The sequence below is a fragment of the Methylobacterium sp. NPDC080182 genome (assembly GCF_050281105.1).
In the GTDB taxonomy this organism is placed as follows: Bacteria; Pseudomonadota; Alphaproteobacteria; order Rhizobiales; family Beijerinckiaceae; genus Methylobacterium.
Window position 1 is genome coordinate 1 of record NZ_JBNNWO010000019.1, and the last position, 56,294, is coordinate 56,294.

Annotated in this window: 48 protein-coding genes (1 of these 48 running past the window's edge); 22 read left to right on the forward strand and 26 right to left on the reverse strand. The window is 71.3% G+C overall.

The features are described from left to right. A partial coding sequence (locus tag ACQKQD_RS27500) for an ABC transporter ATP-binding protein (RefSeq protein ID WP_427510125.1) occupies positions 1-615 on the reverse strand: 615 nt, incomplete at its 3' end. 4 nt (positions 616-619) lie between these two features. Continuing rightward, positions 620-1,306, reverse strand: a complete 687-nt coding sequence (locus ACQKQD_RS27505) for a Crp/Fnr family transcriptional regulator (protein ID WP_026604752.1) — start codon at positions 1,304-1,306, stop codon at positions 620-622. A gap of 244 nt (positions 1,307-1,550) precedes the next feature. On the opposite strand from ACQKQD_RS27505, the gene ACQKQD_RS27510 reads away from it, so the two are divergent. Further along, positions 1,551-2,453 (forward strand): UDP-3-O-acyl N-acetylglycosamine deacetylase, encoded by a 903-nt coding sequence (locus ACQKQD_RS27510; protein ID WP_100251183.1) that lies wholly within the window; start codon positions 1,551-1,553, stop codon positions 2,451-2,453. A gap of 9 nt (positions 2,454-2,462) precedes the next feature. Here ACQKQD_RS27510 and ACQKQD_RS27515 read toward each other — a convergent pair whose 3' ends face one another. After that, positions 2,463-3,527, reverse strand: a complete 1,065-nt coding sequence (locus ACQKQD_RS27515) for an HD-GYP domain-containing protein (RefSeq protein WP_091677041.1) — start codon at positions 3,525-3,527, stop codon at positions 2,463-2,465. Between the two features lie 265 nt (positions 3,528-3,792). Between ACQKQD_RS27515 and ACQKQD_RS27520 the strand changes: the two genes are divergently transcribed. Next, positions 3,793-5,658 carry an ABC-F family ATP-binding cassette domain-containing protein gene (locus ACQKQD_RS27520; protein ID WP_100251182.1) on the forward strand — a complete coding sequence of 622 codons (1,866 nt, stop codon included), beginning with the start codon at positions 3,793-3,795 and terminating at the stop codon, positions 5,656-5,658. Between the two features lie 10 nt (positions 5,659-5,668). Here ACQKQD_RS27520 and ACQKQD_RS27525 read toward each other — a convergent pair whose 3' ends face one another. Beyond that, positions 5,669-6,973, reverse strand: a complete 1,305-nt coding sequence (locus ACQKQD_RS27525; RefSeq protein ID WP_427510126.1) for an aspartate aminotransferase family protein — start codon at positions 6,971-6,973, stop codon at positions 5,669-5,671. 92 nt (positions 6,974-7,065) lie between these two features. On the opposite strand from ACQKQD_RS27525, the gene ACQKQD_RS27530 reads away from it, so the two are divergent. Next, positions 7,066-7,920: a LysR substrate-binding domain-containing protein gene (locus tag ACQKQD_RS27530; RefSeq protein ID WP_427510127.1), complete on the forward strand. Its 855-nt coding sequence runs from the start codon at positions 7,066-7,068 to the stop codon at positions 7,918-7,920. Positions 7,921-8,011: 91 nt separating this feature from the next. Here the strand turns inward: ACQKQD_RS27530 and ACQKQD_RS27535 are convergent, their stop codons facing one another. Beyond that, positions 8,012-8,677 carry a hypothetical protein gene (locus ACQKQD_RS27535; RefSeq protein WP_427510128.1) on the reverse strand — a complete coding sequence of 222 codons (666 nt, stop codon included), beginning with the start codon at positions 8,675-8,677 and terminating at the stop codon, positions 8,012-8,014. A gap of 723 nt (positions 8,678-9,400) precedes the next feature. Between ACQKQD_RS27535 and ACQKQD_RS27540 the strand changes: the two genes are divergently transcribed. Both ACQKQD_RS27540 and ACQKQD_RS27545 read left to right on the forward strand, forming a co-directional pair. Next, entirely contained in the window at positions 9,401-10,465 is a 1,065-nt protein-coding gene (locus tag ACQKQD_RS27540) for a WcbI family polysaccharide biosynthesis putative acetyltransferase (RefSeq protein ID WP_020091925.1), read from the forward strand. An 80-nt stretch (positions 10,466-10,545) separates the two neighbouring features. Further along, positions 10,546-11,574, forward strand: coding sequence for an alpha/beta fold hydrolase (locus ACQKQD_RS27545; protein ID WP_427510129.1), 1,029 nt, complete (start codon positions 10,546-10,548; stop codon positions 11,572-11,574). Here the strand turns inward: ACQKQD_RS27545 and ACQKQD_RS27550 are convergent. Then, the gene (locus ACQKQD_RS27550) at positions 11,543-12,277 is read right to left on the reverse strand and encodes a dihydrofolate reductase family protein (protein WP_091677056.1); all 735 of its coding nucleotides are present in this window, start codon (positions 12,275-12,277) and stop codon (positions 11,543-11,545) included. The two genes, ACQKQD_RS27545 and ACQKQD_RS27550, sit on opposite strands and share 32 nt — an antisense overlap. A gap of 176 nt (positions 12,278-12,453) precedes the next feature. Here ACQKQD_RS27550 and ACQKQD_RS27555 point away from each other — a divergent pair, with 176 nt between their 5' ends. From ACQKQD_RS27555 to ACQKQD_RS27570, 4 genes are read left to right on the forward strand one after another with little or no spacing between them, the layout of a single operon-like run. Next, positions 12,454-12,891, forward strand: coding sequence for a GlcG/HbpS family heme-binding protein (locus ACQKQD_RS27555; RefSeq protein ID WP_427510130.1), 438 nt, complete (start codon positions 12,454-12,456; stop codon positions 12,889-12,891). A gap of 2 nt (positions 12,892-12,893) precedes the next feature. Continuing rightward, the gene (locus tag ACQKQD_RS27560) at positions 12,894-14,480 is read left to right on the forward strand and encodes a peptide ABC transporter substrate-binding protein (protein WP_427510131.1); all 1,587 of its coding nucleotides are present in this window, start codon (positions 12,894-12,896) and stop codon (positions 14,478-14,480) included. Next, positions 14,477-15,400, forward strand: coding sequence for an ABC transporter permease (locus ACQKQD_RS27565; protein ID WP_091677061.1), 924 nt, complete (start codon positions 14,477-14,479; stop codon positions 15,398-15,400). The genes ACQKQD_RS27560 and ACQKQD_RS27565 overlap by 4 nt, the downstream gene beginning before the upstream one ends. Beyond that, positions 15,397-16,494: an ABC transporter permease gene (locus tag ACQKQD_RS27570; protein WP_427510132.1), complete on the forward strand. Its 1,098-nt coding sequence runs from the start codon at positions 15,397-15,399 to the stop codon at positions 16,492-16,494. The genes ACQKQD_RS27565 and ACQKQD_RS27570 overlap by 4 nt, the downstream gene beginning before the upstream one ends. Positions 16,495-16,520: 26 nt before the next feature. Here the strand turns inward: ACQKQD_RS27570 and ACQKQD_RS27575 are convergent, their stop codons facing one another. The 6 genes from ACQKQD_RS27575 to ACQKQD_RS27600 form a co-directional block, all read right to left on the reverse strand. Further along, positions 16,521-17,477, reverse strand: a complete 957-nt coding sequence (locus tag ACQKQD_RS27575; protein ID WP_427510133.1) for a D-2-hydroxyacid dehydrogenase family protein — start codon at positions 17,475-17,477, stop codon at positions 16,521-16,523. 69 nt (positions 17,478-17,546) lie between these two features. After that, entirely contained in the window at positions 17,547-19,175 is a 1,629-nt protein-coding gene (locus ACQKQD_RS27580) for a dihydroxyacetone kinase subunit DhaK (protein ID WP_427510134.1), read from the reverse strand. Between the two features lie 199 nt (positions 19,176-19,374). After that, complete coding sequence (locus ACQKQD_RS27585) at positions 19,375-20,220, reverse strand: carbohydrate ABC transporter permease (RefSeq protein WP_234082978.1); 846 nt, start codon at positions 20,218-20,220, stop codon at positions 19,375-19,377. Positions 20,221-20,309: 89 nt separating this feature from the next. Next, positions 20,310-21,266 carry a carbohydrate ABC transporter permease gene (locus ACQKQD_RS27590; protein ID WP_020091916.1) on the reverse strand — a complete coding sequence of 319 codons (957 nt, stop codon included), beginning with the start codon at positions 21,264-21,266 and terminating at the stop codon, positions 20,310-20,312. Positions 21,267-21,289: 23 nt separating this feature from the next. Next, a complete protein-coding gene (locus ACQKQD_RS27595) occupies positions 21,290-22,600 on the reverse strand; it encodes an ABC transporter substrate-binding protein (protein WP_091926600.1) in 1,311 nt (436 codons plus the stop codon). A gap of 73 nt (positions 22,601-22,673) precedes the next feature. After that, on the reverse strand, positions 22,674-23,735 hold the full coding sequence (locus ACQKQD_RS27600) for an ABC transporter ATP-binding protein (RefSeq protein ID WP_020091914.1): 1,062 nt from the start codon (positions 23,733-23,735) through the stop codon (positions 22,674-22,676). 278 nt (positions 23,736-24,013) lie between these two features. Here ACQKQD_RS27600 and ACQKQD_RS27605 point away from each other — a divergent pair, with 278 nt between their 5' ends. From ACQKQD_RS27605 to ACQKQD_RS27615, 3 genes are read left to right on the forward strand one after another with little or no spacing between them, the layout of a single operon-like run. Beyond that, positions 24,014-25,207 (forward strand): fumarylacetoacetate hydrolase family protein, encoded by a 1,194-nt coding sequence (locus tag ACQKQD_RS27605; protein ID WP_427510135.1) that lies wholly within the window; start codon positions 24,014-24,016, stop codon positions 25,205-25,207. A gap of 37 nt (positions 25,208-25,244) precedes the next feature. Continuing rightward, complete coding sequence (locus ACQKQD_RS27610) at positions 25,245-26,612, forward strand: FAD-binding oxidoreductase (RefSeq protein WP_427510136.1); 1,368 nt, start codon at positions 25,245-25,247, stop codon at positions 26,610-26,612. Positions 26,613-26,622: 10 nt separating this feature from the next. After that, positions 26,623-26,904 (forward strand): DUF167 domain-containing protein, encoded by a 282-nt coding sequence (locus ACQKQD_RS27615; protein WP_427510137.1) that lies wholly within the window; start codon positions 26,623-26,625, stop codon positions 26,902-26,904. 176 nt (positions 26,905-27,080) lie between these two features. On the opposite strand, the gene ACQKQD_RS27620 is transcribed toward ACQKQD_RS27615, so the two are convergent. From ACQKQD_RS27620 to ACQKQD_RS27640, 5 genes are read right to left on the reverse strand one after another with little or no spacing between them, the layout of a single operon-like run. After that, the gene (locus tag ACQKQD_RS27620; RefSeq protein ID WP_091677076.1) at positions 27,081-28,010 is read right to left on the reverse strand and encodes a 3-keto-5-aminohexanoate cleavage protein; all 930 of its coding nucleotides are present in this window, start codon (positions 28,008-28,010) and stop codon (positions 27,081-27,083) included. A 2-nt stretch (positions 28,011-28,012) separates the two neighbouring features. Then, positions 28,013-28,936: a 3-hydroxyacyl-CoA dehydrogenase gene (locus ACQKQD_RS27625; protein ID WP_091976620.1), complete on the reverse strand. Its 924-nt coding sequence runs from the start codon at positions 28,934-28,936 to the stop codon at positions 28,013-28,015. After that, positions 28,933-31,491 carry an ATP-binding cassette domain-containing protein gene (locus tag ACQKQD_RS27630; protein WP_427510138.1) on the reverse strand — a complete coding sequence of 853 codons (2,559 nt, stop codon included), beginning with the start codon at positions 31,489-31,491 and terminating at the stop codon, positions 28,933-28,935. The genes ACQKQD_RS27625 and ACQKQD_RS27630 overlap by 4 nt, the downstream gene beginning before the upstream one ends. 14 nt (positions 31,492-31,505) lie before the next feature. Further along, entirely contained in the window at positions 31,506-32,381 is an 876-nt protein-coding gene (locus ACQKQD_RS27635) for a branched-chain amino acid ABC transporter permease (protein WP_331299990.1), read from the reverse strand. Positions 32,382-32,388: 7 nt separating this feature from the next. Beyond that, the gene (locus ACQKQD_RS27640) at positions 32,389-33,648 is read right to left on the reverse strand and encodes an ABC transporter substrate-binding protein (RefSeq protein ID WP_091926592.1); all 1,260 of its coding nucleotides are present in this window, start codon (positions 33,646-33,648) and stop codon (positions 32,389-32,391) included. Between the two features lie 119 nt (positions 33,649-33,767). On the opposite strand from ACQKQD_RS27640, the gene ACQKQD_RS27645 reads away from it, so the two are divergent. From ACQKQD_RS27645 to ACQKQD_RS27665, 5 genes are all read left to right on the forward strand, one after another. Next, positions 33,768-34,481: a GntR family transcriptional regulator gene (locus tag ACQKQD_RS27645; protein ID WP_427510139.1), complete on the forward strand. Its 714-nt coding sequence runs from the start codon at positions 33,768-33,770 to the stop codon at positions 34,479-34,481. Between the two features lie 2 nt (positions 34,482-34,483). After that, positions 34,484-35,251 carry an SDR family oxidoreductase gene (locus ACQKQD_RS27650; protein ID WP_427510140.1) on the forward strand — a complete coding sequence of 256 codons (768 nt, stop codon included), beginning with the start codon at positions 34,484-34,486 and terminating at the stop codon, positions 35,249-35,251. 156 nt (positions 35,252-35,407) lie between these two features. Then, the gene (locus ACQKQD_RS27655) at positions 35,408-37,213 is read left to right on the forward strand and encodes an IlvD/Edd family dehydratase (RefSeq protein ID WP_427510141.1); all 1,806 of its coding nucleotides are present in this window, start codon (positions 35,408-35,410) and stop codon (positions 37,211-37,213) included. 208 nt (positions 37,214-37,421) lie between these two features. After that, entirely contained in the window at positions 37,422-40,409 is a 2,988-nt protein-coding gene (locus ACQKQD_RS27660; protein WP_427510142.1) for an FAD-binding and (Fe-S)-binding domain-containing protein, read from the forward strand. A gap of 21 nt (positions 40,410-40,430) precedes the next feature. Further along, positions 40,431-41,111: a GntR family transcriptional regulator gene (locus ACQKQD_RS27665; protein ID WP_020091901.1), complete on the forward strand. Its 681-nt coding sequence runs from the start codon at positions 40,431-40,433 to the stop codon at positions 41,109-41,111. A gap of 29 nt (positions 41,112-41,140) precedes the next feature. Here the strand turns inward: ACQKQD_RS27665 and ACQKQD_RS27670 are convergent, their stop codons facing one another. Continuing rightward, positions 41,141-42,070 carry a class I SAM-dependent methyltransferase gene (locus tag ACQKQD_RS27670; protein ID WP_427510143.1) on the reverse strand — a complete coding sequence of 310 codons (930 nt, stop codon included), beginning with the start codon at positions 42,068-42,070 and terminating at the stop codon, positions 41,141-41,143. 183 nt (positions 42,071-42,253) lie between these two features. Continuing rightward, a complete protein-coding gene (locus ACQKQD_RS27675) occupies positions 42,254-42,907 on the reverse strand; it encodes a GntR family transcriptional regulator (protein ID WP_020091899.1) in 654 nt (217 codons plus the stop codon). Positions 42,908-43,100: 193 nt separating this feature from the next. On the opposite strand from ACQKQD_RS27675, the gene dctP reads away from it, so the two are divergent. From dctP to ACQKQD_RS27695, 4 genes are all read left to right on the forward strand, one after another. Beyond that, a complete protein-coding gene (dctP, locus tag ACQKQD_RS27680) occupies positions 43,101-44,123 on the forward strand; it encodes a TRAP transporter substrate-binding protein DctP (protein WP_020091898.1) in 1,023 nt (340 codons plus the stop codon). After that, on the forward strand, positions 44,120-44,812 hold the full coding sequence (locus ACQKQD_RS27685; protein ID WP_103984798.1) for a TRAP transporter small permease: 693 nt from the start codon (positions 44,120-44,122) through the stop codon (positions 44,810-44,812). The genes dctP and ACQKQD_RS27685 overlap by 4 nt, the downstream gene beginning before the upstream one ends. Then, positions 44,809-46,161 carry a TRAP transporter large permease gene (locus ACQKQD_RS27690; protein ID WP_020091896.1) on the forward strand — a complete coding sequence of 451 codons (1,353 nt, stop codon included), beginning with the start codon at positions 44,809-44,811 and terminating at the stop codon, positions 46,159-46,161. Before ACQKQD_RS27685 ends, ACQKQD_RS27690 begins: the two co-directional genes overlap by 4 nt. Positions 46,162-46,355: 194 nt before the next feature. Beyond that, the gene (locus tag ACQKQD_RS27695) at positions 46,356-46,823 is read left to right on the forward strand and encodes a YbaK/EbsC family protein (RefSeq protein WP_427510144.1); all 468 of its coding nucleotides are present in this window, start codon (positions 46,356-46,358) and stop codon (positions 46,821-46,823) included. A gap of 252 nt (positions 46,824-47,075) precedes the next feature. On the opposite strand, the gene ACQKQD_RS27700 is transcribed toward ACQKQD_RS27695, so the two are convergent. From ACQKQD_RS27700 to ACQKQD_RS27715, 4 genes are all read right to left on the reverse strand, one after another. Next, on the reverse strand, positions 47,076-47,888 hold the full coding sequence (locus tag ACQKQD_RS27700) for an enoyl-CoA hydratase/isomerase family protein (protein ID WP_331299982.1): 813 nt from the start codon (positions 47,886-47,888) through the stop codon (positions 47,076-47,078). 23 nt (positions 47,889-47,911) lie between these two features. Then, positions 47,912-49,132, reverse strand: coding sequence for a CaiB/BaiF CoA transferase family protein (locus tag ACQKQD_RS27705; protein WP_427510145.1), 1,221 nt, complete (start codon positions 49,130-49,132; stop codon positions 47,912-47,914). Positions 49,133-49,138: 6 nt separating this feature from the next. Next, positions 49,139-50,431 (reverse strand): MFS transporter, encoded by a 1,293-nt coding sequence (locus ACQKQD_RS27710; RefSeq protein ID WP_020091892.1) that lies wholly within the window; start codon positions 50,429-50,431, stop codon positions 49,139-49,141. Positions 50,432-50,656: 225 nt separating this feature from the next. Next, complete coding sequence (locus ACQKQD_RS27715; protein ID WP_100251160.1) at positions 50,657-51,919, reverse strand: nitrate/nitrite transporter; 1,263 nt, start codon at positions 51,917-51,919, stop codon at positions 50,657-50,659. Between the two features lie 512 nt (positions 51,920-52,431). Between ACQKQD_RS27715 and ACQKQD_RS27720 the strand changes: the two genes are divergently transcribed. Continuing rightward, a complete protein-coding gene (locus ACQKQD_RS27720; protein ID WP_331299979.1) occupies positions 52,432-53,379 on the forward strand; it encodes a L,D-transpeptidase in 948 nt (315 codons plus the stop codon). Positions 53,380-53,436: 57 nt separating this feature from the next. Here ACQKQD_RS27720 and glpX read toward each other — a convergent pair whose 3' ends face one another. From glpX to ACQKQD_RS27735, 3 genes are all read right to left on the reverse strand, one after another. Next, positions 53,437-54,420, reverse strand: a complete 984-nt coding sequence (gene glpX, locus ACQKQD_RS27725; RefSeq protein ID WP_020091889.1) for a class II fructose-bisphosphatase — start codon at positions 54,418-54,420, stop codon at positions 53,437-53,439. 145 nt (positions 54,421-54,565) lie between these two features. Then, positions 54,566-55,882: a homoserine dehydrogenase gene (locus tag ACQKQD_RS27730; RefSeq protein ID WP_056528413.1), complete on the reverse strand. Its 1,317-nt coding sequence runs from the start codon at positions 55,880-55,882 to the stop codon at positions 54,566-54,568. A 109-nt stretch (positions 55,883-55,991) separates the two neighbouring features. Beyond that, on the reverse strand, positions 55,992-56,294 hold the 3' end of the coding sequence (locus ACQKQD_RS27735; protein ID WP_427510146.1) for a ceramidase domain-containing protein. Its footprint extends 384 nt past the window's final position; the window shows 303 of its 687 coding nt (coding positions 385-687); its start codon lies off the right edge, out of view; it ends in the stop codon at positions 55,992-55,994.

The following is a 56,294-nucleotide window of genomic DNA, read 5'->3' on the forward strand; positions in this document are numbered from 1 at the left end:
GTCGGCGAGCATCATCGCCTCCTCGGGATCGTGCGTGACGACGACGAAGGCGGTGCCGAGGCGGCGCTGGACCGCGCGCAGCTCGCCCTGGGTCTCCTCGCGCAGGCCGCGGTCGAGCGCGCCGAGCGGCTCGTCGAGTAGCAGCAGCTTCGGCTCCCGGGCGAGCGCCCGGGCCAGGGCGACCCGCTGGCGCTGGCCGCCCGAGAGCGTCTCCGGTCGACGGTCGCCGAACCCGTCCAGGCGCACGAGCTTGAGCAGTTCCGACACGCGCTCCGCCGAGGCGGAGCGGCCGAGGCCCTTCAGCCCGTAGCCGATATTGCCGGCCACGCTCATGTGCGGGAACAGGGCGTAGGACTGGAACATCATATTGACAGGCCGCCGATGGGGCGGCAGCGCGGTCAGGTCCTGCGCGCCCAGCAGGATCCGTCCCGAGGTCGGGCTCTCGAAGCCCGCGATCATGCGCAGGAGTGTACTCTTGCCGCATCCGGACGGGCCGAGCAGGCAGAAGAACTCCCCCGCCTCGAGGTCGAGGGACACGGCGTCGACGGCCCGATGTGTGCCGAAGCGCTTGGTCAGCTCCTCCAGCCGCAGGCGCGGCGCCGGCCCCTCGGACAACGGATCAGGAATCCTCGCGCAGCGCCTCGGCCACGCGCGCTTCCAGGAGGTCCGGCCGGCGCAGGACCAGGGCGCCGCGGGTGCGGTCGACCAGTCCCTCCGCCGCCATCGCCGTGAACTCCCGGGTCACCTGCTCGCGGCGGCAGCCGATCCGCGCGGCGAGGACGTGGTGGTAGGGCGGCGGCGAGACCACCCGCTCGCCCGCCGTGCCGGCCCGGGGCACGGAGAGGCGGAGCAGCTCGGCGTAGAGCCGGTGCTTCAGGTCGAGCAGGGCGTGTTCCATGAGCCGCGTGTTCAGCTCGCGCACGCGCTTGGCCAGGAGCCGGAACAGCCGGTCGGCGATCGCCTCGGAGGCGAACACGATCTGCCGGAAGACCGGCGCCGGCACCACGCAGACCTCGCCGCGGGTCAGCGCCGTGACGTTGGCCGAGCGGCCGATCCCGTCGATGGCCGCGAGCTCGCCGAAGAAGGCCCCGCCCCGCATCTCGCCCAGGATGACTTCCTTGCCGGACTGGGTCCGGTTCAGGATGCGGACCTCGCCGGAGGCGATGAAGTACACGTCGGTGGAGATATCGTCGAAGTCGACGAGGACCTCGTTCTCGTCGAAGCGGCGCCAGTGGCAGCGGGGCTCGTAGGGGCTGAGCTCGATGCCGGGATCCTTGAAGAAAGGTATCGTCCCCAACCGCGCCATCGATCGTGTTCCCTCAACTCCGGCCTCCGTCCCTGCCCTGACGGGGGCCGGCCAGCAGATCTGGGGACGGGAGCAGCCCGCACAGTGAAGCCGCGCCCCGCCGGGGCGGTGCTGGATCGATCGGGCGCCGCAATCGTGACGGTCGCGGGCGGGGCGGTCAAGCCGCGTCCCGATGAACAGGAGTTTATTAGCGTGGATCAGGTATCAGGGCTAAATTCCTGGCCCGCCGAGGCGGGCAGTATCGATGCATCAAGACGTACCTTTCCCGCGCTCGACATCCTCCACCGGTCCCCGCCAGCAGGCGACGCTCGCACGCCCCTTCGAGCGTTCGGGCCGCAGCCTCCATTCCGGGCGGCACGCCACGGTCCGCGTCAGCCCCGCCCCGGCCGGCCACGGCATCGTCTTCCGCCGCCACCTGAGGGACGGACGGGCGGTCGACGTGCCCGCCCACTGGCACTACCGGGAATCGCAGCCGCTCTCCTCGGCGCTGCGACGCGACGGCGTCCTCGTGCGCACGATCGAGCACCTGATGGCCTCGCTCAGCGCGCTGCGGATCGACAACGTGCTGGCCGAGATCGACGCCGACGAGTTGCCGATCTTCGACGGGAGCGCGACGCCGTGGTGTGAGGCGATACGGATCGCCGGCCGGCGCGAGCAGAGCCTGCCCTGCCGGGTGATCCGCCTGCTGCGCACGGTGGCGGTCGAGAACGGGCGGCGCCGCCTCGAGATCGAGCCGGGCCCGGGCCTGCACATCACCGGCCACGTCGCGCTGGCGCATTTCGGCTCGATCGACTGGTCGGGCGCGATCACGCCGGAATCCTTCGAGCGGGAGATCGCGCCGGCGCGCAGCTTCGGGCGCTACGCGCGGGCCATGGCGGGCCGCGCCTACGGCTACCTGATGCGGAACGACTTCCTGCAGGGCGTCTCGCCCCGCTCGGCAGCGCTGCTGGTGCGCGGGCACGTCCTGGGCGGGATGCGCGTCCCCGGCGAGCCGGTTCGCCACCGCATCCTCGACCTCGTCGGCGACCTCGCGCTGGCGGGCCACCCGGTCGAGGGCCGGATCTCGGCGTTCCACACGGGGCACGAGCTGAACCACGCCCTCGTCACCGCCCTGATGCGGGACGGCAAGGCCTGGGAACTCGTCTGAGGGTCGGGTTCAGGCGGAGGCGCGGCGGGGCGTCTCGCAGGCGACCGCGACCGCTCCGAAGGCGCGGACGAGGTCCGCATCGAGCTTCGCCCTCATCGATTCGAGGATGGCGTAGGCCTCGCGCGGGGCCTTCGGCGCCTTGTAGGGGCGCGCCTCGATCAGCGCGGCGAAGATGTCGGCGATGGTGATCAGGCGGACGAGGTCGGGGATCTGCTGCCCGCGCAGCCCGTCCGGATAGCCCGACCCGTCGAGATACTCGTGGTGCGAGCGGACCACCGACAGGGTCAGCGCGTCGTAGTCGCCCGTCAGCAGCATCTCGTGTCCGAGCGCCGGGTGGCGAGCCATCTCGGCGCGCTCCGTCGGCGTCAGCGGCGCGGGCTTGTTCAGGATCGCGAGGGGGATCTTGGCCTTCCCGATGTCGTGGAGCAGCGCGCCTTTGACGAGGTAGCGGGAATCCGCCTCGTTGAGCCCCAGGACGCGCGCGAACTCGGCCGCGATTCCGGCCACGCTCAGGCAGTGGCGGTGCGTGACGTCGTCGAAGCTCGCCACGACCCTGAGCCATTCGCGCACCTTGGCCTCGCGGATCGCCTGGTTGACCAAGTCGGCGCCGTTCTCGACCAGCGCGGCCGGGGGCGCCTGATCGGCGCGGAACAGGCTGACGAAGGCCGAGCGGGCCTCGTTCACCTGCTCCTGCCAGTTGCCGGTCTGCGGCGGGGCCTTGGCGGTGCCGATCAGGGTCGCGACCGCGTTCAGCAGCATGGCGCTGACCGCGGCGGCCGGCATCGCGCGGGTCGCGCCGAGGGCGGTGGCCTGGATCTCGCCGCGGCCGAGGTTGCCGTGGATCAGGGCCAGGAACGGGATGCCGGGCCCGCGCGCGGTGGACAGCGCCTGGCGCAGCCGGCGCACGGATTCGGAGGTCAGCGCGCTGACGTCGCTGATGATCAGCCCCGCCCCCCGCGGCGGGACGGCGTCGCCGTAGAGGTCGTGCAGCACAACGGGCGTGACGCCGCCGAGATTGCGCGCGAGCCTCTCGGCGCGCTCGACATCGTCGGTCAGGATCAGGGTCTGGCCCAAGATTCCCCCCTGTGGCTCGCCCCCGCCCGGGCGCTTTTCCGACTCGCGCGACGACGTTCTGGAGCCGATGAACGCACTATCAGCGTCTATTTGCGCAGCACTCGCCACAGGTTTGACGGCATTCCGTTAAAAATCCGACAGCCGAAGCTGATGTTTGAAGCTTAAAATAGGCGTCGCGTTGTGTCGGGGGGCGACACGGGGATGCCGGCCTGCCCGCGCGACGGCGGCGCTTGCCTCGCGGCGTCCGGACCGCCAGAACGCCGGCATGCTGCGCGTCAACGACCTCACCTACCGCATCGGCGACCGTCTGATTCTCGATTCCGCGAGCTTCACGATCCCGGAAGGCGCCCGCGTCGGGCTGGTCGGGCGCAACGGGGCCGGCAAGACCACCCTGTTCAAGGCCATTCTCGGCGACCTCCCGGTCGACGCGAAGTCGGTGGCGCTGCCCAAGGGCATGCGGATCGGCGCCGTCGCCCAGGAGGCGCCGGCAGGACCGGAGACGCTTCACGCGGTCGTGCTCGCCGCCGACACGGAGCGCGCCCGCCTGATGGCGGAGGCCGAGCACGCGGACGGTCTGCGCCGGGCCGAGATCGAGACGCGGCTCGTGGATATCGGCGCCCACTCGGCGCCGGCCCGGGCCGCCGCGATCCTGCACGGGCTGGGCTTCGACGCGGCGGCCCAGGCGCGGCCCTGCGCGGACTTCTCCGGCGGCTGGCGGATGCGCGTGGCGCTCGCCGCCGTCCTGTTCTCGGAGCCGGACCTGCTGCTCCTCGACGAGCCGACCAACTACCTCGACATCGAGGGCACGCTCTGGCTGTACGATTACCTGGAACGCTACCCGCGCACCGCGATCATCATCAGCCACGACCGCGACCTGCTCGACACCAGCGTCGATCACATCCTGCACCTCGACCGCGGCAAGCTGGCGATCTACCGCGGCGGCTACACCAGCTTCGCCAAGCAGCTCTCGGAGAAGCGCGTTCTCCAGGCCAAGGCGAAGGCCAAGCAGGATGTCGAGCGCGCGCACCTGCAGAGCTTCATCGACCGCTTCAAGGCCAAGGCCACCAAGGCGCGGCAGGCCCAGTCGCGGATGAAGCGGCTCGCCAAGATGGAGCCGATCGCCGCGCTCCTCGAGGACGACGTGCCGGTGATCCACCTGCCGAGCCCGGAGAAGCCGCTGTCGCCGCCGATCGTCGCCATGGAGCGCGTCAAGGCCGGCTACGGGGACCGGATCGTCCTGACCGGCCTCGACCTCAGCCTCGCGCCGGACGACCGGGTCGCGCTGCTGGGCGCGAACGGTAACGGCAAGTCGACCTTCTGCAAGCTGATCGGCGGCCGGCTCGGGCCGGTCGCCGGCGAGGTGAAGCGCTCCTCCAAGATGGAGGTCGCCTACTTCGCCCAGCACCAGCTCGACGAGCTGCGCCCCGCCGAGAGCGCCTACGCGCATGTCCGGACCCTGATGCCGGATGTCCCCGAGGCGAAGGTCCGCAGCGCGACGGCGCGGCTCGGATTCGGCGCCAACAAGGCCGACACGCCGGTCGAGAAGCTGTCGGGCGGCGAGAAGGCGCGCCTGCTCATGGGGCTCGCCGCCTTCCACGGCCCGCACCTCCTGATCCTCGACGAGCCGACCAATCACCTCGACATCGAGAGCCGGCAGGCCCTCGTGGAGGCGATCAACGACTACGAGGGCGCCGTCATCCTGGTCTCGCACGACCGGTTCCTCGTCGAGGCCTGCGCCGACCGGCTCTGGCTGGTCGCGGACGGCACGGTGAAGACCTTCGACGGCGACATGGACGATTACCGGCGCTTCGTCCTGTCGGGGCCCGAGCGCGAGGTCGAGCGCGACTCGGAGCCCTCCGGCGGCCAGAAGGCCGAGGCGCGCCGCGCCGGCGTCGAGCGCCGCGCGGCCCTCGCGCCCCTGCGCAAGCGGCTGGAGGCGATCGAGGCGCGGATGGCCAAGCTGACTGCGGCGATCCAGAAGATCGACGCCGCCCTGGAGGACGGGTCCGCGTTCCGGGAGAACGCCGCCAAGGCCGGCGAGATTGCCAAGATGCGGTCGGACGCCGCGACCGCGCTCGCCGCCGCCGAGGAGGAGTGGCTGACGGTCAGCGCGGAGATCGAGGCGGCCTGACGGGGCTGCCTCACACCGAGGCTTCGATCGCCCGCTCCAGGATGTCGACCCCGAGGTCGATCTCCGCGTCCGTGGCGGTGAGCGGCGGGGCGATGCGGAACACGCCGCCCATGCCGGGCAGCTGCACGATGTTCATGCTCAAGCCGAGCTCGAGGCAGCGCCGCGTGATCGCGTCGCCGAGTTCCGGGGCTGGCACCTTCGTGTCCCGGTCGGCCACGATCTCCATGCCATGCAGAAGGCCGCGCCCGCGCACGTCGCCGATGCAGGCGAAGCGCTGCTGCAGCGCCCGCAGCCGCGCCGCGAGCCGCGCGCCGGCCGCCTCGGCCCGGCCGACCAGGCCGTCGCGCCGGACGATCTCCAGCACCTTGAGCCCGACCGCGGCGGGCAGCGGGTCGGAGACGTGCGTCGTGTAGAACAGGAAGCCGCGGGCGTGGCAGAGATCCTCGATCTCCGGCGTGGTCAGGACCGCCGCGAGGGGCAGGCCGGCGCCCAGGGTCTTCGAGAGGGTGAGGATGTCGGGCACCACCCCGTCGCGCTCGCAGGCGAACATCAGGCCGGTGCGGCCGATGCCCGTCTGGGCCTCGTCGAGGATCAGCAGCATGCCCCGCTCGGTGCATTTGCGCTTCAGCGCCGCGAGGTAGCCGGGCGGGAGTTCGAGGATGCCGCCGGAGCTGAGGATCGGCTCCGCCAGGAACGCGGCGAGATTGCCGGTCGACTGCCGGTCCACCAGCGCGAAGGCGTAGTCGAGCTCGGTCTGCCAGTCGGCGGCCCCGTCCCGCGCGAAGGTCGGGCGGTAGGCGTTCGGGGCGGGGATCGCGAAGGACCCGACGGGGGCCGGGCCGTAGCCCTTGCGGCCGGCGCTGTAGGTCGCCGAAGCGGCCCCCGCCGTCATGCCGTGCCACGACTGCGCGAAGCTGACGATCTCCCAGCCGCCGGTGGCGAGCTTGGCCATGCGCAGGGCGGCCTCGTTGGCCTCGGCGCCGGTCGTCAGCAGCAGCGCGCGCTCCAGCCCGCCGGGGGCGAGGCCGGCCAGCGCGGTCGCGAGGTCGACCACCGGCCGGCTCAGCATGCCGCTGAACAGGTGATCCAGGCGCCCGACGTGGTCGGCGACGACGGCGGCGATCTCGGGATGCCCGTGACCCAGGATCGCGCTCATCTGGCCGGAGGTGAAGTCGAGGATCTTCCGGCCGTCCGCGTCGTAGACGAAGCTGCCCTCCGCGCGCTCGATGATGACCGGCGCGAAGGCGCCGCCGTAGCGCACGAGGTGCCGGCGCGCGCGCGTCCAGAAGTCGGGGTCGTCGTTCCGCGTCGTCATCGATCCGGGTCCCGTGGCAGGCCCCGCCATGCTAGGACCGCCCGCAACCCCAGAGAAGCTTATAGTTCTGAACCGAGGGTTCAGCGATCCTGATGGCCCAGAGCCTCGACATCGACCTCCTGCGCAGCTTCGCCACGGTCGCGGAGACGGGCGCGCTGAGCCGGGCGGCGGAGCGGGTCGGGCGCAGCCAGGCCGCCCTCAGCATGCAGATGAAGCGACTGGAGGATCTGGTCGCGCAGCCGCTGCTGCGCCGGACCGGGCGCGGGGTGGTGCTCACGGTGCAGGGCGAGCGGCTCCTCGTCCACGCGCGCCGGATCCTGGCCTCGCACGACGACGCGGTGGCGGAACTGTCCGGCGGCCGCCTCAACGGCACGCTCAGGTTCGGCTGCCCGGACGATTACGCGCAGGCCTTCCTCCCCACCCTGCTGCGCGGCTTCGCGCACCTGCATCCCGACGCGGCGATCGAGGTGGTCTGCGGCGCGACGCCCCGTCTGGAGGAGCGGCTCGCCCGCGGCGAGCTCGATCTGGCCCTCGTCTCGGTCCCGCTGGCGGCCGGGCGGGAGATCCTGCGGCGCGAGGACCTCGTCTGGGTGGCGCCGCGCGGCGCCGAAGCGCCATGGCCCGACCCGTTGCCGCTCGCGCTCGGCGACCCCGACACGCTGGACCACCGGGCGGCGCGGGCCGCCCTCGACGCGGGCGGGCGCGCGTACCGGATCGCCTACGCGAGCGGCAGCCTGTCCGGGCTCCTGGCGGTGGCGCGCTCCGCCCAGGCGGTCGCAGTCCTCACCCGGGCCGCGGTCCCGCCCGACCTGCGCGTCCTGAACCGCGGCAGCGACCTGCCCGCGCTGCCGCGGATCGGCCTGACGATCCGCCTGGACGAGGCGCACGCCGCGCCGCTGACCCGCGCCTTCGCCGCCCACCTGCGCGCGGTGCTGCCGACGCTCTGATCGGGCGGTCCCGCCGGGCTCCCGTTCGTCCGGACGGGGTAGCCCTGGTCCGGTCGCGATCGCGGCCGCCCCGAGCCGGTCGGGCCTGTCGCTAGCCCGCCTCGGACGGCTTCCGCCAGACGACGACGATCTCGTCGTTGTCGACGTTGATCCAGTTGATGTGGGTGCGCGGATGGGCTTGGCGGATCGTCTCGAAATGCGCGCTGTTGCAGAGCAGGTAGATGTCGCTCCCCGTGTCGTCCAAACCGGCCTCCGCCTCGCGCAGGACGGAGCGGAGGCTCGGACCCGGCAATTGCACGGCCCGGAACCGCCGGCCGGGCACGTCCGGAAAGGCCAGGCTCCAGGCCGCCGTGACCCGCGGGCTGTCGTACGCCACGACCGTGTCGGCGCCGACGAGCCGAGACGGGCTGTGATCCAACCGGACATCCTCGCTCCAGTTGCGATTGGCGGCGCCGATCGTCTTCGTCGTCTCCGGCGACACGACCGGGGTCGTCGCCGTGGCCGTCGCCATCGCGGCGGCAGCGACCTGCGTGCCCCGCCGGTCGGTCACGTCGAGCGCGGCGTCGATCACCTGGATGCGGTTCTCGACGAGCGCGAAGACGGCCCCGGCCGCCTCCGGCGTGAGCGTGTAGATCGACCGCGGATCCGGCGCCGCGACGGGATTCACGTCGCGCGCCGGGGTGAGCGCGGTCGCCTCGCCGGGCGGCGCCTTCTGTGCGGCCGCCGCGATCGCGGCCATCGGAGGTACGTAGTCCATCGCGCAGTCTCCAGCTTTCGACCCGATGCGGAACCCGGCCTCCGACCCGCGCAGCGCCGTCGCCCGCGCATCGACCGGTTGCCGACGGCCATGCGGGCGTGGATCGACGACCGTCGCGGCGATGCGGAGGGGCGCCACCGCGGGCATGCCGCGGCTGCGCCGTCCGAGCGGCTCGGACCGTGGCCCGTTGTCCAGGCAGGTCGGTCGAAGCGCCCCGCGCCCGTCGGAGCGGCCGTTGACGCGGAGTCACGGCGAGAGAGGGGATCCACCTCGGTCATCGGGGGCCTGCCGGTCCTCATGACCGCGAGCGCCCAGTCCGCGAGCTTCATGCTTCGTTGAATCGGATTTGTATCCAACGACTTGACTCTGTCAACGGCGCGCAAGTTGAATCGTCTCCGTGACAGACTTTCATAGCCCGTATATCTGAGCGACATCGTCGGAATTCGGCGGTCCGCTGTACGCGTTGCTTCCGCTCTTTTCAGAAATGGCGGGCGGCGCTCCGAATAATCGGAGATCGACGAGCGCCTCCCTCCGAGTCCGGGCGATCCACAGGCGGCGCGCGTCGCCGTGAGCCGCGGTTCCGCCGCGCGGGTCGCGCAGTCCGTCCGACGGTCGGCACCGCGAGGGGGCTCCTCCCGATGGGCGCGATCGGCGGTCCCGGCCCGCGGGATCCGCACGGGTGCGGTGTTTGCCCGCGGCCCGCGGACATGCGAGAGAGGCCGGATGTTGACCGTCGATAGCCTCTGGCGCGCGCGGCACCGGCTCGCGCAGTTCGGGAAGAAGCGGACCGGATCGCCGCGCATCCTCGTGATCGGGGTCTGCCAGGCCGGATCCATCGCCAAGACGATGCGCTACCTGCTGCCGCACGCGCAGGTGGATTTCGTCTCGGCCTTCACGGCGTCCCGCCGGTTCCCGCGGCTCGCCGACCTGATGGCGCACGCGGACGGGTACGACCACGTCTTCACCAGCATCTACCTGCCCAAGTTCAAGGGCGGCGGCTCGATCGACACGCTTCGGACGCACCCGAAGGTCCGCCTGATCCCGACCATCGTGTTCAGCGCCTACCATCCCGACCTCGTCCACGTGGGCGTTCAGGATCACGTCACGCTCAACGGCCTGATCTCGGGTCCGATGGGGCACTCGCACTCGGCGATCACGCTGTTTGCCTACCTGTCGGGCTTCTCGCAGGCGCAGGCGCTGCGGCTGTTCTCCGAGCCGGTCTTCGAGCGCCTCGGATACTTCAATCTCTGGGACGAGTCGGTCGCGTACCTGCGCGGCCTCGGCGTCCAGGCCGGGTACGATCTCGACACGCACCTCACGCGCTGGGCGCGTCGGGGCTGCTTCATGCACTCGATCAACCACACGAAGCTCTACGTGGTGGCCGACCTCGCCCGCGGCCTGCTGACCCGGGCCGGCGTGCCCTTCGAGGAATGCGACCTCGACGCGTTCCTCCCGGACGATCTCGGCGGCCAGGGCAGCTGGCCGGTCTATCCGGAGATCGCCCAGCATTACGGCGTGCCCGGCAGCGCCCTGTTCTTCAAGGCGGAGACGCGCCGGTCCGGCCCCGCGCGCACGATGAGCCGGCCCGAATTCGTCGCCGCCTCCTACGCGAACTACGACCGGCGCGAGCGGAAGCTCCTGATCTCGCAGCGCGTCCAGGGCTGGCTCAACGACGCGCCGACGGTGGATTTCCTGCGCGAGGCCGCGGGCCGGGGCGACGCGCCGGCGCGGCCGGCGAGCCGGGCCCCGGCGGTGAATGCCGGCAGCCTCGCCGGCCACGCCTCGTAGCGTCCGGACGGGCACTTCCCCGCGGGCCCGGCGTTGTCGGCCACGGCCCGCCGCCGCGGGAAGGACGTCGAGGTGTTCCGATGAGTTCCGTGTCCCGCCATCGCACCGGTCGCGCCGCGACCGCGGCGGCCCTGACGCTCGCCGGATCGGCGGCGGCGCTGGTCGGATGGAGCGCGCTGGCCGTGGACCGGCGGATGACCCTGCCGCCTGCCCTGCCGGGCCGCCACGAGCGGATCCGAACCCGCCGCGCCGGCGCGCTGTCGCTCTACGGCTCCGCTGAAGCCGAGGGCGTGCCGCTCCTGCTGATCCACTCGATCAACGCGGCGGCCAACGCCTACGAGGTCCGGCCGCTGTACCTGCGCTACCGCGGCACGCGCCCGGTCTACGCCCTGGAACTCCCGGGTTTCGGCTTCTCGGAGCGCTCGCGCCGCCGCTACACGCCGCGCCTGATGGTGGAGGCGATCCACGCGGCGGTCGACGAGATCCGGAGCCGGCACGGCGGCTGGGCGATCGACGCCCTCGCCCTGTCGCTCTCGTGCTCGTTCCTGGCGCGGGCGAGCCTGGAGCGGTCCGACGCCTATCGCAGCCTCGCGCTGGTGAGCCCGACGGGGTTCGACGCCCGGCTCTCCGGGGAGGGTCCGCCGGACGGCCATCGCGGCCGCGACTGGCTGCTCCGCGTCCTCGACCGCCCTCCGCTCGGCCGGCCGCTCTTCGACGCGCTGGTCACGCGACCGAGCATGCGGTTCTTCCTGGAGAAGACCTTCGGTTCCTCCGAGATCGACGAGGGTCTGCTCGCCTACGATCACGCCTCGGCTCACCAGCCCGGCGCCGAGCACGCCCCGTTCTGCTTCATCGCGGGCCACCTGTTCCCCACCGACGCGACCCGCCTCTACGAGCGCCTGCGCCTTCCGGTCTGGATGGTGCACGGGGAGCGCGGCGACTTCGTCGACTACCGGCTGGTGCCGCGGGTCGCCGACCGGCCGAACTGGCGCGTCGACACCCTGCCGACCGGCGCGTTCCCGCATTTCGAGCGGCCGGAGGCGGTCGTGGCCGGCTACGACGCGTTCCTGGCCAGCATCATTCGCCTGCCGGCGGCTCGACCGGCGTGATCCGGTAGCGGAGCCACACGACGCCGTCGGACAGGCGCTCGCAGGCCGTCAGGTCGAGCTTGCGACGGCTGCCCATCGTGTCCGCCTCCTCGCCGGCGAAGTCGAACACCGCCGGCGTCCCGCTCAGGCCGTCGACGGCGGGCACGAGGAGCAGGCTCAGCTCGTCGATGAGGCCGGCCCTGAGCATGGAGCCGTTGATGTGGCCGCCGCCCTCGACGAGGAGGCGCTCGATCCCGAACAGGGCGCGCAGCTTCGCCATCGCCAGGGGAAAGTCGACCGTCCGGTCGCCCGCGAACAGGTAGGACTGGCCACCGGCCCGCAGCGCGCGCAGGTGCGAGTCCGGCACGGATTCGGTGAGCACCACCACGACGTGGTCTCCCTCGATCGCGTCGCGCGCGCCCCAGTCCAGGCGCCCCCGCGCGTCGAGGGCCACGGCGTATCCCGGCGCGTCGCGGCGGGCGACGTGGTCCTCCCGCGGGACCGGCGCGCCGTCATCGGCGACCGGCTCCGACAGCGGATCGGCGCTGTCGGCGTAGCCCTGCATGGTGACGCGCCCGCACATCCAGGCATCGCCCTTCAGCTCGCCGTGGACGCGCTCGTAATGGCTGTCGGCGTCCAGCGTCTTCCAGCGCCGGACCTTGATCCGGCCGTCGACCGACGACGTCATGTGACAGATCACGTAGGGGCGTTCGGCCGCTGCCATGGACGATCCTCGCTCGGTCCGCCGGGGCCTCCCGCGCGGGCCAGGGCGAAACTAGGCGGCGCGCCGGCCGGGCCCAGCGGAGCGAAAGCCGCAGCGCCTGCGCGTCGGTGGACCCGGCACGCCCCGGTCCGTAAGGATGAGGACGCCGCCCGGAGCGGCGTCCGTGTTGAAATCCGATGATCGACCTGACCCTCGAGGCCGCCCGCACCATCGTCGACACCGCCCTGCGGGAGGCGCGCGCCCGCAACCTCAAGCCCCTCGCCGTCGTCGTCTACGATGCCCGCGGCGCGCTGAAGGCGGTCGCGGTCGAGGACGGCACGTCCCTGCGCCGGGCCGAGATCGCGAGCGGCAAGGCCAACGGTGCCCTGGCGCTGGGCCTCGGCTCCCGGGCGATCCACGCGCGGGCGGAGCAGCAGCCCTACTTCGTCGCCGCCGTCAGTCACCTCGCCGGGCCGGACGCCCTCGTGCCGGTGCCGGGCGGCGTGCTGATCCGCTCCGGCGAGGGACGCCTTCTCGGCGCGGTCGGCATCTCCGGGGACACCTCCGACAACGACGAGATCTGCGCCGTGGCGGGGATCGAGGCGGCCGGCCTGAGGCCGGACACCGGCGCCTGACCGTGCGCCCGCGCCGACGCGACTGGCTGGCCGGCGCGTTCGCCCTCGCGGCCGTCCGGCCCGCCCGCGCGGCCGACGCGCTCTACCGCCGCGGCAACGACGCCGATCCCGAGACGCTGGACCCGCACCGCTCGTCGACCGTCGCGGAGGCGCACATCCTGCGCGACCTCTGCGACGGGCTGCTCACCTACGACAACCGGGGCACGATCATCCCGGGCGCGGCGCGCGCCTGGTCGGTCTCCGAGGACGGGGTGAGCCTGCATTTCGACCTGCGCCCCGACGGCCGCTGGTCGAACGGCGAGCCGGTCACAGCGAACGACTTCGTCTACGCGTTCCGCCGGATGCTCGATCCGGCCACGGCGGCGAAATACGCCGAGATCCTGTTCCCGATCCGCAACGCCGCCGCCGTGAACCGCGGCGAGACGCCGGCCGACGCCCTCGGCGTCGCCGCCGAGGCGCCGCTCCGGCTCGCGATCACGCTGGAACAGCCGACGCCCTACATCCTGGAACTCCTGACCCACCAGACCGCGCTTCCGGTCCACCGCGCCTCGGTCGAGCGCTACGGCGGCAGCTTCACCCGGCCGGGAAACCTCGTGACCAACGGACCCTACCGGCTCGCCGACCGCGTTCCGGGCGGCGCGATCACGCTTGAGGCCAACCCGCACCATCCGGACGCCGCGAGCTTGGCGATCCGGCGCGTCGCCTTCCTGCCGACGCCCGACATCGCCGCCGCGGTGCGCCGCTACGCCGCCGGCGAGATCGACTCCCTCTCCGACCTGCCCGTCGACCAGATCGCCGACCTGCGCCGCCGCTTCGGGCCGCAGGTGGTGCTCGGCCCCTCGCTGGGGCTCGCGGCGCTGGTGGTGAACACCCGCAAGGCGCCGTTCTCGGATCGGCGCGTCCGCCGGGCGCTGTCGCTCGTGATCGACCGCGAGTACCTCGCCGACGGCCTCAACGGCGGCACCATGAGCCCGGCCTACTCCCTGTGCCCGCCCGGCCTCGACAATTACCGCACGCCCCCCGAGACCGAGGGCCGCCTCGGCCTGCCGATCGACCACGAGGCGGAGGCGCGCCGGCTGCTCGCGGAGGCGGGCTTCGGCCCGGACCGGCCACTCACGGTGGAGTACCGGTTCAATATCAGCGACAACAACCGCACCATCGCGGTGGCGCTCGGCGAGATGTGGCGCGACCTCGGAATCGTGACGCGCTACGTCTACACGGACGCGAAGACGCATTTCGCCTACCTGCGCGACGGCGGCGACTTCGACGTCGCCCGCTACAGCTGGATCGCCGACTATTCCGATCCGCAGAACTTCCTGTTCCTGCTCCAGAGCGGGAATGACGGCATGAATGCCGGCCACTGGTCGGACGTCGCCTACGACGCCCTGATGGCGCGAGCCGCCACCGAGCGCGACCTCACCCGCCGGGCCGGCCTGCTCTACGACGCCGAGGCGATCGCCCTGCGCGAGCTGCCGTGGATCCCGCTGATGCACTACCGATCGAAGGCGCTGATCGCGCCGCGGCTGCACGGCTACCACCCGAACCTGCGCAACGCCGCGCCGACCCGCTTCATGAGGCTCGACGCGTGATCCGCTTCATCCTGCGCCGCCTTCTCCAGGCGGTGCCGACGCTGCTCGCCGTGGTGACCGTCAGCTTCTTCCTGATGCGCCTCGCTCCGGGGGGGCCGTTCGACCTGGAGCGGCCGCTGGCGCCCGCCGCCATGGAGAACCTGCGCCGGGTCTACGGCCTCGACCGGCCGCTGATCGCGCAGTTCGGGAGCTACCTCGCGGCGCTGGCGCGGGGCGACCTCGGTCCGTCCTTCTCGTTCCGCGACCAGAGCGTCCTCGGCCTGATCGCCCGGGGCCTGCCGGTCTCCGCGACGTTGGGCGCCCTCGCCCTCGCGCTGGCGACGGTGCTCGGGGTCGGCCTCGGGATCGTGGCGGCGCTCCGGCGCGGCGGGTTCGTCGACCGGCTCCTCGGCGTCGGGGCCGCCCTGACCCTCTCGCTGCCGAGCTTCGTGGTCGCGCCGCTGCTGCAGATCGCCTTCGGCCTGACCCTGCGCTGGCTGCCGCTCGGCGGCTGGAACGACGGCGCCCCGAGCCACCTCGTCCTGCCGGTGGTGACGCTGGCCCTGCCGCAGGTCGGCGCCCTGGCCCGGCTGACCCGGACCTCGCTCGCCGAGGCGCTGCGGACGCAGCCCGTCCGCACCATGCGCAGCCTCGGCCTGCCGCCGGCCCGCGTCACCCGGCACGCCCTGCGGGGGGCGCTGCTGCCGGTGGTCGCCTATCTCGGACCGCTGGCGGCGGCCCTGCTCACCGGCTCGGTGGTGGTCGAAACGATCTTCGGGCTGCCGGGGATCGGCCGGTACTTCGTCGAGGGCGCGCTCAACCGCGACTACACGCTGGTGATGGGCACGGTCCTGCTCGTCGCCGGGCTGGTGATCCTGCTCAACCTCGCCGCCGACCTCGCCTGCGCGTGGCTCGACCCGCGCCTCCGGGTGGCGGCGTGACGGCGGTTTCCACGGCGCCGGCCCGGCGCGCCGTCCTCCGGTTCGCGCGGGAGCGGACCGCCGTGGCGGCGCTCGCCGTGCTGGTCCTGATCGCCCTCGCCTGCCTGATCGGCCCGGGCCTCACCGGTCACGACCCCGAGCGCGCCTATCCGGACCTGCGCCAGCTCCCGGCCGGCCTCACCGCGCAGCCCGACGCCGCGCGTCTCCGGCCGGCGCTCGAGCGTCTGGCCTTCCGCATGCGCGCGCGGCTCGACGCGGTCGAGCGCGACGGCGACACGTTGCGGCTCACCCTCGGCTCCGACGCGGGCGTCGACCGGCGTAGCCTCGTCTACCTGCCGCGCTCGGCTCTGTTCGGGACCCCGACCGTCGTGGACGAGCGGGACGGCGGCCGCGACCTCGTCGTGGCGGTGCCGGTCCGGCGCCTGCACTTCCCCCTCGGCACCGACATCCAGGGCCGCGACCTGCTGACCCGCTGCCTCGTCGCCGGCCGGATCTCGCTGGCGATCGGGCTCGCGGCCAGCCTCGTCGCCCTGCTCATCGGCGTCGCCTACGGGGCGATTGCGGGCTTCGTCGGGGGCGCCGTCGACGCCGTGATGATGCGCGCCGTCGACGTGCTCTACGCGCTCCCCTTCGTGTTCTTCGTGATCCTGCTGCTGGTCTTCTTCCGCCCGAGCCTGCTGCTCATGCTGGTGGCGATCGCCGCGGTGGAATGGCTCGACATGGCCCGGGTGGTGCGCGCCGTGACACTGTCGCTGCGCGAGCGCGACTTCGTCCGCGCCGCGCGGGCGCTCGGCCTCGGAACACCCCGGATCATCCTCCGGCACATCGTGCCGAACACCCTCGGCCCGGTGGCCGTGACCGCGACGCTGCTGGTGCCGCAGGTGATCCTGCTGGAGAGCTTCCTGTCGTTCCTCGGGCTCGGCGTGCAGGAGCCGCAGACCAGCTGGGGCGTCCTGATCGCCGAGGGCGCCCGCTCCATCGAGGCGGCGCCGCACCTGCTCGCGGCCCCGGCCGCGTTCCTGATCGCGACCCTGGTGGCACTCAACCTGATCGGCGACGGTCTCGCGGACGCGCTGGACCCCCGCCGGGACTGAGCCCGGGTCCGGCAAGCTCCGCGACGTCAGCCCAGTTGCCGAATCGGGGCGCCGGCGAGCCAGGCCTCGATGTCCTCCACCGCCTGAGTGAAGAAGGTCCGGTAGTTGTTGCGCGACACGTAGCCGAGATGCGGCAGCGCCAGCACGTTCGGCAGGCGCCGGAACGGGTTGTCGGCCGGCAGCGGCTCGGTCTCGAACACGTCGAGGCCCGCGCCGGCGATCCAGCCCTCCTCCAGCGCCTGGACCAGCGCGGCCTGATCGATGATCGGCGCGCGCGAGGTGTTCACGAGAAACGCGTCGCGGCGCATGCGGCGCAGCTCGGCCGCGCCCAGGAGGCCGCGGGTCCGGTCGCCCAGCACGAGGTGGATCGTGACGACGTCGCTCGCCTCCAGCAGGGCTTCCTTCGAGGCCGCCCGCTCTACCCCGGCGGCGGCGGCGCGGCCATCGTCGAGGTTCGGGCTCCAGGCGATCACCCGCATGCCGAAGGCGCGCCCGATCTCGGCCACCCGCGTCCCGATCTTCCCCAGGCCCAGAACGCCGAGGGTCGCGCCGGCGAGATCGGTCCCGATCGTGCTCTGCCAGGGGCCGCCCGCGCGCAGGGTCAGGCTCTCCGGCGCCACGTGTCGGGCCAGTCCGAGGATCAGCGCCCAGGTCAGCTCCGTCGGCGGCGTCGGGCTGGAATCGGTGCCGCAGACGACGACGTTGCGCGCGCGGGCCGCCGCGAGGTCGATGGCGAGGTTGCGCATGCCGCTGGTGACGAGGAGTTCCAGCCGCGGCAGCCTTTCCAGCAGAGCCGCCGGGAACGGCGTCCGCTCCCGCATGATCACGAGGATCTCGGCCTGCGCGATCCGCGCCACGAGGTCGTCCGGATTCGGGATGTGCTGGCTGATCGCGGAGACCGCGACGCGGTCGGAGAGGCGCGCCCAGTCCGCGAGCGCGAGGGCCGCCTGCTGGTAATCGTCGAGGATCAGGCCGGTGCGCATGGGGATGGGGTAGGCCTCGACGGGTGGAGCGTCAACGGATGCCGGGTGACGGCGCGCGGCGCCCAGTTCCTACGCCCCGGCCAGAGCCGCGAACGCCGCCGCGACGCCGGCGGCGCCGGGATCCTGGACACCGGCGAGGTCCCCGGCGGCCAGGTAGCTGGAGCGGCCCGCGCCGGCGCGATCCATGCCGGCCGTGGCCTCGGCGCCGGCCCGGGCCGCCGTCGCGGCGGCCGCGAGATCGCCGCCCTTCAGGGCCTCGACGGCGGGGATCAGGGCGTCGAGCAGGGTGCGGTCGCCGGCTCGGGCGCCGCCGTACCCCTGGACGCGCGCCACGCCCTGCCCGAGAGCCTCGGGCCACGCGGCGCCTTCGGCGAGGGCCGAGGCCGTCGCGGCGAAGAAGATCGAGCCGAGCACGCCGCTCGATCCGCCGACCGCGCGCCCGATCCGCTCGGCGAGCGCCCGGCACAGGGCGGCCGGCTCGGCCTGCGGCAGCCGGTCGAGATCGGCCAGGACGGCCCGCGCCGCGCCCGCGAAGGTCGTGCCGGCATCGCCGTCCCCGACCTTGGCATCGAGGCCGTTCAGGGTGTCTTCGGCCCCGATCAGGGCCTCGGCGACGGCCCGGATCCGGGCGGCGGTGCCGGCGTCTTGCGACGGCACGAAGGCCTCGCTCGCGAGTCCCTCGGGCACCAGCCGGAGGATCGGCGGCGCGACCGGCACCGCCGCGGGCCAGGCCGGGACCGGCACGGGTTCCGACAGGGCGCGCTCCAGCGCGTCGTCGAGCGGCAGGACCGACAGCGAGGCACCGTGCATGTCGAGCGCCGTCATCAGCGGCGCGGGCCCGAGCAGCAGGCGGACGCGCCGCCCGAGGTCGGTGGCGAGCACGGCGCGGGTGAGGATCTGCATCTCGAGCGCGGAGGCGGAGCCGAGATTGTTCACGAGCAGCGCCAGCCGGTCCGCACCTTCGACGGCCCGCGCGAGACGCTCGGCCATCAGCTCGGCGAGGTCGCTGGCCTTCGGCAGCGCGATGCGCTCCGCGCCGGGCTCGCCGTGGATGCCGAGGCCGAGCTCGGCCTCTCCCTCCGCCAGCCGCTCGCTGCGCGGCGAGCCGGGGATCGTGCAGGTGGAGACCGCGATGCCGAGCGACTTCGCCGCCCCGGCCACCCGGCGGGCGAGCGACGCCACGGTCTCGAGCGGTTCCCCGGCCTCCGCGGCGTGACCCGCCACCTTGTGGACGAACAGCGTCCCGGCGACGCCGCGCGGCTGCTTGGCGTCCGGCAGCGCGATGTCGTCCGCGACGATCACGGTCTCGACCCTGTGGCCCAGCGCCCGGGCGCGCTCGGCGGCGAGCCCGAAATTCAGCCGGTCACCCGCGTAGTTCTTGATGACGAGCAGGCACCCCGCCGGCCCCGTCACCGCGAGGATCCCGGCCAGCACCGCGTCGACGCTCGGCGAGGCGAAGACGTCACCGCAGACAGCGGCGCTGAGCAGGCCCGGTCCCACGAAGCCCGCATGGGCCGGCTCGTGGCCGGAGCCGCCGCCGGAGATGACCGCGACCTTCCCGGGATCCGGAGCGGCGCGGAGGACGACGCGGATGCCCGGGTCGCCGTCGAGCCGTGCCAGGCGTCCGCCGCTCGCGGCGACGAGGCCGTCGACGGCGTCGTTGACCAGGGTGGAGCGGGCGTCGATGAAGTGGGCCATGGCGTGACCTTCGATGGGGCCAATCCGCGATTCTGCGTCGGCGGATCCGCGCGCATTGTCCGCCTCGTCGAGCCCTGCTGGCAACGGTCTCCGTCCTCGCGAGCGCAGCGCAGCGATCCGGCCCGCGCCACGCCGACCGAAGTCCCGCCGCCCCGGCACGCTTCGCTGCGCGCGCGACGACGACGGTCCTGCCCGTCCCTTATTCCTTCACGGCGCCGGTGAGGGCGGAGACGTAATACTCGACGAAGAACGAGTAGAGGATCACCAGCGGCAGCGAGCCGAGCAGCGCGCCGGCCATCAGCGACCCCCACTTGTAGACGTCGCCGTCCACGAACTCGCTCACCACGGCGATGGGCACCGTCTTGTTCTGCGTCGAGGACAGGAAGGTCAGCGCGTAGATGAACTCGTTCCAGCATAGGGTCAGCGAGAAGATCCCCGCCGAGATCAGCCCCGGGAAGGCGAGCGGCAGGATGATCTTGGTGAGGATCTGCCACCGGCTGGCGCCGTCCATCAGCGCGCATTCCTCCAGCTCGTAGGGAATGGTCTTGAAGTAGCCCATCAGGAGCCACGTCGAGAACGGGATCAGGATCGTCGGGTAGGCGAGGATCAGGGCGATCGGCGAATCGAACAGGCCGTAGGCCTGGATGATCGTGGCGAGCGGGATGAACAGGATCGAGGGCGGCACGAGGTACGCGAGGAAGATCGCCGCCCCGACCCAGCCGGCGCCCCGGTAGCGCACGCGGACGCAGGCATAGGCGGCGAGCACGCTCGCGAACAGCGACAGCACGGTCGCCGCCACCGACACGTACATCGTGTTCCAGAGCCAGCGCGGATACTGCGTCTCGAAGAGGAGCTTGTTGATGTGCTTGAGCGTCGGATCCACGACCCAGAACGGGTTGAACCGCTCCATGTCGATCAGCTGCTCATCCGGTTTGATGGCCGTCAGCGCCATCCAGTAGAACGGGAACAGCAGCACGGCGAGGATGAGGAGGAGCGGCAGGTAGGTCGTCACGAGCCGCCGGGGCAGGCGCTCGAGATAGGCCATGCCCTCCGAATTGTCCGTGAGCCCGGCGGGCCGCGCCTCCAATACGGAGTTGAGATGCGGATCGGCATGGGCGGGCGGTGCGGGCGCGCTCATCGGTCGTTCCCCCCGGATTGCCAGGCCCTGCGCTGCAGGCCGAACCACGAGATGCCGATGGCCGCGAGCAGGAACGGCACCATGGCGGTGGCGATGGCCGCGCCCTCGCCGAGCGTCCCCGAGAGGATGCCGCGCTGGTACGACAGGGTCGCCATCAGGTGGGTGGCGTTCACCGGGCCGCCGCGCGTCATGGCCCAGATCAGCTGGAAATCGGTGAAGGTGAACAGCACCGAGAAGGTCATCACGACCGCGATGATCGGGGTCAGCAGCGGCAGGGTGATCCGCGAGAAGATCTGCCAGTTGGAGGCGCCGTCCAGCGTCGCGGCCTCGTAGAGCGAGGGCGAGACAGTCTGGAGACCGGCGAGCAGCGTGATGGCGATGAACGGCACGCCCCGCCAGATGTTGGCGAAGATCACGCAGGCCCGCGCCATGGCGGGATCGCCGAGGAAGTCGATGTTGCCGTCGATCACCCCGAGATGGCGCAGCGACCAAGAGATGATCGAGAACTGGCTGTCGAAGATCCACCAGAACGCGATGGCCGACAGCACGGTCGGCACAACGAACGGGATCAGCACGATCGACCGGATGATCGACTTGAACGGCATGTTCTTGTTGAGCAGCAACGCGAGGTAGAGCCCGACCCCGAACTTCACCACGGACGCCACCGCCGTGTAGAGGCAGGTGTTGAACACCGAGAGCCAGAAGACGTCGTCGTCCCAGAGCCACTCGTAGTTCTCCAGGCCGACGAAGACCCCGTCGCGGCCGATCCGCGCGTTGGTGAAGGACAGCCAGATGCCCTTCAGGAGCGGGTAGGCCAGGAACAGGCCGAGGATCAGCGCCGTCGGCAGCATGAACCAGAACCCCGCCCAGCCGCGGCTCGCGCGCACACGCTGCCAGGCCGAGCGGGTCGGGATTGCGGCCGGGGCGGGCTGCGTCAGGGCCGTGTGCGCCATGGTCTCGCCTCCGGCGGGTGCGGTCAGGTGTTCCGGAAGATGCGGGTGGCGGCGCGCTCGGCGTTCTTGATGGCGCCCTTCACGTCCTCGCGGCCGGTGCAGTGACTGGCGAACATGTCGACGATCACGAAGTCGGCCAGCACCGCGGCGATCCGCTCGCTCACCGGCGCGAGCCCGCCCGCCGCCAGGGAGCGCCGTCCCGCCTCGGCGAAGACCGCGTTCTTCGGGTCGCTCGTCCAGATCGGGTTCTTCGGATAGTTCGACAGCGGCTCGCAGAGGTAGCCCTGGGCCGCCTCCAGCCAGGGATTGTAGTTCGCCGCCTCCATCATGAAGGCGATGAAGGCCTTACAGGCGTTCGGCGCCTTCGAGTACTTGAAGGCCAGGATCGGGAAGGCGAGCTGGAACTCGGTGGGCTTGCCGACCGGGCCGATCGGCCAGACCGCGTGGTCCATGTCCTCGGCGAGCTTCGGGTTGTCCTTCTTGGCCGCCGCGTAGATCGAGATGCCGTTGTTGGTCAGGTACAGGTCGCCGGCCAGGAAGGCCTTGTTGTTCGAGGAATCGTTCCACGACACCGTGCCGGGCACGAAGGTCTCGTACAGGGACTTGACGTATTCGAGCGCCTTGGCGGTCTCGGGCGAGTTGATGACGATCTTCTCGTTGGCGTCGACGAGGTTGCCGCCGTGTGACCAGAGCGCCCAGTGGCACCACGTGTTGCCGTCACCGGTGGCGTGGCCGAGAGCGAAGCCGGCGGGGGTGTTGTTCTTCTTCAGTCCGCGGCAGAGTTCGAGGAAGCCCGCCGTGTCGGTCGGGAACTTGTCGAAACCGGCCTTCTTCATCGCCGAGATGCGGTAGTTCGGATAGCCGCCGTTGAACGCCACGGGGATCGCGATCCACTTGCCCTTGACCTTGCCGTAGGCCTCCGCCGACGGAAACCAGGGGCCGTACTTCTTGCCGAGGGATTCCGCCACGTCCTCGAGCGGCAGGCATTTGTCGGGGAAGAGCGCCGGGAACGAGAACAGACCCCAGACCATGTCGGGCCCTTGGCCCGTGTTGGCGGCGACCGACGCCTTGGGCTGGATGTCGTCGAAGGACTCGTTGGTCACCGTGACCTTGACGCCCGTCGCCTTGGTGAAGGCGTCGACGAGCTTCATGAAGGCCTCGTCCTCGGCCGGCACGAAGCGCTTCCAGCGCAGGAGCGACAGGCTCGCCCCCGGCTCGGGCTTCCACTCCGCGTTCTGCGCCCAGGCCTTGGCGAAGCCGAGGAGGTCGCCGCCGGCGGCGAAGCCTGTCGCTGCGGCGCCCGCGAGGAGGGACCGGCGATCGAGAACGGACATCGTTTCTTCTCCCTCGGTGATCGTGATCGTGGAGGCGCCGCGCGCCTCGAATCCGCGCCGGATCCGACGCGGGTCAGTTCGGCAGGCGACGGCCGGTCTCGGCGTCGAAGAAGTGCACGCGGTTCGGCCGCAGGGAGATCGTCTCGCCCGGCCGCTCGCGCACGCGCTCGCGCAGCACGCAGGTGAGGTCCTGGCCCCCGGCCCGCACCGCCAGCATGGTCTCGGAGCCGGTCGGCTCCACGACGACGACCTCCGCGGCGATTCCCTCGGGCGCGAGGTCGAAATGCTCGGGGCGGACCCCCAGGATGAGCGGCCGGCCGTCGACGCCGGAGGGCGCGTCGGCGAGCGGGATCGACAGGCCGGTCTCGGTGGTGAAGGTCAGACGCCCGTTCGCCCGGACCTTGCCGGGCATGAAGTTCATGGCCGGCGAGCCGATGAAGCCGGCGACGAACAGGTTGTCGGGCCGGTCGTAGAGCTCGAGGGGCGGCCCGATCTGCTCCACGACCCCGTCGTGCATCACCACGATCCTGTCGGCCATGGTCATGGCCTCGATCTGGTCGTGGGTGACGTAGATCGTCGTCGTCTTCAGGCGCTGGTGCAGCTCCTTGATCTCGGTGCGCATCGCCACGCGGAGCTTGGCGTCGAGGTTGGACAGCGGCTCGTCGAACAGGAAGACCTGCGGGTCGCGCACGATCGCCCGGCCCATGGCGACGCGCTGGCGCTGGCCGCCCGAGAGCTGGCGCGGGTAGCGGTCCAGCAGGGGAGCCAGCCCGAGGATCTGGGCGGCCTTGTTGACCCGGAGATCGATCTCGGAGGCCGGCGCCTTCCGGATCCGCATCGAGAACGCCATGTTCTCGCGGACGGTGAGATGCGGATAGAGGGCGTAGTTCTGGAACACCATGGCGATGTCCCGCTCCTTGGGCGGCACATCGTTCACCACGCGCTCGCCGATGCGGATCTCGCCGCCGGAGATGTTCTCGAGCCCGGCGATCATCCGCAGGAGCGTTGATTTCCCGCAGCCCGACGGGCCGACCAGGATCACGAATTCACCGTCCCGGATATCCACCGACACGCCGTGCAGGACATTCGTCGATCCGAAAGCCTTGCGAACCTCGCGGATTCCCACCGAGGCCATGCTTCCTCCCGATCAAGGCCGCTCTGTCGGCGGCTCTAGGGCAGCAGTACAAATGAGGGTTCGCGGGAAAGCAAGCCGGCCTCCTGGCAAAGCTGCAGATAATCTTGGATCTGTCAGGCGAGCCCCCCCGGCGCCCGTGACGGGCGCGGCCCGGTGAAACTTCCGGCGGGATGACGGGCGGCGGGGAATGCTATGGGATCGCGCGCCGGCCGCGGTCCCGGAACCTGGCCCGTCGCGCGCGGACATCTCAGGGTCACACATCCAGGGGACATGAGCACATGTCGTTATCGGGCCTGACCGCGCGGGAGATCCTGCCCGCCGACGGATGCCGGGGCGCCCTGGTGGGCCGGGTGTGGCGGCCGGACGTGGCCGGTCCGAGCGTCGTGGCGATCCGCGCCGGCGCGGACGGTGCGGCCCGAATCGTCGACGTTACCGCCGCCTTCCCCACCGTCAGCGACCTGTGCGAGGCCCGAGACCCCGCCGCCGCCCTTCGCGGCGCAGAGGGCGAGGACCTCGGCAGCCTCGACGCGGTGCTGGCCAACACGCCGCCGGACGCGCGCGACGCCACCAAGCCCTGGCTCCTGGCCCCGGTCGACCTCCAGGCCCTGAAGGCGGCGGGCGTGACCTTCGCCACCTCGATGCTGGAGCGGGTGATCGAGGAGCGCGCACGCGGCGATCTCGCCGCCGCGGCGGCGATCCGCGCCGAGGTCGAGCGCCTGGTCGGGCACGACCTGCGCCGGCTGAAGCCCGGCTCGCCCGAGGCCATGGCCCTCAAGGAGGTGCTGGTCGCGCAGGGCGCCTGGAGCCAGTACCTGGAGGTGGGCATCGGCCCGGACGCCGAGATCTTCACCAAGGCGCAGCCACTCTCGGCCGTCGGCTGCGGCGCGGACGCGGGGCTGCACCCGGACTCGCACTGGAACAACCCCGAGCCCGAGGTGGCGCTCGCGGTCGCCTCCGACCAGCGGATCGTCGGGGCGACGCTCGCCAACGACGTGAACCTGCGCGACTTCGAGGGCCGGTCGGCGCTGCTCCTCGGGAAGGCCAAGGACAACAACGCCTCCTGCGCCGTGGGGCCGTTCCTGCGCCTGTTCGACGACACGTTCGGCCTCGACGACGTCCGCCGCACGACCGTGACCCTCGAGGTGACCGGCACGGACGGCTTCCGGCTGGAGGGCACCTCGCCGCTCTCCGAGATCAGCCGCGACCCGGAGGAGCTGGCGGAGGCGCTGATGGGGCGGACGCACGACTACCCCGACGGCGCCCTCCTCCTCCTCGGCACCATGTTCGCGCCGATCCAGGACCGGCACGGGCCGGGCCTCGGCTTCACCCACGCCGACGGCGACCGCGTCGTCGTGGCGAGCCCGGAGCTCGGCAGCCTCGTCAACCGCATGCGCCCCTGCGACGCCTGCGAGCCCTGGACCTTCGGTGCCCGCGCGCTCATGCGGAACCTCGCCGCGCGCGGGATTCTGTGACAGAGCGGCGATCGGACCGAGCCCCGAGATGATGCCGATGACCGACACCGCCTTCCTCGATTGCCTCGCCGCGATCGTCGGACCGTCCGGTCTCGTCACCGGTGCGGAGCTGCGGGGACGCTCGGCCAACTGGACGCGCCCGACTGAGCCCTGCGCCGCCCTGGCCCTGGTCCGCCCGCGCAGCACGGAGGAGACCGGCGCCGTCATGGCCGCCTGCCACGCGGCGGGCGTCGCGGTCGTCCCGCGGGGCGGAGCCACCGGCCTCGTCGACGGCACGCTCTGCCAACCCGACGAGATCACCCTGTCGACCGAGCGCATGACCGGCATCGAGCCGGTGGACCCGCTCGGTATGACGGTGGTGGTCGGCACCGGCGCGACCCTCGAGAGCGTGCAGGACGCCGCGTCCGCGGCGGGCCTGTTCTTCCCCCTCGATCTCGGGGCCCGCGGCTCGGCGACGATCGGCGGCGCGATCTCCACCAACGCGGGCGGCCTGCGGGTGCTGCGCTACGGCATGATGCGCGACATGGTGCTCGGCCTGGAGGCGGTGCTCGCCGACGGCACGGTCGTGTCGTCGATGCGGCCGCTCATCAAGAACAACACCGGGCTCGACCTCAAGCAGCTCTTCCTCGGCACCGAGGGCACGATGGGCATCGTCACGCGGGCGGTCATCCGCCTGCGGCCGGAGCCCGCCGGCTACGCGACGGCGCTGATCGCGTGCCCCGGGGTCGACGACGGCGCGCGGGTGCTGCGGGCGGCGCAGAGCGCCTTCCAGGGGCGTATCTCCTCGTTCGAGGGCCTGTGGCCGGACTTCTACCGGCTGATGACGGCACCCGGGCGCGCGACCCCGCCGCTCGGTCCGGACTACCCGTTCTACGCGATCATCGAGGTCGAGTGCGTCCCCGAGGAATCGGACCGGTTCCTCGGTCTGCTGGAAGGGCTGATGGGAGACGGCACGATCCTCGACGCCGTGGTCGCCGCCTCGGAGGAGCAGCGCCGTGGCATGTGGCGGATCCGCGACCGCGTCGAGCACCTGAACGCCGACGGGATCGACCGGGCCTTCGACGTGAGCGTGCCGCTCGCGCGGATGGACGGCTACGTCCGCGGCGCGCTCGACCGGCTCGCGGCGATCCCGGGCTGCCGGGCGGTCGTCTACGGGCATATCGGCGACAACAACCTCCACTGGAACACCACCCGCCTCGACGCCGCCGGCAACGCGGCGATCGATGCGGCGATCTACGAGCCGCTGGCGGAGCTGAACGGCTCCGTCTCGGCGGAGCACGGGATCGGGCTCGAGAAGCGGGCCAAGCTGAAGCTGTCACGCTCGCCCGAGGAGATCGCCGTCATGCGGCTCGTGAAGCGGGCGCTCGATCCGGACAACCGGCTGAACCCGGGCAAGATCTTCTGAGGGCTCCGCCGTGGCGATCCGTCTGGCGGTGCGCCTGACGCCGCGCGGGGGGCGCGACGCCGCTGAGGGCTGGGCCCGGGACGAGAAGGGGCAGCCCTACCTGAAGGTCCGCGTCGCCGCCCCGCCGGTCGAGGGCGCGGCCAATGAGGCGCTCGTCGCGCTGATCGCCAAGGCGCTGAAGGTCAGCCGCGACTCGGTCCGCATCGTGACCGGCGAGCAGAGCCGGCTGAAGATCCTGGAGATCGACGGCGTCGCGCAGGCGGATCTGGATCGCGTGTTCGGTTCGCCGTGAGCGCTCGCCTACGTCTTTGCGAGCGCAGCGAAGCAATCCAGTGTTGCGCGCGATCGGAGGCCTGAGGCGCGCCTGGATTGCTTCGCTGCGCTCGCAAGGACGGAAGAGCCTGAACGTCAGCCGCTCTCGGACGATGCGTCCCACCTTCCGCGACGCATCGTCCATCGACTGATCGATCAGAACGCGACCTTGTCGCCGCCCTTCAGCGCCAGCATCTCGCGCGCCTCGTCGGGCGAGGCGACCGCGAGGCCCAGCCCCTCGATGATCGCGCGCACCCGCCGGACCTGCGCGGCGTTGGTCTCGGCGAGCTTGCCCGGACCGTCCCAGAGGCTGTCCTCGAGCCCGACGCGGACGTTGCCGCCCATCGCGGCCGCCATGGCGGCGATGTTCATCTGGTTGCGGCCCGCGCCGAGCACCGACCAGCGGTACTGATCGCCGAACAGACGGTCGGCGGTGCGCTTCATGTGCATCACGTCGTCCGGATGCGCGCCGATCCCGCCCTGCAGGCCGAAGACCGTCTGGATGAACAGCGGCGCCTGCACCAGCCCGCGGTCGAAGAAGTATTTCAGGTTGTAGAGATGCGCGGTGTCGTAGCACTCGAACTCGAACTTCGTCCCGTTCGGGCCGCAGGTCGTCAGGATGTGCTCGATCTGGCCGAAGGTGTTGCGGAAGATGATGTCCTTGTTGCCGAGATAGTCCCGCTCCCACTGGTGCTTCAGGTCCTTGAAGCGGTCGAGCATGCCGAACAGGCCGAAGTTCATCGAGCCGAGGTTCAGCGAGGCGACCTCCGGCTGGAAGGTCGCGGCCGGGCGCACCCGCTCCTCGATCGACATGGTCGGCGCGCCGCCCGTGGTGATGTTCACCACGCAGTTCGAGCGCTGCTTGATCACCGGCAGGAACTTGGCGAAGGCCTCGGGTGTCTGGTCGGGCTGGCCGTTCTCCGGGTTGCGGGCGTGCAGGTGCACGATGGCGGCGCCGGCCTCGGCGGCGCCGATGGCGGCGTCGGCGATCTCCTCGGGCGTCACGGGCAGGTGCGGCGACATGCTGGGCGTGTGGATCGCGCCCGTCACCGCGCAGGTGATGATGACTTTCCGCTGTGAGGCCATGCTCAGTCCTTCCGTGAAGCCTTGTGGGCGCGGAGCGCCGCCAGCCGCGCGTCGCGGCGGTTCATGCGTGCGGGCAGATCGGTCGGCGGTTGCCACTTAGCCAGGATCGCCTCGGTGGCCGGCGCCTCGTAGACCGAGGGCAGCGCCGGGTCGGCGGCGAGGCTCTTGTAGAAACCGGTGTAGCGGGCGCAGTAATCGGCGATGCCGCCGGGCGCGTTGAGCTCGATCGTCTCGAACGGACCCATGAAGCTCCAGCGCAGGCCGAGGCCGTCCGCCACGGTCTTGTCGAGGTCCTGCGGGGTCACGTAGCCCTCCGAAGCGAGGCGGAACGCCTCCGCCAACAGGGCGCCCTGGAGCCGGTTGAGGATGAAGCCCTCGATCTCCTTCAGCACGGTGATCGGGACCTGCCCGATCTGCTCGTAAACCTGACGGGCCCGTACCAGCGCCTCGGGCGCCGTCCACGGCGCGCCGGAGATCTCCACCAGCGGGATCAGGTGCGGCGGGTTCACCGGATGGCCCACGAGGCACCGGGCCCGACCGGGCAGATCCTCGGTGAACAGGGAGCAGCGGATCGCCGAGGAGGACGAGGCGATGACGGCCTCCCGCGGTGCCGCGGCGTCGAGGTCCGCGAATAGGCTCCGCTTCACCTCCAGCCGCTCCGGTCCGTTCTCCTGCACGAAGGCGACGCCGTCGAGGGCGGCCGCGAGGGTGCCGGCCGCGCGGATGCGCGCCGCGGCACCCGCGGGATCCGCGCAGAGGTCGTTCGCCGCCAGCGTCCGCAGCCCCTCGGCGCAGAGCGGGATCGCGGCCTCGGCGACGCCCGCCGCGGGGTCGAACAGGCGCACGTCCCAGCCGGCACGGGCGAAGATCATCGCCCAGGCCCGGCCGATCAGGCCGGCGCCGACGATCGCGACGCTCTCGGTCATAGCCACAGCACCTTCCGCCTCAACTCCTGATCCTCGCGCAGGAGACGCGACTCGCCCGTCCACTGCACGCTGCCGCGCTCCAGGGCGACGGTGCGGTCGGACAGCGCCAGGGCGAGGTCGAGGTGGTGGTCCACCAGGATGATCGCGATCTCCCGGCGGAGCCGGTCGAAGGCCTCGAACAGCTCCTCCGTCACGGCCGGCGACAGGCCCTCGAAGGGCTCGTCGAGGAGGAGGAGCCGCGTGTCGCCCGAGAGGGCGCGGGCCACCGCCACCATCTGCTGCTCGCCGCCGGACAGGCGGGCCGCGTCGACGGTCCAGCGCTCCTTCAGGCGCGGGAAGAACTCGAGGACCTTCTCCTCGTCCCAGTGGATGCCGGCGCCGGTGAGCCGCCGCAGGCGGCCGAGGCCCAGATTCTCCGCGACGGTCATGCCGGCGAACAGCGCCCGCCCCTGCGGGACGTAGCCGATCCCGAGCCGGGCGATCCGGTCGGGCGACAGGCCGGCGATGTCCTTGCCGGCGAGCACGATCCGGCCGGTGGCCGGCGGCGCGGTGCCGATCAGGGTCTTGAGCAGAGTCGACTTGCCGGCCCCGTTGCGTCCGAGGAGCGCCACGACCTCGCCCCGGCGCACCGCCAGGTTCACCCCGTTCAAGATGTGCGACTTGCCGTAGAAGGTGTCGACGCCCTCCATGGCGAGCAGCGTCTCGGCCTCGGCGGCGCTGGCGCGCGGCTTCGCGGCGATCGCCGCCGTGCCCGAGCCGAGATAGACCGCCTGCACCCGCTCGTCGTCCCGGGCGTCCGCGACCGAGCCGTCGACCAGCACGGCGCCGTCGGCCATCACGGTGACGCGGTCGGCGAGGCGGAAGACGCGGTCGATGTCGTGCTCGACGAGGAGCACCGGGATGTCGGCCGAGAGCGCCTTGATCAGGTCGCCGACCCGCTCGCGCTCGGCGGCCGCCAGCCCGGCGAGGGGCTCGTCGAGCAGCAGCACGCGCGGCCGAGTGGCCAGCGCCAGCCCCATGTCGAGGAGCCGCTGGCCGCCGTAGGACAGGCTGCCGGCCTCGGCCCGCTCGATGCCGGACAGGCCGGTCCAGCGCAGCAGCTCGGCGGTGTCGTCGGCGATCTCCCGGACGGCCAACGCGTCCCGCCAGGGGCTGAAATGCGCGGTGTGCCGGGCCTGCACCGCGAGGCGAACGTTCTCCTCCACGGAGAGGCCCGGGAACAGGTTGGTGATCTGGAACGACCGGCCGATCCCGGCCCGGGTGATGGCGTGCGGCTCCAGGCCGGCGATCTCGCTTCCGTCGAGGCGGATGCTGCCGCCGCTCGGGCGGAACATCCCGGACAGTAGGTTGAAGGCGGTGGTCTTGCCGGCGCCGTTCGGTCCGATCAGGGCGTGGAGCGTCCGGTCAGCCACCGCGAAGGACACGCCGCGCACCGCCTTCACGGGCCCGAAGCTCTTCCGGATCTCGTCAGCGATCAGCACCGGGCCGTCACTGCGCCCCTCCGCGATGAAGCGGGCCGGGACTCGGCCCGAGGCGCCGGCGCGGCGGGCCGACATGGCCGCGCCCTCGGTCGGGACGCGCCGGAACGGCTTGAGCAGCCGCGCCGCGATGCCGACGAGCCCGTCCGGCGAGAACACGATGAAGGCGACGAACAGCAGGCCGAAATACAGCAGCCAGTCGGCGGTGTAGATCGACAGGAACTCGCGGAAGAGGATGTAGAACAGCGCGCCGAGCGCCGGCCCGAGGAACGAGCGCATCCCTCCGATCACCACCATGGCGAGCAGCTCGCCCGAGAAGGCGATGGAGATCGGGTCGGCCGAGGTGAAGCGGTGACTGTAGGCCGCGAGCGCCCCCGCCAGCCCGGTGATCGTCGCCGAGATCACGAAGGCCGCGAGCTTGTAGCGGTTGGTGGCGTAGCCGAGGAAGCCGGCACGCTGCTCGTTCTCGCGGATCGCCACCAGGACGGTGCCCATCGGCGAGCGCCGGAAGCGCCACAGGGCGATCAGGACCGCGAAGGCGATCCCGGACACCGCGGCGTAGTAGGCGCCGGGCTCCTGCAGCGCCGCCCACCGGTGCAGGTTGCCGATGCCGTTCTCGCCACCGGTGAGGTCGGTCCAGCGGAACGCGATGGCGTAGAGCATCGCCGTGAAGGCGAGGGTCAGGAGCGAGAAGTAGACGCCCCGCCGCCGGAGGATCAGGCCGCCGGCGGCGAGGGCCGCGAGCCCGGTGATCGCCAGAGCGCCGAGGAGCGGCAGGGCCATGTCGCCGGGGAAGAGGCGCGTCTGGAGGATCGCCACCGCGTAGGCGCCGATCCCGAACCACGCCCCGTGGCCGAACGAGGTGAGCCCGGTCCAGCCGACCAGGATGTTGAGGCCGAGCACCGCCAGGGCGAAGATCACCACGTCGGTGGCGGTGATCAGCGTCAGGCCGATCGCGTCGAGGGCGAAGGGCAGGACGATCAGGGCGGCGAGCGCCGCCCAGAGCTGGCGGCTCTCGCGCAGGATCAGGCCGCGCTGCGGCAGGGCGAGCGGCAGCGGCTCGGCGGTTCCGGACATGGGACGCTCTCCGCTCACTCGAACCGGGCGATGTGCTCGCCGAACAGGCCGCGCGGGCGCAGCAGCAGGACGAGCACCATGAGGGCGTAGACGGCGGCCTCGGTGGCCGGCGGGTAGGCGTAGGCGGTGAGGCCCCGGACCACGCCGACGATCAGCGCGGCGAGCACCACGCCCCAGAAGGAGCCCAGACCGCCGATCACCACGACCACGAAGGCGAAGGTCAGGATCTCGGCGCCCATGGCGGGCTGCACGCCCGTGACCGGCGCCATCATGGTCCCGGCGAGCGCCGCGAGCCCGACCGCGATCGTCACCACCGCGGTCATATAGGGCCGCAGCGAGATGCCGAGCGCCGCGACCATGTCGGGGTTCTGCACGCCGGCCCGGACCACGCGTCCGAAGCTCGTCCGCGTCAGGAGCAGCCACAGGCCGGCGACGCAGGCGAGGGCCACGACGAGGATCGAGAGCCGGTAGCGCGAGTAGATCAGGTCGCCGATGAAGACCTGCCCGCGCAGCCACAGCGGGATCCCGAAGGGCACCGGCGCGGCCCCGAAGGCCATGCGCAGCGCCTGCTCCGCCACCATCGCGAGCCCGAAGGTGAGGAGCAGGCCGAGCGTCGGGTCGCCGCGGTAGAAGCGCCGGAGCAGGAACCGCTCGATCAGGAGGCCGAGCACCGCCACCGCGAGCGGCGAGGCGATGAGGGCGCCGCCGAAGCCGATCGTCGGCGTCAGCAACACGGTCACGTAGGCGCCGATCGCGTAGAAGGCGCCGTGGGCGAGGTTCACGATCCCGCCGAGGCTGAAGATCAGCGACAAACCCAGCGCGATCAGCAGGTACTGCACACCGATCAGCAGGCCGTTGAGCACCTGCTCCAGGATGAAGACGAGCTGCATGGACGCCTCACGCCGGGAAGGTGCAGGCGTTCTCGTCGCGGGTGGTGGCGAGCACTTCCAGGCTCTCGCCGGGACCGGGCAGCGGCCCGGTCGAGGTGAAGATGTCGTAGGGGTTCTTGACCTGATCCGCCGGCAGGGCGGTGATCGCGAACATCTCCTGCATCAGCTCGTGGTCCCAGGGGCGGAAATAGCCCTCGCGGACCTTGGCGATGTCGAACTTCGCCCCCGATTCCAGGTGCTCCACGACCTTGATCGACTCGGTCGATTTGAGCTCGTTCATCGATTGCGCGACGATCTTCATCGCCGTGTAGTCGCCCCAGCCCTGGTTCTCAGGCGGCTTCTTGTACTTGGCCTTGAAGGCGGCGACGAATTTCTTCGCCGAGGGCGAGTCGATCTGGTGGTGCCAGATCACCGGCCAGGTGCCGAGGAAGTTCCCAGGTCCGGCGCCCCACGCGAGCGCCGTGTCGAAGCCGAAGCCGGCGACCGGGAACGGCAGGCCGAACTCGCTGTACTGCTTCAGGAAGTTGGTGATCTGCGCGCCCGCGAGGTTGCAGATCACGAGGTCCGGCTTGGCCTGACGGAGCTTGAGCAGGAACGGCGAGAAGTCGGTGAGCTCGGTCGGGATCAGATCCTCGCCGACGAGGGTGGCGTCGTTGGCGGCGAAGTACTTCTTGGCCTGCTTCAGGAGATCGTGGCCGAAGGCGTAGTCGGCGGTGAGCGCGTAGACCTTGCGCCCCTTGATCAGGCCCCGGTCGAGCAACGCCCGGCCGCAGGCCCGCACCATCATGGTGTTCTGCGATTCGACGTGGAACATGAAGCGCTTGCAGTCGGAGCCGCGCAGCGCGTCCGAGTTGGCGCCGGTGTTGATGAACAGGATCTTCTCGCGCTGCGCGACCTGGCTGATCGCCAGCGCGGAGGCCGAATTGATCTCGCCGACGAGGCACGCCACGCGGTCACGCTGGACCATGCGCTCGGCCTTGGCCGAGGCGGTCTGTGGGTTGACGCTGTCCTCCGACAGGAGCTCGACCTTCCGGCCCGCGATGCCGCCGGCCGCGTTGATCTCCTCCACCGCGAGCTGGGCCGCCTGCACGGCGAACTCGCCGAGCGGCCCGAGGAAGCCGGTCCGCGGCGTGAGGTGACCGATCCGGATCACCTCGGACTGTCCCTGGGAGAGCGCCGGGCTCGCGAGGGCCGGCGCGAGGAGCGCCGCGCCGCCGGCGCGCAGGAGGCTGCGGCGAGAAAGGGAATTCCCGTACCGGTCCGTCATCGTTCCGCTCCCGTGCGTGTCCTCCAGCCGGGTTGTTGTGGCGGGCTCTGACGGCCCTCACCCGAACTGTGATCACAGATCACTAGCGCGATAGTGCCGGATCCGTCTAGTGTCGGCATATGAATTCCACTTTGGCGCTGGCCGACCTGCCCCAGCTCGCGCGGCGGACCCTGTCCGACACCGTCTACGAGGCCCTGTCGGATCTCCTCGCCTCGGGGCGGCTGGCACCGGGCGACCGGCTGTCCCTCCGGCAGAGTGCGGCGGCGCTCGGCGTCTCGGTCATGCCGGTGCGCGAGGCGGTGAGCCGGCTTGCGGCGGACGGCGTGCTGGAGGTGGCGCCGAATCGCGTGATCCGGGTGCCGGTCATGGGCGCGGCCGCGTTCCGGGCCCTGGTCGAGACCCGCATCGCGGTTGAGGGGATCGCGGTGGCGCGGGCGGCCGACCGGCGGACGGCCGCCGAACTCGCGGCGATACGGAGTGCCGAGGCGGCCTTCCGGGCCGAGGCCGAGGCGGCGGAGCCCGATAGGGCGCGCGCCGTTCAGCTCAACCGCGACTTGCATTTCGCCATCTACGGCGCCTGCGGGCTGGGCCCCCTGCAGGAGATTATCGCGCGGCTCTGGCTGAAGGCCGGCCCGGTGATCAACCTGGATCTGCGCGCCCACCCGGAGCGCCTCCTCCAGGGCTTCGCTCTGCGCCGGCACGCCGAGGCCGTGGCAGCCATCGAGATCCGGGACGGCGCGGCGGCCGCGGCCGCGATCGCCGCCGACATCCGGGAAGCCGCGGAGTTCATCTTGACCCGCGGCGGATTGCGGGACGTTCAGGGAGAGGATTGATCATGGATCTGGGGATTGCCGGCCTGCGCGTCCTGGTGACGGCGGGCGCTGCCGGAATCGGTCGCGAGATCGTCGACGCCTTCCTCGACGAAGGCGCGCGCGTCTTCGCCTGCGATATCGACGCCGAGGCCTTGGCCGCGCTGCCGGACACGGTCGGGCGCAGCCGGACCGACGTCGCCGACCGCGACGCCGTCGCCGCGATGATGGACCAGGCGGTCGAGTTCCTCGGCGGCCTCGACGTGCTCGTCAACAATGCCGGGATCGCCGGCCCGACCGGTCGGGTCGAGGAGATCGCCCCCGAGGAGTGGGATCGCTGCCTCACGGTCTGCCTGACCAGCCAGTTCAACTGCGCGCGCCTGGCGGTGCCGCACCTGCGCCAGAGCGCCAACGCCTCGATCGTCAACCTCTCCTCGGCCGCGGGCAAGTTCGGCTTCGCCCTGCGCAGCCCCTACGCGGCCGCCAAATGGGGGGTGATCGGCTTCACCAAGTCCCTGGCGATCGAGCTCGGCAATGCCGGGATCCGGGTGAACGCGATCCTGCCGGGCCTCGTCGCCGGGGATCGCCAGCGCCGGGTGCTCGAATCGAAGGCCCAGCAGCAGGGCACGAGCTTCGCCGACATGGAGGCGCGGGCGTTCTCGTTCGTGTCGGTGAAGGAGTACGTCACGGCGCGGCAGCTCGCCGACCAGATCCTGCTGCTCTGCTCGCCGCGCGGCCGGACGATCTCGGGGCAGGCCATTTCCATCGATGGTGACACCCGGATGCTGTCCTGAAATTAATCCAGCGCCGGAGATGCTGCGGCGGATCAATCCTCAGAGTATTGCAAGATCGAGCTCAGGGCGCCGCGACCGCGGCCCCGCCGCCCGCCGCGGTAGCGGAAGACACGAGCCGGACCGCCAGTGCCGGCCCCAAGATGCGAGGAAGCGACCATGAGCGACAAACGCCGGATCACGCCCGCCGACCTGCGCTCGAAGGCCTGGTTCGACAACCCGCACAACCCGGGCATGACCGCCCTCTACCTGGAGCGCTACCTTAATTACGGGCTGACGCCGGAGGAGCTGCGGTCGGGCAAGCCCCTGATCGGCATCGCCCAGACGGGTTCCGACCTTTCGCCCTGCAACCGCCATCACGTCGAGCTCGCCAAGCGGGTGCGGGACGGCATCACGGCGGCCGGCGGCGTCGCCTTCGAGTTTCCCTGCCACCCGATCCAGGAGACCGGGAAGCGGCCGACCGCCTCGCTCGACCGGAACCTCGCCTACCTGTCGCTGGTGGAGGTGCTGTACGGCTACCCGCTCGACGGCGTCGTGCTGCTGACCGGCTGCGACAAGACCATGCCGGCCTGTCTGATGGCGGCGGCCACCGTCAACATCCCGGCGATCTCGCTGAACGTCGGGCCGATGCTCAACGGTTACTTCCAGAAGGAGCTGACCGGGTCCGGCACGATCGTCTGGAAGACGCGCGAGCGGCATGCCGCCGGCGACATCGACTTCCAGCAGTTCATGGACATCGTCGGGTCGTCGGCACCTTCCACGGGCCACTGCAACACGATGGGCACGGCCTCGACAATGAACGCCCTCGCCGAGGCGCTCGGCCTCGCGCTGCCCGGCTCGGCGGCGATCCCGGCGCCCTACCGCGAGCGCGGCCAGGCGGCCTACGCCACCGGCCAGCGGATCGTCGAGATGGTCTGGGAAGACCTCAAGCCCTCTGACATCCTGACCCGCGAGGCCTTCGAGAACGCGATCGTGGCCAACGCCGCGATCGGCGGTTCGACCAACGCGCCGATCCACATCAACGCCATCGCCAAGCATATCGGCGTGCCGCTGAGCTGCGACGACTGGGAACGGGTCGGGTTCGAGATCCCGCTGCTCGTGGACATGCAACCCGCCGGCCGCTGGCTCGGCGAGGAGTATTTCCGCGCGGGCGGCCTGCCGGCGGTCTTCGCCGAGCTGATCGAGGCCGGGAAGGTCCACGAGGGTGCCCTGACCTGCAACGGCCGGACCGTCGGCGAGAACTACCGCGGGCGGCACAGCTGGAACCGCGACGTGATCCGCGCCTACGGCGAGCCGCTGATGGAGCGCGCCGGCTTCCTCAATCTCAAGGGGAGCCTGTTCGATTCCGCGATCATGAAGACCTGCGTGATCTCGGAGGAATTCGCCGCCCGCTACCTGCGCAATCCGAACGATCCGATGGCCTTCGAGGGGCGGGTGATCGTGTTCGACGGTCCCGAGGACTACCACACGCGGATCGACGACCCGGCGCTCGACATCGACGAGAACACGATCCTGATCATGCGCGGGGCCGGTCCGATCGGCTATCCCGGCGCCGCCGAGGTGGTGAATATGCAGCCGCCCGGCGCCCTGATCCGGCGCGGCGTCACCTCGCTGCCCTGCATCGGCGACGGCCGGCAATCCGGCACCTCCGGCACGCCCGCCATCCTGAACGCGTCTCCCGAGGCGGCCGCGGGCGGCGGTCTGGCCCTGCTGCAGAGCGGCGACCGCATCCGCATCGACCTCAACCGCCGGAGCGCCGACATCCTGCTCCCGGCCGAGGAGATCGCGCGCCGGCGCGCGGATCTGGCGGCGCGCGGCGGATATCCCTACCCGGCGACGCAGACGCCCTGGCAGGAGATCTACCGCGATCAGGTCGACCAGCTCGATCAGGGCATGGTGCTGAAGGGCGCGGTGAAGTTCCAGAAGGTCGCGCAGGCCTCCGGGGTGCCGCGGGACAACCACTGAGGCCGTTACCGGAACCCGCCCGGCGGGCGGACGCGGGGCTGCGACGGGCCGCGCGCCGGGTGAGGTTCGCGGCAGCCCGCGAGGCCCGGCGCAGTACAGGACCCCGGCCGCCCGCTGCCAGCGTGACACCGCGGCCGATTTGCGCCGCAGTGAATTTTGAATACATTTCCCCGCGGGTGGGCGCGTCCCATCTCGGGAGGGATCGAGCGTGACGGAAGCGAGGGCGGATGCCCCGGCGCCGCGTGCAGCGGCGCGCCTCGAGGCCGGTTTGCCGCGCCGGCTGGCGGAGCAGCTCCAGGGTGAGGCGCGCTTCGACGCCTTCACGCGCGGACGCTACAGCACCGATGCGTCGATCTACCAGATCATGCCCGCCGGCGTGGTGCTGCCGCGCTCCGCCGCCGACATCGCCGCGACCCTGCGCATCGCCGCCGAGCACGGCGCCCCGGTCATCCTGCGTGGCGGCGGCACCTCGCAGAACGGCCAGCCGATCGGGTCCGGCCTCGTCGTCGACTGCTCGCGGTACTTCAACGGCGTCCTGGCCTACGACGCGGAGGTCGGCACGATCACCGTCGAGCCCGGCATGGTGCTGGAGCGCCTGAACACCCGGGTGAAGGCCGACGGCTGGTTCTTCCCGGTCGAGCCCTCGACGGCGACCCGCTGCACCATCGGCGGCATGGCGGGCAACAATTCCTGCGGGGCCCGCTCCCTGCGCTACGGCAAGATGAGCGACAACGTCCTCGCGATCGAGGCGCTGCTCCACGACGGCGAGGCCTTCGGCTTCGGCCTGACCGGAAACGCGCATCCGGGCGTGAACGGATCGGATCGGGCCGCGGCGCTCGCCGCGCGGATGCGCGGCCTCGCCGAGGACCACCGCGCCGAGATCGAGGCGCACTACCCGAAGGTTCAGCGCCGCGTGGGCGGCTACAACCTCGATTCGCTGATCGAGGCCCAGCCGAACCTCGCGCACCTGCTCGTCGGGTCCGAGGGCACGCTGGCCGCGACCACCGCGGTGACGCTGAAGCTATCGCGCCTGCCGACACACCGCGTGATGGGCGTGTGCCACTTCCCGTCCTTCCGGGCGGCCATGGAGACGACGCGGCACATCGTCGGCCTGGACCCGGTGGCGGTCGAGCTGGTCGACAACAACGTCCTCGTGCTCGGCGCCGATATCCCGCTGTTCCGCACGACGCTCGCCGACATCACCAAGGGCAAGCCGAACTGCCTTCTGCTGACGGAGTTCGCCGGCGACGACCTCGCGTCGCTCCGGCGCGACCTGAATCGCCTCGACGCCTGCATGGCCGATCACGGCTTCCCGGACGCCGTCGTGGAGGTCGTCGAGCCCGCGCGCCAGAAATCCGTCTGGGAGGTGCGCGAGGCCTGCCTCAACATCATGATGTCGATGAAGGGCGACGCGAAGCCGGTCTCGTTCATCGAGGATTGCGCCGTCCCGCTGGAGCACCTCGCCGACTACACCGACGCGGTGACGGAGGTCTTCACCAAGAACGGCACCCGCGGCACGTGGTATGCCCACGCGTCTGTCGGCTGCCTGCATGTCCGCCCGATCCTCGACATGAAGGAGGCCGGTGACGTCCGGCGGATGCGGGCGATCGCGGAGGAGACCTCCGAGCTGGTGCGCCGCTACAAGGGCTCATATTCCGGCGAGCACGGCGACGGCCTCTCGCGCTCGGAATTCGTCGAGCCGCTGTTCGGCGCGACGCTCACCCGCGCCTTCGAGACCGTGAAGGACGCGTTCGACCCGGACAACCGGCTCAACCCCGGCAAGATCGTGCGAGCGCCGAAGTTCGACGATCGCAGCCTGTTCCGGTTCAAGCCGGACTACGCCGTGTCGGCTCCGATGAAGACCGCCCTCGACTGGTCGGACTGGGGCGGCTTCGGCTCCGCCGTCGAGATGTGCAACAACAACGGCACCTGCCGGAAGCTCGTCGGCGGCGCCATGTGCCCCTCCTTCCGGGCGACCCGGGAGGAGCAGCACCTGACCCGGGGCCGGGCCAATTCCCTGCGGCTCGCCATCTCGGGCCAGCTCGGCAAGGACGCCTTCACCAGCCCGGAGATGAAGCGCACCCTCGATCTCTGCGTCTCCTGCAAGGCCTGCCGCCGCGAGTGCCCGACCGGCGTCGACATGGCCAAGATGAAGATCGAGTTCCTGCACCATTACCACGCCCGCCACGGGCTGCCCCTGCGGGAGCGCCTCATCGCGACGATGCCGCTCTACGCCGGGGCCGCCGCGCGGCTGGCGCCGCTCCTCAACCTGCGGGACCGGTACCCGGCCCTCGCCGCCCTCTCGGAGCGCGTCGCCGGCCTCTCGGCCAGGCGCTCGCTGCCGCGCTGGCGTCGGCCCTGGAGCGAGCAGGGCGAGCCCGCCCACGCGCAGGACGTCGCGGGCGATTTCCGCGACGTGATCCTGTTCGGCGACACCTTCAACCGGGCCTTCGAGCGGGAGAATCTCGAGGCGGCCGAGCGGGTGCTACAGGCGGCCGGCTACCGGCTGCACCGGGTCTACCCGTCGCGCGGGCGGCGCCCCCTCTGCTGCGGCCGGACCTGGCTCTCCGCCGGCCAGACCGACCGGGCGCGCCAGGAGGCGCGCCGCACCCTCGACGCGCTGCTGCCGTTCCTGCGCGCGGGGGCACGGGTCGTCGGCCTCGAGCCGTCCTGCCTGCTGACCTTCCGGGACGAGTTCGCGGCGCTCCTGCCCGGCGAAGAGGCCGCGCTGCTGGCCAAGCAGTCGTTCCTGTTCGAGGAGTTGCTGGCCGCCGACCTGACGGCCGGACGCATCGCGCTGCCGTTCGCCGATCAGGGCGGCCGGGTCGCGCACCTGCACGGCCATTGCCATCAGAAATCGTTCGGCATCATGGGCTCGGTCGAGACGGTGCTCCGGTCGGTGCCGGGGCTCGACCTGCGGGTCATCGAATCGAGCTGCTGCGGGATGGCGGGCGCCTTCGGCTACCGGCCGGAATCGATCGAGACGTCCTTCGCCATGGCCGAGCTGTCGCTGTTCCCGGCCCTGCGCGCCGCAGGGCCCGACGACCTCGTGGTGGCCGACGGGACGAGCTGCCGTCACCAGATCCACGACGGGCTGGGTCTCCAGGCGGAACATGTGGCCCGCGTGCTGGATCGGGCCCTCGTGCCTCGACACTCCATTGCCGGGCACCTACACATAGACCACAGGTCGCACTGACCTGACGTGTGTCGGGGGACCATGAACAAAATCGAGCCCGGGATCGGCATCAGCCGCCGCTACCTCCACGACGAGGTCGCCGAGCGCATGCGCGAACTGATCCGGTCCGGCGAGATGGAGCCGAAGGCGCGGATCAACGAGAGCGAGCTGACCGAGCGCTTCGGGATCTCGCGGACGCCGCTCCGCGAGGCAATCAAGATCCTGGCGACGGAGGGGTTGCTCGAACTGCTCCCGAATCGCGGGGCGCGCGTCGCCAGCATCTCGGACGGCGAACTCGAGGAGATGATGGAGGTGATCGCCGGCCTCGAGGCGACGGCCGGTGACCTCGCCTGCCGCACGATCACCGACGCCGACATCGACGCCCTGGTGGTCGACCACGACGCGATGGTCGAGGCCTGGAAGTCGGGCGACGAGGCCGGTTACTTCAGCCACAACCGGCGCATCCACGAGGGGATCATGGCGGCGAGCCGCAACACGATCCTCGCCAACATCTACGAGAGCCTGTCCGGCCGGATCCAGCGCTCGCGCTACTCCGCCCACCAGACCCCCGAGCAGTGGGCCCGCGCCGTCTCCGAGCACGAGCGCATGATCGCGCTGCTGCGCGCCCGGGACGGTGCGGCGCTGGCCGTCCTGATGCGCGAGCACATCCGCGGGAAGAAGTCGGTGATCGCCGCCAATTACGGTGCGGCCGAGACTGCCTGAGCCTCAGCCGCGATAGACCGCGCCCGCGATCAGCTGGGCGTCCCGGTCATCTCGAACCAGAACGACGCGCCCGGCGTGCGGGAATCGTTCGCGTAGAGAAACGGGATGTCGGGGCCGGTGCCGCGGGCGGCGAAGACCGCCTTGACCCGGGCGCTCATCGCCGGGTCCTGGCAGATATACATCACCGGCACGGTCACCCGGAACGGCGGCGCGCCACACAGCAGCATCGCCGCCAGAAGGTACTGCTCGTTGTACAATCGGCAGTTCCAGGCGGACGGGTAGTCGTCCGGAATGAAGATGTCGTGGATCTGCACGATCACGCCGGGTGCGAGGCGCGGCATCACCTCGAAGAAGAACACCGTCACATCCGAATTCGCGAAGGAGCGGTGCGAACCGTCGAAGAAGAGGATGTCGCCCGCCTTCAGTTCCTCGAAGATCTTCAGGTCGCAGGATTCCAGCGGGCTGCGCACGGTCCAGTCGCAGAGCGCGTCGATCTCGCGGCGGGGCATCGGATCGATCGAGGTGATCCGCGTCGGAAGGTTCAGGGTGTCGATCGCGTGCCGCGCGAAGCAGGTCGAGCAGCCCGAGCCGATCTCGAAGAACCGAGACGGGCGCTTCCAGGCCAGCATGGTCATCAGCGCGGCGCCGTCGAGGGCGGTGAACCACGTGTTGTTCCAGTGGGGCGTCGCCCCACCGGTCACGGGCGCGTCGTGCGGGACTCTGTGCAAGAGGTCCGCCCGCGCCTCGAGTTCCGTGAGGAAGCTGTCGTAGGCCGCGTGCGACCGGGCGAGCACCGCCTTGAGCTGGCCGTGCGGCGCCCGGCCCGGCGACCAGCGCGCGGACGGCACGACGGGGTAGTAATCGTGGACCGTGTGGCTCCAGCGGAACGCTTCCCGGCTGGCCCGGAAGATATCCACCCCCGCGCGACGGCCCGCGCTCCTGACGACGTCCTTCAGCATGATCGATCCCCGGCTCCGGATCGACAATGCCGGGACTGCAACTTATGGTCGAGTCGGGCGGAACACCTACGCAGTCCGACCTGCCGGCAGGGTTAGAGCGCGATGAAGGGACGATCCCCGGGCCGGGCCCGGATTCGGACAGGCCGCCGACGCAATTATCGCGGGCCACGCGCCCCCCGCCGCTCAGGCGGCGCTCGGCGCCCGCAGTCCGGCCACCAGATCGGTGAAGCGGTCGCCCTGGACGATCACGTGGCCCCGGAGGGCCTCCGCGGCGCCGGCCTCGTCGCCCGCGATGATCGCGGCGACGATCGCCTCGTGCTCGGCCAGCGATTGCGGCAGGCGCTGGCGCACGCGCAGCTGCAGCCGGCGATACGGGGCCAGGCGGCGATGGAGCGACAGCGCCTGCTCCGCCAGGAAGGCGTTCCGGCTCGCCCGGTACACGACGGTGTGGAACACGTAGTTCTCGGCGTAGTAGGCCTCGGTGTCCTCGGTGGCCAGGGCGGCGCGGCAGCCCTCCAGCGCGGCGCGCAGCGCGGCGGCGTCCTCGGGGACAAGGCGGCGCGCCGCCAGACGGCCGCAGGCCGCCTCGATCTCCGCCATCGTCTCGAACATGGCGAGCAGCAGATGCGGCTCGGGCGCGCTGACGATCGCTCCCCGCCGGGGCTTCGTCTGCACGAGGCCGGTGACGGCGAGCTGCAGCAGCGCCTCCCGGATGGGCGTGCGCGAGACCCCGAAGCGGGCCGCGAGCTGGTTCTCGTCGAGTCGCGATCCCAAGGCGAGCTCGCCGGAGACGATCTCATCCTCGATTCGCTGCCGCAGCCGCTGCGCGTGGCTCATGCCGCCGTTCCCTCCCCCGATGAACGGGTCGCGCGCCGTCCCGCCCTTGAGGCCGGCGGATGTTCGGCACGCGCGGACATTATGCTGGAGCATTGACAAAATATACAAGGCGGTTTTCCATGCATACAACGAGGCGCCGCACTATTGCAGCGCACAAAATTACGCCGCGTTGTTTGCGGTGCGGGAGAGCTCCATGACGCCAACTCGTCGATCGCTGATCGCGGCCACGCTCGCGGCACCGGCCATCCTGCGGTTCGGCCTGAACAGCGCGCAGGCGGCCACGACGCTGAAGCTGTCCCACCAGTTCCCCGGCGGCACGATCGACGAGGGAGATTTCCGCGACCGCATGTGCCGGAAGTTCGCCAAGATGGTCGGCGAGCGCTCGAAGGGCGCCCTGGACGTCCAGGTCTACCCGGGCTCCTCGCTGATGAAGACGAACGCCCAGTTCGGCGCCATGCGCAAGGGCGCGCTCGACATGTCGCTCTACCCGAGCCCCTACGCGGGCGGCGAGATTCCGGAACTCAATATCGGCCTGATGCCCGCCCTCGTGACGTCCTACGCGCAGGCCGTGGCGTGGAAGGCGGCCCCGGTCGGCCGCAAGCTCACCGAGATCCTGGACGCGAAGGGCATCATCCTGGTCTCCTGGGTCTGGCAGGCCGGCGGCGTCGCGAGCCGGGAGCGCGCCCTCGTGGCGCCGGCCGATGCCAAGGGGATGAAGGTCCGCGGCGGCTCGCGCGAGATGGACATGATGATGAAGGAGGCCGGCGCGGCCACCCTCTCGATCCCGTCGAACGAGTCCTACGCGGCGATGCAGACCGGCGCCTGCGACGCGGTGATCACCTCCTCCACCAGCCTGATCTCCTTCCGCCTGGAGGAGCTGTCCAAGGCGCTGACCTCGGGGCGCGAGCGCTCCTACTGGTTTATGCTCGAGCCGATCATGATGTCCAAGATCGTGTTCTCGGGCCTGCCGAAGGAGCAGCAGGACCTGATCATGGCGGTCGGCACGGAGCTCGAGGCATTCGGCCAGGCCGGCGCGAAGGAGGACGACACCCGCGTCGAGGAGATCTTCGCCAAGGCCGGCGCCAAGGTCGTCCAGGTCGACGAGAAGTCCCTCGGCCAGTGGCGGGATCTCGCCCGCAGCACGGCCTGGAAGGACTACGCCGCCAAGAACGCGAACTGCGCGGAACTGCTGAAGCTCGCGGAGCAGGTCGCGTGAGCCACGGCTTCGACGCGGCCACGGCCGCTCCGGAGGCGCGCGGAGCCGAGGAACCGCGCCTTCCGGGCCTCCTCGGCGCCTTCGATCGGGGCATGCGCCTCCTGAACAAGGTGATCCTGGCCGTCGGCGGCCTCTGCCTGGTGGCAGCCTGCCTCGTCCTGACCCACAGCGTCGTCGTCCGCTACCTCCTGAAGGAGCCGACGGAGTGGCAGGACGAGATGGCGGTGTACCTCATCATCGGGGCCACCTTCCTGTCGGCGGCCGGCGTGCAGGCCAAGCGCGGGCACGTGGCGATCGAGGCCCTGACCGGCCTCCTCCCGCCGGCGGCGAACCGGGTCCGGCTCCTGCTGGCCGACGTCGTCAGCCTCGCCTTCTGCCTGTTCTTCGCGTGGAAGAGCTGGTCGCTCGATCACGAGGCCTGGGTCGACGGTCAGGTCTCGCAGTCGACCTGGGGACCGCCCCTCTGGATCCCCTACACGCTCATGTCCGTCGGCATGAGCCTGCTGTGCCTCCAGTTCGTCCTGCAGATCGCCGAGGCCCTCGCCTACGGGCCGCGGGCCGCCGGCTGGGCGCAGCCCAAGATCGGGCTCGGGGCCGACGTGAATCGCGACATGCACGGGGCGGCCGAGGTCGCGCCCCGGGGACCGGACCCGATGGGTCAGACCGTTTCCGCGAAGGTTGAACGATGAGCACGGCCGCGATCGGCTTCCTGTACGCGGGCGCGACCCTCGGGGCGATGCTCTCGGGCATCCCCATCGCCTTCGCGCTGGGCTTCGTGGCGCTCGCCTTCATGGTGGCGTTCATGCCCGGCGCCTCCCTCGATACGGTGGCGCAGAACGTCTACGAGGAGATGGCCTCCATCACCCTGCTGTCGATCCCGCTCTTCATCCTGAAGGGCGCGGCCATCGGGCGGTCCAAGGCGGGCCAGGATCTCTACACGGCCATGCACGCCTGGATGCACCGCATCCCGGGCGGCCTGGGCATCGCCAACGTCTTCGCCTGCGCGCTCTTCGCCGCCATGGCGGGCTCCAGCCCGGCCACCTGCTCGGCGATCGGCTCGGCCGGCATCCCGGAGATGCGCAAGCGCGGCTACTCGCCGGGCTTCGCGGCCGGGATCATCGCGGCGGGCGGCACGCTCGGCATCCTGCTGCCGCCCTCGATCACCATGATCCTGTACGCGGTGGCGGCCGAGCAGTCGCTCGGGCGGCTGTTCCTCGCGGGCATCGGGCCTGGGCTCCTGCTCGTGGGCCTGTTCGCCGCGTGGTCGATGGTGCGCTTCCGCTCGGAATACGCCGCCGCGAAGGTGGCCCTGGAGCGCGGCGGGCCGGCCTCGCCGATCCTGGCGGACGAGCAGTACAGCATGGCGCAGCGCTTCTCGACGCTGCCGCGGGTCCTGCCCTTCGTGGTCCTGCTCACCGGCGTGATGGTGGCGCTCTACGGCGGCTACGCCACGCCGTCCGAGACCGCGGGCCTCGGCGGGTTGATGGCCCTGGCGCTGATCGCCGCGATCTACGGCGTCTGGCGGTTCCGCGACGTCACGCCGATCCTGACGGCGACGCTGCGGGAATCGACCATGCTGATGCTCATCATCGGCATGTCGCTGCTCTACGCTTACGTGATGAGCTACCTGCACATCTCGCAGTCGGCCGCCGCCGCGATCGTCGCGATGCAGCTCTCGCCGTGGGTGCTGCTGGTGACCATCCTGGCGCTGGTGATCGCGCTCGGCTTCTTCCTGCCGCCGGTCTCGATCATCCTGATGACGGCGCCGATCATCCTGCCGCCGCTCAAGGCCGCCGGGTTCGACCTCGTCTGGTTCGGCGTCGTGATGACCATCACCATGGAGATGGGCCTGATCCACCCGCCGGTGGGCCTCAACATCTTCGTCATCAAGAACATCGCTCCGGACATCCCGCTCTCGGACATCATCTGGGGCACCCTGCCCTTCGTGATCCTGATGGCGGTGGCGATCCTGATCCTGTGCCTCGTGCCGGGCATCGCGATGTGGCTGCCGGACCTGCTGCTCACGACGACGCGGTAGCTCGATCCACCCGGCCCGTGCGAGGCAGGCCCCTCTCCGCCCGGAGAGGGGCCTGTCGCGCGTGGGGACGCGGTCGCGCGAGCGCCGCGTCCCGCGCAGCGTCGGCCCGCGTCGGCGCGCTGGCCGGCGCGACCGGAGCCGCCTATGGCAGCGCGCGCGCCGCCCCGCCCCGATCCCGAGCTTCGGACCGAACCATGAGCCTCGCCTCCGTGCGCGCCTTCTTCGCCGAGAAGGCGCCCGACATCGCGGTCATCGTGCTGGAGACCAGCACCGCGACCGTTGCCGAGGCGGCGGAGGGCCACGGCGTCGCCCCGGCCCAGATCGCCAAGACGCTCTCGATCCGGGTCGGCGATCAGGTCGCCCTGGTGGTGACGCGCGGCGACGCGCGGCTCGACAACCGGAAGGCCAAGGCCGCCTTCGGCGGCAAGGTGCGGATGCTCGACCTCGGCGAGGTCGAGGCGCTCACCGGCCATCCGGTGGGCGGCGTCTGCCCCTTCGGCCTGTCGACGCCGCTGCCGGTCTACTGCGACGTCTCGCTGCGGGCGTTCGACGAGGTGGTGCCGGCGGCCGGCAGCACCCACAGCTCGGTGCGGATCGCGCCGGCGCGGATGGCCGAGCTGACCGGCGCCACCTGGGTCGATGTCTGCGCGCTGCCGGGCTGAGCGGCGCGGTCAGCGCCGTTCCCGCTCCGCACGAGGCGCGGGTCCCCTCTCCCGTGCGGGAGAGGGACAGGGTGAGGGATCAGGTCTGTCCGGACGAGGCGCGCGCCGTCGACGCAGGACCGCGCGCTTGATCCTGAACGTTCTCGTCCCTCACCCCAACCCTCTCCCGCCCGGGAAAGGGGGCATGGCGCCTCTGTCTCGACACCGAAGACGCCTTCTATCCGGACCGTCGCAACACCCTCCGGTGCGGCCCTAGCGCCCGGTCCAGTTGGGCGGGCGCTTGCCGAGGAACGCCTCCATGCCCTCGCGGAAATCCTGGCTCATGTAGCACATGAGGATCAGGTCATCGCCGGGATGCGGCGCGCCCTCGGCGCCGGCCTCCTCCTCGGCGAGCCGCCGCAGCCCCTCCTTGGTCGCCTGCATGGTCAGCGGCGCGTGGTTGGCCAAGAGCTGGGCCAGCGTATCGACCCGCTCCGTGAGTGCGATCCGATCGTCGACCACCTCGCCCACGAGGCCGATGGCGAGCGCCTCCTCGGCGCCGACGAGGCGGGCGGTGAAGATGATATCCTTGACACGCGCCGGGCCGATCAGGCCGGAGAGCCGCTTGAGGTTGCCCTGGCTCAGGCAGTTGCCGAGGGTGCGGGCGATCGGGAAGCCGAAGCGGGCGTCGCGCGTGGCGATGCGCAGGTCGCAGGCCGCCGCGATGGCCGCGCCGCCGCCCGTGCAGGCGCCGGCGATCGCCGCGATGGTCGGCACCCGCAGCCGCTCCAGGGAGCCCAGCACCTTGTCCATGAAGCGCTCGTAGCCCAGCGCGTCCTCGGCGGTGCTGAAGTCGCGGAACTGGGCGATGTCGGTCCCGGCCGCGAAGGCCTTGTCGCCCGCGCCGGTGATGATCAGCGCCTTGACCGCCGGGTTCGCGGCGATCGCCTCGCAGCAGGTGATCAGGCCCTGATACATCGCGAAGGTCAGCGCGTTGCGCGCCTGCGGTCGGTTCAGGACGATGCGGGCGATGCCGGCCTCGTCAGTGGTGAACAGCAACTCGTCGGTCGCGGGCTTGGCGGTCATGCGCGGGTCTCCGGGTGGCGGCGTCAGGCCGCGGTCTCGCGGACCACGCCCCGCGCGATCAGCGCGTCGATCTCGGCCGGCGCGTAGCCGGCCTCCGCCAGGATCGCGCGGGAATGCTCGCCGAGCAACGGGGCCGGCCCGTGCACGCGTCCCGGCGTCTCGGAGAACTTCACCGGCAGGCCGAGCGTCGTCATGCGGCCGACCCGCGGGTGATCGACCTCGACCACCATCTCGCGGGCGAGGGTCTGCGGGTCCCGGTGCATCGCGTTCACGTCGAGGACCGGCCCGGCCGGGACGCCGCCGGCCTCGAGCCTCGCGAGCCACTCGGCCGAGCCGTGGGCCCGGAAGATCGGCGCGAGGGTCGCGGCGAGCGCGTGCCGGTTGGCCATCCGGTCGCGGTTCAGCGCGAAGCGCGGGTCCTCGGCGAGGTCGTCGGCGCCGATGGCCTTCAGCAGGCGCAGCCAGTTGGTCTGGTTGGCCGCGCCGATCGTGATCCAGCCGTCGGCGGTCTCGAAGGCCTCGTAGGGGGCGTTCAGCGGATGGGCCGAGCCCATCGGCCCGGGCGCGACCCCGGTCGCCATGGCGATGGCCGACTGCCAGTAGGTGTGGGTGATGCCGGCCTCGAACAGCGACGTGTCGACCGCCTGGCCCCGGCCCGTGCGGAGCCGGTTCGCGTAGGCGGCGAGGATGCCCATGGCGGCCAGGATGCCGGCGGTGATGTCGGTGACCGGTGGCCCGCACTTCATCGGCGGACGCCCGGGCCCCTCGCCGGTCACCGACATGAGGCCGCTCATGCCCTGCGCCACGAGGTCGAACCCGGCCCGGTCGGCGTAGGGACCGGTGCGGCCGAAGCCGGAGAGCGAGCAGTAGACCAGCTCCGGGAACTCGACCTTGAGGGTCTCGTACCCGATCCCGAGGCGCTCCATCGTGCCGCCGCGGTAGTTCTCGATCAGGGCGTCCGCGCCCTTGAGCAGGCGCCGCAGGACCGCGACGCCGTCCGGATCCTTCAGGTCGAGGCTGAGTCCGCGCTTGCCGCGGTTCATCATCATGTAGGCGGCGCTCTCGCCCTCGAGGGCAGGCGGGACGGTGCGACGGGTGTCGTCGCCCTCCCTCTTCTCGACCTTGATCACCTCCGCGCCCATGTCGGCGAGCATCAGCCCGCAGACCGGTCCGGCCATGATGTGGGCGAGCTCGATCACCCGCATCCCGGCGAGGGGACCCGACCGCTTCATCGTCTCCGCCATCGCGCGCTACTCCCCGGCCGGGACGGTGGCCGCGGGGCCGACCGGCGGCGTGACGGGATCCACGAACTCCCGCTCAGGGTGCATCGTGAAGGCCAGCGCGGCGCCGAGCAGGCACAGGCCGATCGAGCCGACGAACGGCAGCGTCCAGCTCCCGGTCACGTCGACGATGACGCCGAAGACGATCGGCGAGACGATCGCCGCCACCGCCGAGCCGGTGTTCATCAGCCCGCTGGCGGTGCCGGCGTATTTCGGCGCGATGTCCATCGGCACCGACCAGATCGGTCCGATCACCAGTTCCGCGAAGAAGAAGCCGGAGGACAGCAGCAGCGCCACGAGGGTCAGGTCCCGGGTCATGAACACGCCCGCGAGGCTCGCGGCCGCCCCGAGGAAGCCGATCACGATCACCGACAGGCGCGCGAGCTTCACCTTGCCGGTGCGGTGCAGGATCGAGTCGCTGAGCAGGCCGCCGACCGTGTCGCCGACGACGCCGGCGAAGAACACGCCCGAGGCGAACAGGGCCGAATTCTTCAGGTCGAGGCTGTAGTTCTCCTTGAAGAAGCTCGGCAGCCAGCCGAGGAAGAGCCACAGCGTCCAGCCGTAGCAGAAATACGTGACGGTGACCGGCAGCATCCGGCGCGTCAGGGCGCCCCACGGCACGCTCTGCTTCGCGCCGACCTGGCGGGGCGGCGGCAGCGTCGCGAGCTCGGCCTCGGTGATCGCCGGATGCTCGGACGGGTCGTCGCGGAAGTACAGCCACCAGATCGCGACCCAGACGAAGCTCACCGCGCCGAGGATGACGAAGCTGGTCCGCCAGCCGAAATGGTAGATCAGGAAGGCCACGATCGGGGGCGCCACCGCGTTGCCGAGCCGCGCGAAGGCGTGGGTGATGCCCTGCGCGAAACCGCGCCGGCCGGGCGCCGTCCAGTTCTGCATGGCGCGGGTGGCGGTCGGAAAGGTCGCGCCCTCGCCGAAGCCGAGCAGCACCCGGGCCATGAACAGGCTGACGAGGCCGCCGACCATGCCGGTCAGGATGGTCGCCGAGGCCCAGATCACCCCGCAGGCCAGCAGCGTGCGCCGGGCGCCGAACTTGTCGCCGACCGAGCCGCCGATCACCTGGAAGATCGCGTAGGGGTACGCGAAGGCCGACAGGATCAGACCGAAATCGGTCTTCGACATGCCGAAATCGCGCATGATCTCCGCACCGGCCGTGGCGATGTTCACCCGGTCCAGGTACGTGATGAAGTACATCAGACAGAGCAGGCCGAGCACGCCGTTCGTGGCGCTGAAGCGCTTCGACATCGACCGTTCCTCCCATGGGGGCGCCGCCTCGCGCGGTCGCCGGGCACCTCGGCTCTCGGACCGGGCGCTCTTTCGTAATGCATTATTCAAACGCGTCGCGCGGCGGAACGCAACCGCCGACGTGCATCCGGCACGTGAATTCATTCCACGGGGTGCAACTGAAAACGGGGGCCGCCCGGGCCCCCGTCTCGTGTCGGTCGCGGCCGGCAGGCGCCGCGGCGCCGATCAGGCCGTCGCGGGCCGGAGCTGACCCTGCTCGGCCTCGGTCGGGGCGCCGATCGCCTTGCCGAGCGCCTTGCCGCGCGGTCCGACCCAGCTCCCGACCCATTTGCGCTGCCAGAGGGCGAGGCAACCGAGCACGATCGCGGTGAAGATGGCGTAGCCGACGAAGCCCAGCGAGAACGAGCCGGTATACTGCTTCGACAGGCCCATGACGTTCGGCAGGATCGCGCCGCCGAGCGCGCCGATCTCGCCGATCATCGAGCCGGCCACCGCCGTGTTGGTGGGCCAGCGCAGCGGGACGAGCTGGAACAGCGCGCCGTTGCCGGCGCCGAGCGCCGCGAAGCACAGCATGAACAGGAGCGTCGTGAGCGCCAGCGACGGGGTCGCGGTCAGCGAGAGCAGGGTCGCGATCGCCGCCAGCAGCACCACCGACAGCACCGCGATGCCGCCCATCCGGTCGGCGAAGTAGCCGCCGACGATCCGGATGCCGGAGCCCATGAAGGCCGCCAGCATCGTCAGCCGCCCGGCCTCGACCTTCGTCACCGCGAACTGCTCGTAGAAGAAGGTCGGCAGGAAGTTCGACAGGCCGATGAAGCCGCCGAAGGTGATCACGTAGATCAGCGAGAACGCCCAGCCGTCCTTCGTGAACAGGCAGGAGACGTGCTCCTTGAAGGACTGGTGCTCGCAATCCGGCGGCTCCTTGGCGAGCACGATCATGACCGCCAGCGGCAGCAGCATGACGAGGCCCGCGAAGGCGTAGGTGGTCTGCCAGCCGTAGGCCTGGGCCAGCGGCGGAGCGAACAGCACGGCCAGCACGGTGCCGGAATTGCCGGCGCCCGCGATGCCCATCGCCAGTCCCTTGTGTTCCGGCGGGAACCAGCCGGAGCCGAGGGAGAGCGCGACGCCGAAGGACGCGCCGGCGATGCCGAGCAGCACGCCCATGGCGAGCACGTCGTTGTAGGAGGAGACGAAGAGATAGCCGTAGGCCATCGCCAGCATGATCACGACCATCTCGGTGATCGCGGCGTTCTTGCGGCCGATATACTGGGCCAGGACGCCGAGCGGGAAGCGCATCAGCGCACCGGCGAGGATCGGTAGCGAGATCATGAAGCCGGTCTGGGCCGGCGTCAGCTTGTAAGTCTCGGTGATGAACGGGCCCATGGCGCCGTTCAGGACCCAGATGGCGAAGCAGAAATCGAAGTAGAGGAATGCCGCGAACAGCGTCGGGGGGTGACCCGACTTCATCACCGTTTTGAAGCTGGCCATAGCTGGTGCTCGTCGTAAGTGGGCGAACCGCCGTGCGGTCGCTCATGCCGGGGATCCGGACTCACACCGTCCGCTGTTTGGAGCGTCGTTGCTCCGCCGCCGCAGCAGGCGCGGCTGACTGGGCAATGCAGCAAGCGTGCCATCCCGGACGGACGCCCGCCGACCGGATCGCTCGGCCGTCGCGGCGCCGCGGCCGAACCGCAATCCGCCAAGTCGCTGGCGCCGAGTCGCTGCCGCTCGGCGAGGCAGGCGTGCCGAGTAAACGGGCGCTCGCCCGGCGCCCTCACGGATCGGTGAGCGGCGCGGCCGAAATCGTTGCTGCACGAGGGCAACACACGCGGCGAGAAACGACCCGGAAGACCCTGTAAGTTGCCCTCGATGACCGTCGGCAACTTGGCGGTAAAGCGCGACCTTTGCTAAGCCCCGGGATGAGCTGTGCCGCGACTTCGTGCCGGCCCGCTCGCCTGCGCGTCGCGGCAAGCCCCGGCGGCGCCTCCCGAGGAATTCGAACCATGTCCGCCCCGATCCGTCGCCTTCTCCTGGCCGGCTTCACGGTCCTCGCCCTCGCCTCCGCCGCGCACGCCCAGGGCCGCGGCCCCGTGGGTGATGCCGGGATCGACGGGTTCGGCGACGACAATCAGCTCTACCAGGATCAGAACGGCGCGCTCTACGTGCGTCGCGGCGGCCGCTACCTGCCCTATACCGGCCGCACCGACTTCGTGCGCCCGGCACCCCCGCCGCCCGCCACGCAGGCCCCGGTCGCGCCGCCGCCGGCCGCCAACCTGGAGACGGACCCGACGGTCCCGGCACGCCCGGGCAGCGCGCCTGCGGCCGAGGGGCTCTCGCCGCTGGAGGCCGCCAAGGCCAAGGCCGTGCTCCGCGCGCCCGACAACGAGCCGATCGACTACGCCAAGATCTACGGCCCGATCACGGACGACGTGTTCCCGGTCCAAGCGTTCAATTACAAGAAGATGAACCCCGCGTTCCTCCGTCAGGAGATCGCCTATCACGGTCCCTACGAGCCGGGGACGATCATCGTCGACCCGCGGGCCCACCAGCTCACCCTGGTCGAGGCGAACGGCCGGGGCCGCCGCTACGGCGTCGGCGTCGGCAAGCAGGGCTTCTCGTGGTCGGGCACCGCGACGGTGAATTCCAAGCAGGCGTGGCCGGACTGGTATCCGCCGAAGGAGATGATCGCCCGCAGCCCGAAGCTCGCCAGCGAGGTCGACAAGCTGCAGAGCGGTCTCGGCGTCGCCGGCGGTCTGCGCAATCCGCTCGGCGCCCGCGCCATGTACCTCTGGCAGGGCAACAAGGACACGCTGTTCCGCATCCACGGAACCCTCGAGCCCTTCTCCATCGGCAAGAGCGTGTCGTCGGGCTGCATCCGGATGATCAATCAGGACGCGATCGACCTGTTCAGCCGGGTCGGCGTCGGCAGCAAGGTGGTGGTGCTGAACTGAGGCCGGGCCGGGCCCACCGCCCGAGCCCCGCCGGTCCGGGACCGGCGGTCCGCCGGTTCAGGTCAGCCCGCGCCGGTGCTCGCCGAGGATCCGGCGGACCGTCCCGGCCTCGGACCGGTACACCAGGGTCTCGGTCTGGATCTTGTCCGGCCGGAAGCGCACGCCGCGCAGGAGGGCCCCGTCGGTGATGCCCGTGGCGGCCACGATGACGTCGCCGCTCGCGAGGTCGGTCAGGTCGTATTTCCGGTCCAGATTCTCGATGCCCATCTCGGCGGCCCGGCGCCGACGGTCCGGGGTGTCGAGGATCAGGCGTCCCTGCATCTGGCCGCCGATGCAGCGCATCGCGGCGGCCGCCAGCACGCCCTCGGGCGCCGCGCCGGTCCCGAGATAGAGGTCGATGCCCGTCTCCTCGGGGCTCGCCGTGAAGATGATGCCGGCGATGTCGCCGTCCGAGATCAGGCGGACCGCCGCGCCGGCCGCCCGCACCTCGGCCACGAGCGCCGCGTGGCGGGGACGGTCGAGGATCAGCGCGGTGATCTGCTTCGGGTCGACGCCCTTGGCCCGGGCCAGCGCCGCGATGTTGTCGGTCGGGCTGGCGTCGAGATCGACGAGGCCGGGCGGGTATCCGGGCCCGATCGCGATCTTCTGCATGTAGACGTCCGGCGCGGCGAGGAGCGAGCCGCGCTCGGCCATGGCCATGACGGCTATGGCGCCGGGCATGTCCTTGGCGCAGAGGGTCGTGCCCTCCAGCGGGTCGACCGCGATGTCGACCTCGGGCCCTTCCCCGAGACCGAGCTGCTCGCCGATGAACAGCATCGGCGCCTGATCGCGCTCGCCCTCCCCGATCACCACGGTGCCGCGGATCGGCAGGCCGTTGAGTTCGTCGCGCATCGCGTCGACCGCGGCCTGGTCGGCCGCCTTCTCGTCGCCCTGGCCGCGCAATCGGGCGGCGGCGATGGCGGCACGCTCCGTCACGCGGGCCAGTTCGAGGGCGAGCGTGCGCGGGACGCCGCGCGATGCCGGCTTGGGGGCCTCTTCCATGGTTTCCTGCCTCTGGCCGGGTCCGATCTTGGGGTCGGATCCCGGATGGATACCGTCGGATGACGGCCGCGCAGCGTATACGCCGCTTCGCTAATGCCCACTATCCTGCATCAAGCGGTGGGGGGTCACGCTACCGTATGCACTGTTATTCACGCTCGATCCGGATCAGCTGCGGCGGCTCCGCCAGCAGCCCGTCGGCGCCGATGGCGTCGAGGGCGTCGCGGATGTTGCCCTCGGTCGCCGCGTAGGTGATCAGCACCAGCGGCACCGGCCGACCGGAGCGGCCGCGCGGATCGGCCTCCGGCCCCTCGACGCGGCGCTGCAGGATGCTCTCCAGGGAGATGGATCGCTCGGCCATCCGCTGCGCGACGCCGGCCGCGACGCCCGGGCGGTCATGGACGGTGAGGCGGATGTAGTAGCCGCCCTCGTGACGCTGCATCTCCACGCGCTCGCTGGCGCGCATCGCCGCGGCCGGAACGCCGAAGGTCGGGCGGATCACGCCGCGCGCCACGTCGGCGATGTCGGCCACCACCGCGGAGGCCGTGGCCTCGCCGCCGGCGCCGGGACCGATGAGCGTGAGCTCGCCCACCGCGTCCGCGTCGATCGTCACGGCGTTGGTCACGCCCATGACCTGCGCGATCGCCGAGGATTTCGGCACCATGGTCGGGTGGACCCGCTGCTCGATGCCGGCCTCGGTCGCCTGCGCGACGCCGAGCAGCTTGATCCGGTATCCGAGCTCGTCCGCCATGCGCAGATCGAGGGGCTGCACCCGGGAGATGCCCTCGACCGACACGCCGTCGGCGTCGACGGCGGTCCCGAAGGCGAGGCTCGTCAGGATCGCGAGCTTGTGCGCGGTGTCGAACCCCTCGACGTCGAAGGTCGGGTCCGCCTCGGCGTAGCCCAGGGCCTGCGCGTCCTTCAGGCAGGCCTCGAAGGTCAGCCCCTCGCGCTCCATGCGGCTGAGGATGTAGTTGCAGGTGCCGTTGAGGATCCCGTAGACGCGGGAGACCGCGTTGCCCGGCAGGCCCTCGCGCAGGGTCTTGATCACCGGGATGCCGCCGGCCACCGCCGCCTCGAAGGCGAGGGCCACGCCCTTCGCCTCGGCCTGCGCGGCCAGGGCGGCGCCGTGGCGCGCCAGCAGCGCCTTGTTGGCGGTCACCACCGGCTTGCCGGCCGCGAGCGCCGCCTCGACCACGGCCTTGGCCGGTCCCTCGGCGCCGCCGATCAGCTCGACCACGCAGTCCACGGATTCCGACCGGGCGAGCGCCACCGGATCGTCGAACCACGCGATGCCGGACAGGTCGAGGCCGCGGTCCCGGCCACGGTCGCGCGAAGAGACCGCGGTGACGCGGATGTCGAGGCCCGCCGCAGCGAAGGCGGCGCGGCGGCGCTCGACCATCCGGACCACGGACGCACCGACGGTCCCGAGTCCGGCGATCCCGAGGCGAAAGCTCACTGTCATGACCCCTTCCGTGCCCGGGCGACCGCGTTGGGCCGGGCGCCCGATGCGGCGCACTTCTGCAAGAATTCCGCCCCGCCCGCAAGGAATTGGCCCGGGACCGCGGGGCGTGTCACCCGGCGGTCTCCCGGTGGCGGATCGCCGTCGCCACGAGGGCGTACAGGACGACGGCGTTCAGCACATGCCAGAGCGGGTGCGTGCCGGTCGGCAGCAGCGCGCAGGCCGCCCGGTCGCCGGTTCGCGCCGCGAGCGAGATCAGGAAGAGCAGGCCGATGCCGGCGAGCCGCCGCCCGGTCCCGACGAAGCGCTCCTCCGGCCGCCGCGCGGCGGCCCAGGCGACGCCGAACAGCGCCAGCAGGGCGGGCAGGTAGTCGACCGAGCCGTTGGTGAGCCGCGCGACGTCGAGGCCGGTCAG

Excerpts from the sequence above, each read along its gene's own strand:
- ACQKQD_RS27505 (WP_026604752.1), bottom strand. The coding sequence starts at position 1,306 with ATGGCGCGGTTGGGGACGATACCTTTCTTCAAGGATCCCGGCATCGAG.
- ACQKQD_RS27510 (WP_100251183.1), top strand. The coding sequence starts at position 1,551 with ATGCATCAAGACGTACCTTTCCCGCGCTCGACATCCTCCACCGGTCCC.
- ACQKQD_RS27520 (WP_100251182.1), top strand. The coding sequence starts at position 3,793 with ATGCTGCGCGTCAACGACCTCACCTACCGCATCGGCGACCGTCTGATT.
- ACQKQD_RS27525 (WP_427510126.1), bottom strand. The coding sequence starts at position 6,973 with ATGACGACGCGGAACGACGACCCCGACTTCTGGACGCGCGCGCGCCGG.
- ACQKQD_RS27530 (WP_427510127.1), top strand. The coding sequence starts at position 7,066 with ATGGCCCAGAGCCTCGACATCGACCTCCTGCGCAGCTTCGCCACGGTC.
- ACQKQD_RS27535 (WP_427510128.1), bottom strand. The coding sequence starts at position 8,677 with ATGGACTACGTACCTCCGATGGCCGCGATCGCGGCGGCCGCACAGAAG.
- ACQKQD_RS27540 (WP_020091925.1), top strand. The coding sequence starts at position 9,401 with ATGTTGACCGTCGATAGCCTCTGGCGCGCGCGGCACCGGCTCGCGCAG.
- ACQKQD_RS27545 (WP_427510129.1), top strand. The coding sequence starts at position 10,546 with ATGAGTTCCGTGTCCCGCCATCGCACCGGTCGCGCCGCGACCGCGGCG.
- ACQKQD_RS27550 (WP_091677056.1), bottom strand. The coding sequence starts at position 12,277 with ATGGCAGCGGCCGAACGCCCCTACGTGATCTGTCACATGACGTCGTCG.
- ACQKQD_RS27555 (WP_427510130.1), top strand. The coding sequence starts at position 12,454 with ATGATCGACCTGACCCTCGAGGCCGCCCGCACCATCGTCGACACCGCC.
- ACQKQD_RS27575 (WP_427510133.1), bottom strand. The coding sequence starts at position 17,477 with ATGCGCACCGGCCTGATCCTCGACGATTACCAGCAGGCGGCCCTCGCG.
- ACQKQD_RS27580 (WP_427510134.1), bottom strand. The coding sequence starts at position 19,175 with ATGGCCCACTTCATCGACGCCCGCTCCACCCTGGTCAACGACGCCGTC.
- ACQKQD_RS27585 (WP_234082978.1), bottom strand. The coding sequence starts at position 20,220 with ATGGCCTATCTCGAGCGCCTGCCCCGGCGGCTCGTGACGACCTACCTG.
- ACQKQD_RS27590 (WP_020091916.1), bottom strand. The coding sequence starts at position 21,266 with ATGGCGCACACGGCCCTGACGCAGCCCGCCCCGGCCGCAATCCCGACC.
- ACQKQD_RS27595 (WP_091926600.1), bottom strand. The coding sequence starts at position 22,600 with ATGTCCGTTCTCGATCGCCGGTCCCTCCTCGCGGGCGCCGCAGCGACA.
- ACQKQD_RS27600 (WP_020091914.1), bottom strand. The coding sequence starts at position 23,735 with ATGGCCTCGGTGGGAATCCGCGAGGTTCGCAAGGCTTTCGGATCGACG.
- ACQKQD_RS27605 (WP_427510135.1), top strand. The coding sequence starts at position 24,014 with ATGTCGTTATCGGGCCTGACCGCGCGGGAGATCCTGCCCGCCGACGGA.
- ACQKQD_RS27610 (WP_427510136.1), top strand. The coding sequence starts at position 25,245 with ATGACCGACACCGCCTTCCTCGATTGCCTCGCCGCGATCGTCGGACCG.
- ACQKQD_RS27620 (WP_091677076.1), bottom strand. The coding sequence starts at position 28,010 with ATGGCCTCACAGCGGAAAGTCATCATCACCTGCGCGGTGACGGGCGCG.
- ACQKQD_RS27625 (WP_091976620.1), bottom strand. The coding sequence starts at position 28,936 with ATGACCGAGAGCGTCGCGATCGTCGGCGCCGGCCTGATCGGCCGGGCC.
- ACQKQD_RS27630 (WP_427510138.1), bottom strand. The coding sequence starts at position 31,491 with ATGTCCGGAACCGCCGAGCCGCTGCCGCTCGCCCTGCCGCAGCGCGGC.
- ACQKQD_RS27635 (WP_331299990.1), bottom strand. The coding sequence starts at position 32,381 with ATGCAGCTCGTCTTCATCCTGGAGCAGGTGCTCAACGGCCTGCTGATC.
- ACQKQD_RS27640 (WP_091926592.1), bottom strand. The coding sequence starts at position 33,648 with ATGACGGACCGGTACGGGAATTCCCTTTCTCGCCGCAGCCTCCTGCGC.
- ACQKQD_RS27645 (WP_427510139.1), top strand. The coding sequence starts at position 33,768 with ATGAATTCCACTTTGGCGCTGGCCGACCTGCCCCAGCTCGCGCGGCGG.
- ACQKQD_RS27650 (WP_427510140.1), top strand. The coding sequence starts at position 34,484 with ATGGATCTGGGGATTGCCGGCCTGCGCGTCCTGGTGACGGCGGGCGCT.
- ACQKQD_RS27655 (WP_427510141.1), top strand. The coding sequence starts at position 35,408 with ATGAGCGACAAACGCCGGATCACGCCCGCCGACCTGCGCTCGAAGGCC.
- ACQKQD_RS27665 (WP_020091901.1), top strand. The coding sequence starts at position 40,431 with ATGAACAAAATCGAGCCCGGGATCGGCATCAGCCGCCGCTACCTCCAC.
- ACQKQD_RS27670 (WP_427510143.1), bottom strand. The coding sequence starts at position 42,070 with ATGCTGAAGGACGTCGTCAGGAGCGCGGGCCGTCGCGCGGGGGTGGAT.
- ACQKQD_RS27675 (WP_020091899.1), bottom strand. The coding sequence starts at position 42,907 with ATGAGCCACGCGCAGCGGCTGCGGCAGCGAATCGAGGATGAGATCGTC.
- dctP (WP_020091898.1), top strand. The coding sequence starts at position 43,101 with ATGACGCCAACTCGTCGATCGCTGATCGCGGCCACGCTCGCGGCACCG.
- ACQKQD_RS27690 (WP_020091896.1), top strand. The coding sequence starts at position 44,809 with ATGAGCACGGCCGCGATCGGCTTCCTGTACGCGGGCGCGACCCTCGGG.
- ACQKQD_RS27695 (WP_427510144.1), top strand. The coding sequence starts at position 46,356 with ATGAGCCTCGCCTCCGTGCGCGCCTTCTTCGCCGAGAAGGCGCCCGAC.
- ACQKQD_RS27700 (WP_331299982.1), bottom strand. The coding sequence starts at position 47,888 with ATGACCGCCAAGCCCGCGACCGACGAGTTGCTGTTCACCACTGACGAG.
- ACQKQD_RS27705 (WP_427510145.1), bottom strand. The coding sequence starts at position 49,132 with ATGGCGGAGACGATGAAGCGGTCGGGTCCCCTCGCCGGGATGCGGGTG.
- ACQKQD_RS27710 (WP_020091892.1), bottom strand. The coding sequence starts at position 50,431 with ATGTCGAAGCGCTTCAGCGCCACGAACGGCGTGCTCGGCCTGCTCTGT.
- ACQKQD_RS27715 (WP_100251160.1), bottom strand. The coding sequence starts at position 51,919 with ATGGCCAGCTTCAAAACGGTGATGAAGTCGGGTCACCCCCCGACGCTG.
- ACQKQD_RS27720 (WP_331299979.1), top strand. The coding sequence starts at position 52,432 with ATGTCCGCCCCGATCCGTCGCCTTCTCCTGGCCGGCTTCACGGTCCTC.
- glpX (WP_020091889.1), bottom strand. The coding sequence starts at position 54,420 with ATGGAAGAGGCCCCCAAGCCGGCATCGCGCGGCGTCCCGCGCACGCTC.
- ACQKQD_RS27730 (WP_056528413.1), bottom strand. The coding sequence starts at position 55,882 with ATGACAGTGAGCTTTCGCCTCGGGATCGCCGGACTCGGGACCGTCGGT.